At 60.1% G+C, this 57,671-nt stretch carries 46 protein-coding genes and 4 pseudogenes; 33 read left to right on the top strand and 17 right to left on the bottom strand.

Features of this window, described 5'->3' with window-relative positions; genetic code table 11:
- Positions 1 to 1,140: 1,140 nt before the first annotated feature.
- Positions 1,141 to 1,836 carry a secretin N-terminal domain-containing protein gene (locus CO675_RS07950; RefSeq protein WP_198964536.1) on the bottom strand — a complete coding sequence of 232 codons (696 nt, stop codon included), beginning with the start codon at positions 1,834 to 1,836 and terminating at the stop codon, positions 1,141 to 1,143.
- Between the two features lie 171 nt (positions 1,837 to 2,007).
- Between CO675_RS07950 and CO675_RS40440 the strand changes: the two genes are divergently transcribed.
- Genes CO675_RS40440 through CO675_RS07895 form a run of 11 tightly spaced genes read left to right on the top strand, consistent with a single transcriptional unit; the run spans position 2,008 to position 10,447 of the window.
- Positions 2,008 to 2,526: a nodulation protein NolB gene (locus tag CO675_RS40440; RefSeq protein ID WP_245452673.1), complete on the top strand. Its 519-nt coding sequence runs from the start codon at positions 2,008 to 2,010 to the stop codon at positions 2,524 to 2,526.
- Positions 2,527 to 3,402 carry a type III secretion system inner membrane ring lipoprotein SctJ gene (gene sctJ / locus CO675_RS07940; RefSeq protein ID WP_198964535.1) on the top strand — a complete coding sequence of 292 codons (876 nt, stop codon included), beginning with the start codon at positions 2,527 to 2,529 and terminating at the stop codon, positions 3,400 to 3,402. It begins immediately after the preceding gene.
- 11 nt (positions 3,403 to 3,413) lie between these two features.
- The gene (locus CO675_RS07935; protein WP_097671473.1) at positions 3,414 to 4,046 is read left to right on the top strand and encodes a nodulation protein NolU; all 633 of its coding nucleotides are present in this window, start codon (positions 3,414 to 3,416) and stop codon (positions 4,044 to 4,046) included.
- Positions 4,043 to 4,666: a type III secretion system stator protein SctL gene (gene sctL, locus CO675_RS07930; RefSeq protein WP_097671472.1), complete on the top strand. Its 624-nt coding sequence runs from the start codon at positions 4,043 to 4,045 to the stop codon at positions 4,664 to 4,666. The genes CO675_RS07935 and sctL overlap by 4 nt, the downstream gene beginning before the upstream one ends.
- On the top strand, positions 4,663 to 6,018 hold the full coding sequence (gene sctN / locus CO675_RS07925; protein WP_097671471.1) for a type III secretion system ATPase SctN: 1,356 nt from the start codon (positions 4,663 to 4,665) through the stop codon (positions 6,016 to 6,018). The genes sctL and sctN overlap by 4 nt, the downstream gene beginning before the upstream one ends.
- A complete protein-coding gene (locus tag CO675_RS07920) occupies positions 5,994 to 6,530 on the top strand; it encodes a hypothetical protein (protein ID WP_097671470.1) in 537 nt (178 codons plus the stop codon). The genes sctN and CO675_RS07920 overlap by 25 nt, the downstream gene beginning before the upstream one ends.
- A complete protein-coding gene (sctQ, locus tag CO675_RS07915; protein WP_502693371.1) occupies positions 6,527 to 7,645 on the top strand; it encodes a type III secretion system cytoplasmic ring protein SctQ in 1,119 nt (372 codons plus the stop codon). The genes CO675_RS07920 and sctQ overlap by 4 nt, the downstream gene beginning before the upstream one ends.
- Positions 7,638 to 8,303, top strand: a complete 666-nt coding sequence (gene sctR, locus CO675_RS07910; protein ID WP_097671468.1) for a type III secretion system export apparatus subunit SctR — start codon at positions 7,638 to 7,640, stop codon at positions 8,301 to 8,303. Before sctQ ends, sctR begins: the two co-directional genes overlap by 8 nt.
- Before the next feature lie 2 nt (positions 8,304 to 8,305).
- On the top strand, positions 8,306 to 8,581 hold the full coding sequence (locus CO675_RS07905; RefSeq protein ID WP_016844749.1) for an EscS/YscS/HrcS family type III secretion system export apparatus protein: 276 nt from the start codon (positions 8,306 to 8,308) through the stop codon (positions 8,579 to 8,581).
- A gap of 10 nt (positions 8,582 to 8,591) precedes the next feature.
- On the top strand, positions 8,592 to 9,413 hold the full coding sequence (gene sctT / locus CO675_RS07900) for a type III secretion system export apparatus subunit SctT (RefSeq protein ID WP_097671467.1): 822 nt from the start codon (positions 8,592 to 8,594) through the stop codon (positions 9,411 to 9,413).
- Positions 9,410 to 10,447 (top strand): EscU/YscU/HrcU family type III secretion system export apparatus switch protein, encoded by a 1,038-nt coding sequence (locus tag CO675_RS07895; protein WP_097671466.1) that lies wholly within the window; start codon positions 9,410 to 9,412, stop codon positions 10,445 to 10,447. The genes sctT and CO675_RS07895 overlap by 4 nt, the downstream gene beginning before the upstream one ends.
- A gap of 128 nt (positions 10,448 to 10,575) precedes the next feature.
- Here the strand turns inward: CO675_RS07895 and CO675_RS07890 are convergent, their stop codons facing one another.
- The 5 genes from CO675_RS07890 to CO675_RS41355 all read right to left on the bottom strand — a co-directional run bounded on the left by CO675_RS07890 (position 10,576) and on the right by CO675_RS41355 (position 16,397).
- Positions 10,576 to 11,241, bottom strand: a complete 666-nt coding sequence (locus CO675_RS07890; protein ID WP_097671465.1) for a CpaD family pilus assembly lipoprotein — start codon at positions 11,239 to 11,241, stop codon at positions 10,576 to 10,578.
- Positions 11,242 to 11,251: 10 nt separating this feature from the next.
- The gene (locus CO675_RS07885; protein WP_097671464.1) at positions 11,252 to 12,703 is read right to left on the bottom strand and encodes a type II and III secretion system protein family protein; all 1,452 of its coding nucleotides are present in this window, start codon (positions 12,701 to 12,703) and stop codon (positions 11,252 to 11,254) included.
- 28 nt (positions 12,704 to 12,731) lie between these two features.
- On the bottom strand, positions 12,732 to 13,421 hold the full coding sequence (locus CO675_RS07880) for a response regulator (protein ID WP_097671463.1): 690 nt from the start codon (positions 13,419 to 13,421) through the stop codon (positions 12,732 to 12,734).
- 41 nt (positions 13,422 to 13,462) lie between these two features.
- On the bottom strand, positions 13,463 to 13,852 hold the full coding sequence (locus tag CO675_RS39830) for a hypothetical protein (RefSeq protein WP_143278912.1): 390 nt from the start codon (positions 13,850 to 13,852) through the stop codon (positions 13,463 to 13,465).
- Positions 13,853 to 15,872: 2,020 nt separating this feature from the next.
- A complete protein-coding gene (locus CO675_RS41355; RefSeq protein ID WP_245452671.1) occupies positions 15,873 to 16,397 on the bottom strand; it encodes a hypothetical protein in 525 nt (174 codons plus the stop codon).
- 688 nt (positions 16,398 to 17,085) lie between these two features.
- Between CO675_RS41355 and CO675_RS07870 the strand changes: the two genes are divergently transcribed.
- Positions 17,086 to 17,526 (top strand): VirK family protein, encoded by a 441-nt coding sequence (locus tag CO675_RS07870; protein ID WP_097671462.1) that lies wholly within the window; start codon positions 17,086 to 17,088, stop codon positions 17,524 to 17,526.
- A 629-nt stretch (positions 17,527 to 18,155) separates the two neighbouring features.
- Here CO675_RS07870 and CO675_RS07865 read toward each other — a convergent pair.
- Positions 18,156 to 20,417, bottom strand: coding sequence for a hypothetical protein (locus CO675_RS07865; protein ID WP_245452670.1), 2,262 nt, complete (start codon positions 20,415 to 20,417; stop codon positions 18,156 to 18,158).
- A 798-nt stretch (positions 20,418 to 21,215) separates the two neighbouring features.
- Here CO675_RS07865 and CO675_RS07860 point away from each other — a divergent pair.
- Positions 21,216 to 21,905 (top strand): methyltransferase, encoded by a 690-nt coding sequence (locus CO675_RS07860; protein ID WP_097671461.1) that lies wholly within the window; start codon positions 21,216 to 21,218, stop codon positions 21,903 to 21,905.
- Positions 21,906 to 22,045: 140 nt separating this feature from the next.
- Positions 22,046 to 23,329 carry an NAD(P)/FAD-dependent oxidoreductase gene (locus tag CO675_RS07855; protein ID WP_097671460.1) on the top strand — a complete coding sequence of 428 codons (1,284 nt, stop codon included), beginning with the start codon at positions 22,046 to 22,048 and terminating at the stop codon, positions 23,327 to 23,329.
- 136 nt (positions 23,330 to 23,465) lie between these two features.
- On the opposite strand, the gene CO675_RS07850 is transcribed toward CO675_RS07855, so the two are convergent.
- On the bottom strand, positions 23,466 to 23,996 hold the full coding sequence (locus CO675_RS07850; protein ID WP_245452669.1) for an SPASM domain-containing protein: 531 nt from the start codon (positions 23,994 to 23,996) through the stop codon (positions 23,466 to 23,468).
- Between the two features lie 753 nt (positions 23,997 to 24,749).
- Between CO675_RS07850 and CO675_RS39825 the strand changes: the two genes are divergently transcribed.
- The 5 genes from CO675_RS39825 (at position 24,750) to CO675_RS07830 (ending at position 31,848) form a co-directional block, all read left to right on the top strand.
- Complete coding sequence (locus CO675_RS39825; protein WP_143278910.1) at positions 24,750 to 24,953, top strand: hypothetical protein; 204 nt, start codon at positions 24,750 to 24,752, stop codon at positions 24,951 to 24,953.
- A gap of 429 nt (positions 24,954 to 25,382) precedes the next feature.
- Positions 25,383 to 26,624, top strand: coding sequence for a cytochrome P450 (locus CO675_RS07845; RefSeq protein WP_097671796.1), 1,242 nt, complete (start codon positions 25,383 to 25,385; stop codon positions 26,622 to 26,624).
- 285 nt (positions 26,625 to 26,909) lie between these two features.
- Positions 26,910 to 27,251, top strand: a complete 342-nt coding sequence (locus tag CO675_RS07840; RefSeq protein WP_245452668.1) for a hypothetical protein — start codon at positions 26,910 to 26,912, stop codon at positions 27,249 to 27,251.
- A 622-nt stretch (positions 27,252 to 27,873) separates the two neighbouring features.
- The gene (locus tag CO675_RS07835; RefSeq protein ID WP_097671458.1) at positions 27,874 to 30,141 is read left to right on the top strand and encodes a T3SS effector XopP-like protein; all 2,268 of its coding nucleotides are present in this window, start codon (positions 27,874 to 27,876) and stop codon (positions 30,139 to 30,141) included.
- Between the two features lie 1,131 nt (positions 30,142 to 31,272).
- The gene (locus CO675_RS07830; RefSeq protein WP_097671457.1) at positions 31,273 to 31,848 is read left to right on the top strand and encodes a hypothetical protein; all 576 of its coding nucleotides are present in this window, start codon (positions 31,273 to 31,275) and stop codon (positions 31,846 to 31,848) included.
- A gap of 383 nt (positions 31,849 to 32,231) precedes the next feature.
- Here the strand turns inward: CO675_RS07830 and CO675_RS40435 are convergent, their stop codons facing one another.
- Complete coding sequence (locus tag CO675_RS40435) at positions 32,232 to 32,402, bottom strand: hypothetical protein (protein WP_158231201.1); 171 nt, start codon at positions 32,400 to 32,402, stop codon at positions 32,232 to 32,234.
- Positions 32,399 to 32,752 (bottom strand): hypothetical protein, encoded by a 354-nt coding sequence (locus tag CO675_RS07825; protein ID WP_143278909.1) that lies wholly within the window; start codon positions 32,750 to 32,752, stop codon positions 32,399 to 32,401. Before CO675_RS07825 ends, CO675_RS40435 begins: the two co-directional genes overlap by 4 nt.
- A gap of 307 nt (positions 32,753 to 33,059) precedes the next feature.
- On the opposite strand from CO675_RS07825, the gene CO675_RS07820 reads away from it, so the two are divergent.
- A complete protein-coding gene (locus tag CO675_RS07820) occupies positions 33,060 to 33,266 on the top strand; it encodes a hypothetical protein (protein WP_097671455.1) in 207 nt (68 codons plus the stop codon).
- A gap of 701 nt (positions 33,267 to 33,967) precedes the next feature.
- On the opposite strand, the gene CO675_RS40430 is transcribed toward CO675_RS07820, so the two are convergent.
- On the bottom strand, positions 33,968 to 35,554 hold the full coding sequence (locus CO675_RS40430; protein WP_158231200.1) for an asparagine synthase-related protein: 1,587 nt from the start codon (positions 35,552 to 35,554) through the stop codon (positions 33,968 to 33,970).
- A 542-nt stretch (positions 35,555 to 36,096) separates the two neighbouring features.
- On the opposite strand from CO675_RS40430, the gene CO675_RS07810 reads away from it, so the two are divergent.
- The 3 genes from CO675_RS07810 (at position 36,097) to CO675_RS40425 (ending at position 40,303) form a co-directional block, all read left to right on the top strand.
- Positions 36,097 to 37,761, top strand: coding sequence for an ABC transporter ATP-binding protein (locus tag CO675_RS07810; RefSeq protein WP_097671454.1), 1,665 nt, complete (start codon positions 36,097 to 36,099; stop codon positions 37,759 to 37,761).
- 299 nt (positions 37,762 to 38,060) lie between these two features.
- Entirely contained in the window at positions 38,061 to 39,599 is a 1,539-nt protein-coding gene (locus CO675_RS07805; RefSeq protein ID WP_198964534.1) for a S10 family peptidase, read from the top strand.
- 263 nt (positions 39,600 to 39,862) lie between these two features.
- Positions 39,863 to 40,303, top strand: coding sequence for a carotenoid biosynthesis protein (locus tag CO675_RS40425; protein WP_158231199.1), 441 nt, complete (start codon positions 39,863 to 39,865; stop codon positions 40,301 to 40,303).
- Positions 40,304 to 40,408: 105 nt separating this feature from the next.
- On the opposite strand, the gene CO675_RS40420 is transcribed toward CO675_RS40425, so the two are convergent.
- The 5 genes from CO675_RS40420 to CO675_RS40895 all read right to left on the bottom strand — a co-directional run bounded on the left by CO675_RS40420 (position 40,409) and on the right by CO675_RS40895 (position 44,912).
- A complete protein-coding gene (locus tag CO675_RS40420) occupies positions 40,409 to 40,750 on the bottom strand; it encodes a hypothetical protein (protein WP_158231198.1) in 342 nt (113 codons plus the stop codon).
- A 172-nt stretch (positions 40,751 to 40,922) separates the two neighbouring features.
- The gene (locus CO675_RS39815) at positions 40,923 to 41,126 is read right to left on the bottom strand and encodes a hypothetical protein (RefSeq protein WP_143278906.1); all 204 of its coding nucleotides are present in this window, start codon (positions 41,124 to 41,126) and stop codon (positions 40,923 to 40,925) included.
- A 1,210-nt stretch (positions 41,127 to 42,336) separates the two neighbouring features.
- Positions 42,337 to 43,656, bottom strand: coding sequence for an MFS transporter (locus tag CO675_RS07775; RefSeq protein WP_097671450.1), 1,320 nt, complete (start codon positions 43,654 to 43,656; stop codon positions 42,337 to 42,339).
- 641 nt (positions 43,657 to 44,297) lie between these two features.
- A complete protein-coding gene (locus tag CO675_RS07770) occupies positions 44,298 to 44,507 on the bottom strand; it encodes a hypothetical protein (RefSeq protein WP_097671449.1) in 210 nt (69 codons plus the stop codon).
- 138 nt (positions 44,508 to 44,645) lie between these two features.
- Complete coding sequence (locus CO675_RS40895; RefSeq protein ID WP_245452667.1) at positions 44,646 to 44,912, bottom strand: phospholipase effector Tle1 domain-containing protein; 267 nt, start codon at positions 44,910 to 44,912, stop codon at positions 44,646 to 44,648.
- A gap of 249 nt (positions 44,913 to 45,161) precedes the next feature.
- On the opposite strand from CO675_RS40895, the pseudogene CO675_RS07760 reads away from it, so the two are divergent.
- The 8 genes and pseudogenes from CO675_RS07760 to CO675_RS07725 form a co-directional block, all read left to right on the top strand.
- Positions 45,162 to 45,307, top strand: a pseudogene (locus tag CO675_RS07760) (cytochrome P450); the annotation flags it as partial.
- Positions 45,308 to 45,397: 90 nt separating this feature from the next.
- Positions 45,398 to 46,687: a cytochrome P450 gene (locus tag CO675_RS07755; RefSeq protein WP_097671448.1), complete on the top strand. Its 1,290-nt coding sequence runs from the start codon at positions 45,398 to 45,400 to the stop codon at positions 46,685 to 46,687.
- 1 nt (position 46,688) lies between these two features.
- Positions 46,689 to 46,977 (top strand): annotated as a pseudogene (locus tag CO675_RS07750) (ferredoxin); the annotation flags it as partial.
- Between the two features lie 7 nt (positions 46,978 to 46,984).
- Entirely contained in the window at positions 46,985 to 47,806 is an 822-nt protein-coding gene (locus CO675_RS07745; RefSeq protein WP_097671447.1) for an SDR family oxidoreductase, read from the top strand.
- A complete protein-coding gene (locus CO675_RS07740; RefSeq protein WP_097671446.1) occupies positions 47,806 to 49,149 on the top strand; it encodes a cytochrome P450 in 1,344 nt (447 codons plus the stop codon). The genes CO675_RS07745 and CO675_RS07740 overlap by 1 nt, the downstream gene beginning before the upstream one ends.
- A 152-nt stretch (positions 49,150 to 49,301) precedes the next feature.
- Complete coding sequence (locus tag CO675_RS07735; RefSeq protein WP_198964557.1) at positions 49,302 to 50,300, top strand: polyprenyl synthetase family protein; 999 nt, start codon at positions 49,302 to 49,304, stop codon at positions 50,298 to 50,300.
- 258 nt (positions 50,301 to 50,558) lie between these two features.
- Positions 50,559 to 52,109: a hypothetical protein gene (locus CO675_RS07730; protein WP_097671445.1), complete on the top strand. Its 1,551-nt coding sequence runs from the start codon at positions 50,559 to 50,561 to the stop codon at positions 52,107 to 52,109.
- On the top strand, positions 52,106 to 52,993 hold the full coding sequence (locus CO675_RS07725; RefSeq protein WP_097671444.1) for a terpene synthase family protein: 888 nt from the start codon (positions 52,106 to 52,108) through the stop codon (positions 52,991 to 52,993). The genes CO675_RS07730 and CO675_RS07725 overlap by 4 nt, the downstream gene beginning before the upstream one ends.
- Positions 52,994 to 53,137: 144 nt before the next feature.
- On the opposite strand, the gene CO675_RS40415 is transcribed toward CO675_RS07725, so the two are convergent.
- Positions 53,138 to 53,296 (bottom strand): hypothetical protein, encoded by a 159-nt coding sequence (locus tag CO675_RS40415; RefSeq protein ID WP_158231197.1) that lies wholly within the window; start codon positions 53,294 to 53,296, stop codon positions 53,138 to 53,140.
- Positions 53,297 to 53,560: 264 nt separating this feature from the next.
- Here CO675_RS40415 and CO675_RS07720 point away from each other — a divergent pair.
- A pseudogene (locus CO675_RS07720) lies at positions 53,561 to 54,021 on the top strand (transposase); the annotation flags it as partial.
- A 402-nt stretch (positions 54,022 to 54,423) separates the two neighbouring features.
- Positions 54,424 to 57,671, top strand: a pseudogene (locus CO675_RS41350) (hypothetical protein); the annotation flags it as partial.

Below are 57,671 nucleotides of genomic sequence, written 5' to 3'. Positions count from 1 at the left end.
CCCTCCCCCGGGCCATTGGTGGCCGCCAGAGAAAGCTCTCCGCAGCCCGGCTCGCAGCAGCCGATTGCTCAAGCCATCGCGGAACTCCCAGAGTTTGATCCTGATCTGATTTGGCAGAATGTGGAAGCCGGGCCATCGTATGCTGGACCATCGCAAGCTGGACCGTCTCAGGCCGGACCTTCGCAAGCCGGGCCGTCCTCGTCCGCCGGGGCTGCGCTGTTGGAGCTCACAAATTTCATTCCCGAGAACGAGCGTCTCATAGCCGACCACTGGGTCTTCGTTCCCCATACGGCCTCGGATGCCCAGATCAACATACTAAGGAGGGCCGGCCTCTTGCCTAGCAAGACCTCCCGGACCACAACTTTCACCATGCTGGGTATGCCCCACACAGCCGAATTTCGACAAGAGGGGTTCGTTCGTATCAAACCGTCGATGGACGCGGGCCCTTGGCCTGGACAATCGCACGGCGACGCGCCCACTGGGTAAGCATTCCATAGCCCAGCCCACGGAGCGGGCTTACTCGCGCCGCCAGCAGACCTTCGCGACGTCGCCGACGGCAGGAGCACTTGGCGACGTCCTTTCTGGCCGGCGTCGACTATCTTGGCCATCTTGGCCTCCCGCCAAGATGAATGTACACAATCATTAGTTATGCGTCCTTTCAGAGAATTGGTCAGGCATTGGCGGCTCAACGGAATACCAAGAGTCCACACGACCTAGCTTGCGCCACTGAGCCGCTGCTCAAAGCCGGCCGCGTCCCGTAGACGGTTCCGGTGAGTCGGGCTCTCGGCTCGTATTCAGCCGCAGGGCATGAGCCTTCGTATCGTTCGATCCGCTCCATTATGGGAAAGGAGTGACAGGATGGATTTCAATGCAATCGGTCCAGCGCTCCGACGCAGTTGGTTCGGAGGCTCGCGTTGACCCTTAAGCCCTCGAGCTGCCGTCAAAACTGGCGCTTACCAACTTCCGCTCGCGCCTAGGTGGTTGGTTGCCCACGTCCGTTGCGGTCGGTAGCAGGCGCCGCCGTCCAGACATCCGCACGTTCATGCTGGGCGCATTAGCTTTCGAAAAGCTGACGATCGGACGGATTTGAGCCAATGCAGATCGGATCTACTTCGGCTGAAGATGTCTCGCATCGGTTGGTCATCTCTGGCCCGTGCCAGCTTCGCGCACAGTGCCGTCCTGGTGCGGCGCGTCGGGCGAATAATGCCCTTCCGGGTGTCCGTCCCGAATAACCACGCTCGAGGAGCCGCGAAACAACATCAAAACCGAATCCCGCGGCGGCCTTTCGGCGGCGGCAGGATTGCGCCGCGCCTGCGCCTCCGCCACAAGGCCCTTCAACGTCTGGTCCACCAGCGCGATGAAGCGTGGCGGGCCCGAAGCCAGGACGAGGCCATCGCCCGGGGCCGGTTTCACGATATAGCGTTCATCAGAGATGTTGAGCGCATCGAGCGCAGTCTTGAACGCATCGAAGCTGATCGGGTTCAACACCACCAGTCGGCTTTGCGCCTCGTGGGCCGCGGATATGTAAAGCACTAGGCCGTCGTAATACCATTGAAGATTGTAAAGGTTGGTCAAACGCTCGAGGAACTCGCGCGGTGGCAGGTCCGGCATTCGTCCGCGAATCCGGCCCTTCACTTCAGTGCTGACATTGACCCTGATATTGAGATTGTTGCCAAACTCCTGCAGCGCGGCAGAAAGGTCCTGATCCAGAACCGTGTAGCTATAAGGGGCCGACGGCAGCGAGAGGGGGGCGCCAAGCGCGCTGACCATTCCAAGACAGATGAAACCTCCGGCGTAAAGATTTCTCTTCAATACCATCGTGGACCGGACAAACATTCCTGAAGGCCTTCTAAGGATTAAACTTGGAATTTCGGTCCAGCCTGGACGCCAAACGTGATCTTTAGATGACGCAAGGCGGCGCATCCTCGTCAGGTTTTCGTCAGCTCACCGCTCTACGATCTTGATCCGTTCAGTGTCAGACAACGCCTGGTTTCATCAACGAGCGCAATGACTCCCTATATGATGTTAGGCGCAACGCCGATCTCGCCCAATTCAGCCGACTGTCTTGCCGGCGCCTGCTCGCCGGCAGCTCCCGGCGAGCAGGCGCACTTTGAGCAGTCTCTTGCGCAAGCGGCCTCCAATCAGGGGGGCGTCTCATCGGTCGCAGATAGCGCCGCAGTCGTTCCGCCCATATCGGAAGTGCAGCGCGCGAACACGCTGGCGAATCCGCCGGGCGATCGCATCCTTCAAGCGCTTTCTACCATGTACCACAGCCATGTCGGTGCTCCGGCCGTCGGCGGTGTGTCGTCTGCGCCGAGCGTCATCCAGCCTGGACCTGCCGCGCAGCCGCTATTGCAGCCGCTCGACATCGGTGCACATGCGACTGTTAAACCGGTAGCGACAGATTTCGATTCGATGATAGTGAATCTGCGGGATGTCTACCGGGACGTCGTTCAGGTATCACTTGTCTCTAAGAGCACCGGCGCCGTGAGTTCGTCGCTGAATAAGCTGCTATCGGCGGGCTGAATGAAGCTGATGCCTGGTGTGATGTGCAGTGCGGGCAGCGGTGGCCGTCAATCGTGGCGACGGCTTCGCGTTTGCCTTGCTCTACCCCTTCTTGTTCCGTTGATCGGCTGCAAAGCTGATCTCTACAGTAAGATTCAGGAGCGTGAAGCCAATGAGATGCTTGCGCTTCTCCTTGGCAAGGGGGTCGATGCAGTTCGTGTTGTCGCCAAGGATGGGACCAGCACGATCCAGGTCGAGGAAAGGCAGCTCGCCTATTCGATTGACTTGCTGAATGTTGAGGGGCTGCCGCGCCAATCTTTCAAGAATCTTGGCGAGGTGTTCAAGGGGTCGGGCCTCGTTGCCTCGCCGATCGAGGAGCGGGCCCGTTACGTTTATGCCCTCAGCGAAGAATTGTCGCGCACCATCAGCGATATAGATGGCGTCCTTTCCGCCCGGGTCCACGTGGTCCTTCCTAAAAACGATCTGTTGCGGCAAGATGCGACCCCGTCCTCAGCGTCGGTTTTCATCCGACATGGCTCCAACGCAAAGCTCTCGGCGCTGTTGCCTCAGATCAAGATGCTCGTAGCCAACAGCATAGAAGGGCTGTCCTACGACAAGGTGGCTGTGGTCTTCGTGCCGGTTGAGCGAACTCCGCTTGAGCAGTCAGCGTCGCCGGCAGCCGCTTCAGCTCAAAGCGCAAAATCGTCTTCAACGCCATGGCTTGCGCTTGGGATTGGAGGCGCTGGCGCCGTATTTGCCATTGCATCTTATGTGTTGCTCGGTGCGCGTCTTCGTCAGTTCGGGCAATCATCGCGCAACCTGATCATGTTCAGCAGGCGTTCGAATGTGCCCGCCGTTCAGGCTGCTGATAAAAAGATCATGTCTGATGCGACATAGCCAGGACACTCATGTCGGTATCAACGTCTCCCACCGAACCCAATCGTTCGTTCACGCTGGCTTCCGATCGATTGCGCGAGCTTGTTGCCTCGATTCATCCGAGCCGTTTTGCTGCCTGTTTTGATCCGCTGCTGTCGCCTGCCACGTTGCTCCGACTACAGCAGTGTTTTAGGCTGCAGCCAAGACTGGCCGCACTGCTGGTCGGCCACGAAGTCGATTTGAGCGGAGCTGGCTGGAACGAGGATCCTTTGCTCGGGCATGATCCGCGGCGGGCTGCCCTGCTCGCCGGCGGTCTCTGGCATGCACGCTCCGTCCTGAAGCTGGTTTCAAAGCACGATCTATCAATTTTGATCAAAACGATCGGTGCTGAAGCGCATGCTTTCGCCATCCGGCATTTATCCAGTGCGGTCGCAACAACGCCCATTGCCGATCCGGAGCACCTGTTGCGACAGATTGAACATGATGGACATGCCTGTCTTGGCGCCTGGCTCGACGAGGCTCCAGCGCTCGACCGTATCCGCGTGCTTCTACGCCTGCCCGTTGGGACTGCTGCGGAGAATCCGGCGGCTGAGCACCGTTGTGCCGCAGGCTCGCTGCTCTCCTTGGTTATGGCCCATTTTCGGGCGGAGGCTGCCACGGTATGACAGTCGACGTCCCAGCATTGCCCGTGACCCCGCAAATCTGCCCGCTTGGACCCCTGATCCCGGCAGCCGAGCTCAAGATCTGGCATGACGCCGTAAACGCACGGGCCGCTGCCGAACGGCACCTGCAGCGCGTTCGCAGCTGGGGACGCAAAGCTTATCAGCGGGAACGGGGGCGCGGCCATGCCGAGGGAGTCAAGGCGGGCGCAGAGGAAATGACACGACTTATTGCGCAGGCTGCGTGTGAACTCGCGCAGCGAAAGGCCGTTCTGGAGCAGCAATTGCCCGAACTGGTCATTGAGATCGTGCGCGATTTGCTTGGCGCCTTTGATCCGGGCGAGATGCTGGTGCGCAGTGTTCGTCACGCGATCGAGCAAAAGTACAAGAACACGGAAGTTTGCCTTCACGTATCGCCCTTAAAGGCCGATCTGCTTGCTAGTGAATTTGCAGCCTACAATGGACAGGGTGGCCGGCCCAAGGTCAGGATCGAGCCGGATCCGGCGCTCGCGGCGGACCAATGCATTTTGTGGAGCGAGTTTGGCAATGTCGACCTCGGACTTGCCGCGCAGCTCCGCGCGCTTCGTTTGGGGTTTGGCTTGCCTTCGCACGAAGGTGAGCCATGACCACGCAACGACCGACCCACAATGCTGCCGCTGAAGAAGGGGCCGTCCACGCCGCACTCTCATCCTTGAGATATTCCGCTAAGCATATCGACACGCGTGCCGTCCGCGGTCGGATCACGCGGGCGATCGGTACACTGCTCCATGCCGTCCTGCCGGAGGCCCGGGTTGGGGAACTATGCCTCTTGCAGGATCCCCGCAGCGGATGGTCGCTCGAGGCCGAGGTGATCGGTTTGTTGCCGGACGGGGTGTTACTCACGCCGATCGGTGACATGGTCGGCTTGTCCAACCGTGCGGAAGTCGTCACGACCGGGCGAATGCAGGAAGTGCCGGTCGGCCCCGATTTGCTCGGCCGCGTGATCGACAGTTTCGGTCGTCCGCTCGATGGTAAGGGCCCCATAAAGGCTGGCGAAGTGCGCCCGCTGCGCGGTAAGGCGCCTAACCCCATGAAACGACGCGGTATCGAACAGTCTTTTCCGCTCGGCGTTCGTGTCCTGGATGGACTCCTGACATGTGGAGAAGGCCAGCGGATCGGAATCTATGGAGACGCCGGTTGTGGCAAGTCGACACTGATGTCGCAGATCGTCAAGGGTGCAGCCGCCGACGTCACGATTGTCGCGTTGATCGGCGAACGCGGCCGAGAGGTGCGTGAATTCATCGAGCGCCATCTTGGCGATGCGCTCCGCCGCTCGGTCGTCGTTGTTGAGACCTCCGACCGTTCGGCCATGGAGCGGGCTCAGTGCGCCCATATGGCGACGGCGCTGGCCGAATATTTTCGTGATCAGGGGCTGCGTGTCGTTCTGATGATGGATTCCTTGACGCGCTTTAGCCGCGCGATGCGCGAAATAGGCCTTGCCGCGGGAGAGCCTCCGACCCGGCGCGGATTTCCGCCCTCCGTCTTTGCACTGCTGCCGGGCCTGTTGGAGCGGGCCGGCATGGGCGAGCATGGCTCCATCACGGCCTTCTATACCGTGCTTGTCGAAGGTGACGGCACGGGCGACCCAATCGCCGAAGAATCTCGCGGCATTCTTGACGGGCACATCATTCTCTCGCGCGCGTTAGCCTCGCGAGAGCATTTTCCGGCAATCGATGTGCTGTCGAGCCGAAGCCGCGTCATGGATGCCGTCGTGTCTGTTCAGCATCGCAAGGCCGCTTCCTTGTTCCGTGATCTGCTCTCGCGCCACGCCGAAGCCGAGTTCTTGATCAAGGTCGGCGAATACAAGCAAGGCTCCGATCCGCTGACCGACCGGGCGATCGCCTCGATCGAGGAGTTGCGCACGTTCCTGCGTCAAGGCCAGGACGAAGCATGCAATTTTGGGGAGACGGTGGCATGGATGTCGCGTCTGACCGCATGAACTGTGTTCATGCGTCGAAATTGCGGCTGGTGAAGGACATGAGGGAGCGGAGTGCCCTTCGTGAGCTGTCCAACATGGAAGCCAAGCGCCGCGTCACAGATGAAGCTGTCGCACAGGCTTGCGAGCAGCTTGCAAATGCCGAAAGCCACCGCGCAAGGGTCGAAGCCGAGCTCTATCGGCAGATGTTATCGGAGAACGCGATATCCGTCAGCGAACTCGAGCGCCGCCATCATCTTATCATCGGTCGACTCGCGGAGGACATCGCGGCAGCCCAGCGGGTTCTTGACGAGGCGCGCTCGGCTCAAGATCAGGCCGAGACTGCAGTCCTTGAGGCGCGGACGCTTTGGGCCAAACGTTCGGCGGCGTCCCACAAATGGCAAGAGATCGAGCGTGACGTTGAGCGAAGCACCAATGCTCATGTTGAAGCCGCGACGGAAATCGAAGCCGATGATGAGGTGTTGCTTCGCTACCGCAGAGGCGCGTCCGCCCAACGGGGAGACGAGCCGAGCTGATGGCCGATACTTCTACCTTAACGCCAGCATGCCGTGAGGAGCAGGTGTCGCCTGCGACCCAGAGGCCGGACAGATCGGTGCCATTCAGAGCGCAGCTGGCCCTCTCGCATGCTGTGGTCTCGTGGCTCAATGAGATCGCGGTTTTCCGCGGACCTCTGCAAAGCCGTCTCGGCGACAAGCCGCTATCGCTGCGTATAAATCGGCTTGTCTGGCAGGTCGAGCCGACTGAGACATCGATGCTTGATTGTGTCTTTGACGCGGGCGGCGAAATGCTCGTCCTGTCCTTGCCCGTCCCGCTTGCTGAAGCGCTGGTTGCAACCATACAGAACGGCCTGAGCTTACCTTCCGAGCCGACGCGTTCGCTGGTCCTTGAACTGGCGCTAGAGCCGTTGCTCGCTCCACTGGAGCGACTGATGCAGCGGAATTTGCAGCTTCTCCGCACCGATGAAGCGGCGAAATCAGGTCCATACCTGGAATTCGACGTTGCCTATGGTCAGCTCGCGACTAAGGTTCGCCTGCTTTTATTCTCGTCTCTTGACGCTCTGGTTCCGCCCGCGTTCAGCGTCCTGGGCGAAATGCTTGGCCGATTGCCGCGACAGACGCCCAAGCTTCGTTCTGAACTGCCTATCATTGTCGCAGGCCAGGTTGGCTCGCTCCGCATCACGATCGGCCTTCTTCGTCAGGCGCAGCAAGGCGATGCGCTGCTGCCAGATGCTATTCCGCTTGCTCGAGGCCAGGTCATCCTCACTGCGAGCGCATTGTGGGCTCCTGCCGAGATCGCCGACGAAAGGCTGGTCCTGCGGGGGCCATTTCGCTCGCAATCCCACCCCCTGAAAAGTGGACACATGACGACACAACCCCAAGCACAACAGCTCCCTTCCGAGGCCGATATCGACAGTCTCGAGATCACGCTCGTATTCGAATGTGGCCGCTGGCCGATGTCGATTGGAACCTTGCGGAGCATCAACGAAGGCCATGTGTTCGAACTCGGCCGGTCGCTTGACGGCCCCGTCGATATTCTTGCCAACGGCCAGCGTATCGGCCGCGGCGATATCGTGCGGATCGGCGAGGAACTTGCCGTCAGGTTACGCGGCAGGTTGGCGGTCAATGACTGAGATTCAACCCAGCATCCTGGCGCTTCTTGCGATCACGGTCGGCCTCGGCCTGCTAGCCTTCGCAGTCGTTACCACGACCGCTTTCATAAAGGTCTCCGTTGTGCTTTTCCTGGTGCGCAACGCGCTCGGAACCCAATCGATACCGCCCAACATTGTCCTGTATGGGGCGGCGCTGATCCTGACGGTCTTCATCAGCGCGCCGGTGTTTGAGCAGACCTACAACCGCCTGACGGATCCGCAACTCCGCTACCAAACGTTCGATGACTGGGTGACGGCCGCCAAGGAGGGGCAGGAGCCGCTGCGCGCCCATCTGAAGAAGTTTACCAATGAAGAGCAGCGCCGGTTCTTCCTATCGTCGGCCGAACATGTCTGGTCGGAGGAGATGCGCGGCAGTGCCACGGCTGATGATTTTGTGATTCTTGTGCCGTCGTTCCTGATCTCGGAGCTCAAGCGCGGCTTCGAAATCGGCTTTCTTCTCTATCTTCCCTTTATCACCATCGATCTGATCGTCACGACGATTTTGATGGCCATGGGGATGTCGATGGTATCGCCGACAGTAGTATCTGTTCCATTCAAGCTCTTTCTATTCGTCACCATCGACGGCTGGTCACGTCTCATGCACGGGCTGGTACTAAGCTACACGACGCCCGGAGGTTGACAATGAACGAAGCCAGCATCCTCATGCACCTGAGCCAATCGCTCGTGCTTTTCATGATCTGGGTTCTGCCGCCGCTCCTCGCGGCTCTGATTTCGGGATTGATCATTGGCCTCATCCAGGCGGCAACCCAGCTCCAGGATCAAACCTTGCCCCTGACGGTGAAGCTTCTGGTCGTCGTCGCCGTGCTCGCCGGCTTCTCTCCTGTGCTCAGTGCTCCGCTCATCGAACAGGCCGAGCGCATTTTCAGCGAGTTTCCTGCACTCACCGCAAGATACTAGCGGGACCTGGATGGCTGGCCTGTCACCCACCGATGCGCACGCTCTCGTCCAGGGCGGCATCGAACTTGTCGCGGCAACCGGCCTAAGCGCGGCCCGCGCCTTAGGCATCATGCTTGTGCTTCCCGTTTTTACGCGGCCGCGTATCAGCGGCCTGATTCGGGGCAGTCTGACGATTGCGATCGGACTACCGTGCCTCGCGCAGATCAAGCTGGGCCTGGAGACGCTCGACCCGAACACGCGCCTGGTCAGCGTCACCATGCTCGGCTTGAAGGAGGTCTTCGTCGGCCTTCTGCTCGGCATCCTGCTCAGCATTCCCCTATGGAGCATCCAGGCCGTCGGCGACATCATCGATACCCAGAGAGGAATCTCAAGCCAGGTCGCGGCGGAAGATCCTGCGACGCACAGCCAGGCGTCGGGAACCGGGCTTTTTCTCGGTGTCACTGCGGTCACGATCTTCGTTCTGGTCGGCGGCCTTCAGACCATGGTGAGCAGCCTTTATGGCAGCTATCTGATCTGGCCCGTGTATCGGTTCCTGCCTGCGGTCACGGCACAAGGGGCAATGGAATGCCTCGCCCTTCTCGATCATATCATGCTGACGACGCTATTGGTCGCCGGGCCCGTGCTGGCCCTGCTGCTGCTGATCGACGTGTCGGTCATGATGCTCGGCCGCTTTGCATCGCAGCTAAAGCTGAACGATCTTTCGCCTACGATCAAGAATGTCGCCTTCGGCGTCATCATGGTCAGCTACACCGTCTATCTCCTCGAATATGCGGGAGCTGAAATCCTGACGTCGAACAACGTACTCGAGCATTTCAAGAAGCTCTTGAAATGAGCGGCACGAGCGAGGAGAAAAAGCTTCCTCCGACACCCAAGAAGCTGCGCGATGCACGCAAGAAGGGGCAGAGCGCGCGCAGTTCGGATTTGGTGAGCGGGGTCAGCGCCTGCGCCGGTCTTTCCTGTCTGTGGTGGAGAGCGGGAGCGATCGAAGACAAGTGGCATGAAACGGTCCGGCTGATCGACAAACTGCAGGAGCAGCCTTTCACGAGCGCCGTTCCGCAGGCGCTCAGCGGCTTACTGGAACTTTCGATCGCAACGGTCGGGCCTTTACTCGCGGCGGCCGTGGCAGCTGCCCTTCTGGCCAATGTTCTGGCCAATGGCGGCTTCATGATTGCTTTGGAGCCACTCAAGCCGAAACTTGAGAAACTGGATCCCATCAAGGGCTTGACGCGGATCGCATCGAAACGATCGGCCATCGAGCTTGGCAAGACTCTGGTTAAGGTAGTGCTCCTCGGGACGTGCTTTTTCTTCACCGTGACCGCTAGCTGGAAAGCGTTGGTGTACTTGCCGGTCTGTGGCATGGGCTGTCTCGGATTGGTCTTCACCGAGGTCAAGCTGCTGGCCGGGATTGCGGGCGGGGCGTTTCTCGTCGGCGGATTGACTGATCTTCTGATCCAGCGCTGGTTGTTCCTGCAGGAGATGCGCATGACCGAAACCGAGGCCAAGCGCGAGAACAAGGAACAGCAAGGCAATCCGCAAGTGAAACGCGAACATCGGCGTCTGCGCCAGGAGTCCGCGAACGAGGCTCCCCTTGGCGTTCATCGCGCCAACCTGATCCTAACGGGATCCACAACCCTGGTTGGGCTGCGCTATGTTCGCGGCGAAACCGGCGTGCCGATCCTGGTCTGCCGTGGCGAGGGCGAAACTGCTTCCAAACTGCTTGGCCAGGCGCGCGCGCTGGGCCTCAAGGTTGTGGATGACGACGTCCTGGCGCGACAGCTGCTCGGCACAGCAAAGCTCGGCAACCCGGTTCCTTCGCAATATTTCGAGGCGGTCGCAAAAGCGCTTTACGCTGGCGGCCTGGTCTAGAGTGCTTCCGGGCGAAGCGGGTCCCGGTTCGCGTGAAGAAACGCGCCAGAGCGAGAATCTATAGAGACCCGTTCCAATTCAATCGGAACGAAAAAACCCTGGATCATCTTGACGGTGGCGCCAGCCCCTCATCGAGGGGGCTGTACGTCCCTCGTCGTCGCCGCGGGGGCTTCCGGTGTTGCCCTGTTGCTCCCTCCATCTTCCTCTTTGCTCTTGTTGGGCGGGGCAAAGGTGCCGTAGCTGGCAAGAGGACTGACGGCGCGATCGCCACTACTTGTCATGACAGATCGATTGTCCAGCAAGTCGATCGGATCGTTGACCATGACTGCCAGATTGTTTCTGGTCGAGCAGCCAAGGGTCGGATCGAATGAATTGTCGTTTACCGCAGGTCCGACGAGGGAAAGCGATGGACAAACGGGAGGATGGGCCTCAAAGGTGATGGCCTCGATCCGCACCCCGAAGCGGGCGGGCAGATCGATCGGGGAGGCGGCCAGGCGGATGTTATAGGGGGCGATGCCCATCGCACGGGCCTCGTGGGCCACTTGTGCAATGAGCCGGGGTGAGCCGGTGACATCAATATGGAGTGCATCCCGCCGACCGCCACTGGCATGCGCAATGAAACTCCGCAGCCGATGCCTTTCAGAGCCACGAAGGCTCTGCAAGAAAAAGACGCTGCTCTTCTGTTCCACCTGGATCGCCTGCTCAGCCGGCTCGGAACGGACCGAAGCACTATTTGCGCATCCACCCAACGTTGCCGCCATAACGATCAAATGGCACAGATGTCGCAGAGTCATTTGACGATCCTCATTCGATGATAAAGCCGGCGCTGCCGGTCAATCCTGGTGCGCTGGTGCGGGGCGCATTGCGGTCTTTTGGCGGTCGCGCCAGCGTATTCGTCAAAATGCGGCCCGCGTCCGACGGCGGTGCGATGCGATCGCTCGGCGCACTCATCCGGCCCGGGTTCGATCCGGGCCGCACGATGTAAGGCGTGACAATAATGACAAGCTCGGTTTCGCGCTTTTGAAACGATGAGGAGCGAAACAGCGCGCCAAGGATCGGCACGTCGCCGAGCCAGGGAAATTCGCCGATGTCGTTGTTGAAGTTGCGCCTGATCAAGCCGCCGATTGCAAAGCTCTGACCGCTGGCGAGCTCGACCACGGTGCTGGCCCGCCGCGTCGAGAGGGCAGGGACTTCCATGCCATTGATCTTGACTTGGCCTTCGCTCGACAGCTCGCTGACTTCGGGCTTCACACGGACATTGATCTGATTATTGTTGAGAACCGTCGGAACGAATTCGAGGCTCACGCCGAACTGGCGGAATTGGACCGAAACCTGCCGATTATCCTGCATCACAGGAATTGGGAATTCGCCGCCGGCAAGGAAGCTCGCGGACTCGCCGGACATCGCTGTCAGATTAGGTTCAGCCAGGATCGAGGCGAGGTGTTCGCTGGCGAGTGCGTCGAGAACAGCACTGAGGTTGGTATTGCCAGCGCTAAACCCGATGCCGATCGTGCCGCCGCCGGCCGCGCCGGACCCGCCATCTTTGCCGCTGATCAAAAAGGCACCGTTCGGGCTGGATGCGGTGAAATGGATATTGAGATCCTTGACGGCGCTGCGGGAGACTTCTGCGACCCGTACGCTGAGATTCACCTGCAACGAGCCGGCGACCTGGATCTTGTTGACGACCAGTGACCCGGCCCCAAGAAACTGCTCGGTAACTTTCTTGGCGGTCTCGACAACCTCGGCATTGGGCGCCGTACCGCTTAGGATAGCGCCGCGTGGGGTATAGCTCACCTGGATCGGATAGTCGCCAACCTCGGCTCGAAGCGTTGCTCGCAGGTCCTCGATCGGCTGTGTAACGACCACGCGCAGCTCGGCGAGAGCCTCGCCGTTTTCGTTCAGCGCAAAGAGGCTGGTCCGTCCGGATTTCTTGCCAAACACGAAGATCGTCGTGTTCGACGGCGCCTGATAATCCGCAATCGTCGGGTCAGCAACAAAGATGCTGGTCGCCGCAGCGGTCAGATGAACTGTCTTGCCTTGTGAAGAAGTCAGGTTCAGCGTGCCGGAGGTGCCGCCGGGCGCCGCGCGTGGCGGTTCTCCTTTGCTATCCCGCTTGATCTCGGCTGCCGCAGCAGATGAAAACAGCAGAGCAAGTCCGCACAGGACGTAGCAGAGGCGAGACAAAACGGCACAGCGCGACGTCCTGACGAGCATCGACGGCCCATCAGTGCCGGCAGCATTGTAAATGACCTTCAAGGGATTGTTGCTTTCGAGTTCGATTTAGTCAGGCAGCCGAGGCTGCCTCAATGAGTTCAAGGGTGTAACCGACGCCGCGCGCGGTCTTGATCCTGAGCGTCGCCCCCGACTGGCTCAAATGCGTGCGCAGGCGATAGATTCCGACTTCCAACGCATTGGCCGAGACCTCATCGTCGAACGCATAAAGGCTGTCCTCCAGCGATGCGCGCGGCACGGTGCGGCCGGCACGGTTGAGCAAATGTTCAAGAATGCACACTTCGCGGCGAGCAATCTTCAGTATCCGACCACCGACCGCGACTTGCCTTGCAATGGGGTCGAAATGCAGATTGCCGAATGTCACGAGCGGCGCCGTCATTTGCGTCGACCGCCGCAGAATGGCCCGCATGCGTGCGATGAGTTCTTCGGTAGATACGGGTTTGGGGAGGAAATCGTCCGCGCCCGCATTGAAGATCGCAATCCGCCGGCCGAGATCGTTGAGACTGCTCATCATAATGGCCGGCATTGAGCGTCCCTCGCGCCGCAGCTGCTTCAGCCAATCCAAGCCGTCTCCATCGGGCAGAACCAATTCGAGCAAAAGAATGTGGTAGTTGGCGCAATCCAGCGCGGCCGCCGCCTCATCCAGCGTGCGTGTCACGTCAACGGCGAACCCGCAATAGGGGAGCGCTTCCTTCACAGCACGGGCAAAGTCCGCATGATGATCAACCAGGAGAATTCGCATTTCATCGCCTCTCGTCCATCCACGCCAAGACCTTAAGCGCGTCACGGTTGACCAAGAGGTTCGACGAAACTGACAGACGTCCGTTTTGACATGAGCGCAAAGGTGCGGCAGCGACGATGCGTAGCGTGGTGGTGGGCGATCAATCTCGGTGACGTCCTTATCATGAGATTGTAAAATGCGATGACCCGACGGTGACTGCATGCGTCGTCGGCGATGCCGAGCGGGCCCTTTGTGCCGGGAAAAAATGCGAAATCATTTACAAGGCCGCAAGCGGTTGCAGCCGATTGGCGGATCTGAGCATCGATCGCAGCGATGTCTGCACGCACTGAGTAGCCGGCTTCGATCATGATGGCGCTAGAGCGCGCAATCGAAGCCAATGCCCAGGAACGAGCCGATGGATTTGTTGCTGAACAGCCTGGTGAAACCGACATTGTTGGAACTCCCCACCACTCCCACATTGCCCCGGCCCCGCGGTCAATCTTGCTATGCTGTCGAGCCTGTGGCGTCGCCAAGTCCCGATGACGCAAGCTTTTCCGCGTGAATGACAATTTCAGGCCACGCATCTGGACGATGCCTCCGGCGCAGCGATGTACGACGAACAGATCGATGTGCCTCCGAACTACTGAGAAAACCGCTCCCTGGCCGATGATAGACTTGCAGGGCGCCAACGATCTCGATGCTTTGGCGCGTCCGATGCTGCGCCCCATCGACAGTAGTGAATGAGGGGCAGATAGGGGAGCCGCTCGTCGGGGCTACGACGCCTCTGATCGAGGTCATTGCGCCAGCTGCATCTCATCTTGGATGAGCCGCGGCGGAATGATCGGAGCTCGAGTTTTTGGTCGCGTGTTGCATGGACAGCGCGAGGTAAACAGAGCCCGCTTTCGGCCCGCATGCTAAATCTTGATCCGGCAGGGGCGGCGCTGCGTCCTTCGTGCTGCACATAGGCGGAGTAATCGATCCGTGTGACGGAGCGAAGCGGCGCGGTGTTGAGTTTGGAAGACGTTCGCAATTCTTGCCGCCTGTCAGGAAGTGTTCGCGCGAGCGTGGTTTTGTGTCGCGAGGTTGTCGGAAATCCTACAATCTGACGTTGGGTGAGATTCAAGTGTCTTTAACAATTGGTTACAACGTACCCTCACACTTACGCGCGTCTTGAAGCGATAGCGAGGAAGTCTGGATACGGTCATAGCTTTGAGGATTGCGGTCGGTCTTACTTTCTCCAACGTCGTGAGCATTTCGTATCTCCAAATTCTATGACGCGCAGCCTCACCTGCAAGGATGGCATGAGGCAGTCATCGTTGCTGCGCGTTAAGGGGGAAGCCGTAGCGCGCGTGGGCGTGCGATTGCCAGATTGCCTCACACGTGGCGATTGGCAGGCAGACTGTGGCTGGCCGCAAGAAGCGTTGATCTGACGCGTGAGCTTAACGTCCTGGATGCAGACGCGCGATTGCCGAGGTGGAATTGACCGGCAAGGGATTGAACAGAGAATCGATTGTTACACCACATTCCTGAATGCTGCCTCCAAAGACCGCAGCCGACTATGGAGGCTTCATGCAGGATTGGCAAAATCAATTGTTTTGATGGAACACATTCAAGCGGCGGATATGCATCGGGCGGCTGCGCCGCTTGCCGTGGCTGATGCGGCGTCTACTGCGCTCAGTCATGCGATCCTGTTGAGGTCTTCGGATCGAACGTGTCCCGCATCAGACGGAAGGCGTTCTCCGGCTCACGACATGAGTTCTATCTCGGAACGAACGCGGCGACCGGATCGATGTCAGGCAATAGCCAAAGCCCGCCCGAATGAGTGACGTCGAAGAACACCTTTGAAGGGGCGGTCGAATGGGCACCACGCGCCGGATCGCGCTCTCGCGATGTCGGCGGCGATTGAGCCTTTAATGGCCGCGTGATGCGTATGCTATGCTGGCCATTGTTCGTGATTGTTTGCGCGTATTCTCAAGCCCTTCCTTGGCTTGCTGTTTCGGTGTTTGCACATGGATGAACGTTTTCGCAATAGAGCACGTCGGTAGGTTGTCTATTCAGTGCCATCACGCCTGTACGGATTTGCGTCGCGGGCGGTCCGGTAGTCGTCGAGATTGCCGTCTAGAAACAGGCGTTCGGTCTCTCTAGTTGGCGCTCAGCCCAGCGAGCACATCAGATCCACATCTGCATCGATGTTGTCCTGATCCTCGACATTCATTCCGAGCCCGATACTGCTCAGAACGTCGTCTGGCGTCCAAACCGAGGACCTCGGTACGGTGTATGTGTGCAACGTGCTCGCATTCGATTGCTCGCGCCCAATGGTCGCGCGAAACGACCAGCTTTGACGGATCCTCAACTAACGACACGGAAGGAGAAGCTGTTGTCTTGCCGCGCATATGCCATCCAGCCGGGCGCGCAAGGTCCATAGGATATCGTTCCAGAGGATCTCCAACCGAAGAGTGGTCCCTCGCCGCGTTACGCACATGCGATATTGCGCTCGTGTTGACTTCCGTGCGCGGCTTGGAATCGCTGCCCTGGTTCTGGAAGCGCCGTGACATATGATGACCCCGCCACTTCGTTGAAGATGCGGTCCCGATCGACACTGTCATCGAAAGTTGTAGCCGCTGGCGACCAACGTGCTGATTGCTGGTCGGCGAGGTCGATCTCATTTCTGAGCGCATCAAGCGTGGCGCCTGTCAGCGTTGCCGCAAGCTTAGCGCGGGCGCTGACAAATGATGTGGCTGGATAGCGACCGGTTACCGTGGCGACCTCGTTCGGCGCAGACCTGGCCGTCCCGGGATTTGCCATAAGGGAGACTGAATCGCTCGCGGGGTAGACCGAATCCAAGTCATCTAGCTGCTGCTCGAAGCTTGCTTGATCCTCGGACCTGTGCGTCGGCGCGTCGGTGTGTGCGCTCGGCTCGTCTGGCTGCCGGTCCACCCTGCTGCCCGACGTCGTGAGCTCCAAGGGGAGTATCTGCGGGATTCCGTGGATCAACATTCATTTCTCTTCGAGCTCTCCTCGAGTGCCGGTCGTTGGCATGGAGTGTTGCAGGTGCAGCTTTCGAGAAGCTGACGAACCGGAAAGCAAGCCAGTATCCGTTTGAGGGGTGCCGGATGAATTCAGTTCGGTGAGGTGAGCGGTCAGCCAGACGGAAGCCACGCAAAGCGATATATTAGAAGTCGACACTTCTTTGTGCCATCTGGGTTCCTGTTTCGACGAGGGCGAGATCGGGTGCCTTTACTGAGCTTGTTCGCCCAGCCACCCATTGCCGGCTTATCGTCCGGTGGCAGAGAGACCTTGCCAGGTCTCAACGTGGACAAGCTGGCAGATGCGGTTGGTCGAAGTGTTCTTTCGGAAGTCGCCCGCTTAGGCACATTTGGGGCCGCATTCCCTCGGTCGTATTGGCCTCCGTTGGATTGGCGCGACCGATTGCCGTCTGTAGTTCTAAGCGGCCGGCGCTCGGTCGAGTCGTTCCAGCGATGTCGCACGAGGTCGTGCCACTTTAGCAAACCTGACCTACGAGGTTGTGACGTCCGAATAGCCGTCACAACCACTTGTGCCTGGTCGCGACAGGCTGTTTTTGTCGCAGGCGCGGCGTGCTTGATGTCTGGAATCCGCCAAACGGCTTGCGGGGACGACGTCTTGCAACGTGCGATCTGTGGTACTTATCGAGGGAGATGAGCATATGAAGTTTACTGGCAAAGGGCTGACGATCCTGTTGTCCTTGCTTTCGGCCGCAAGCATGAGCGCGATGGCGAGAGCCGACGAGCCTTCGCCGAAATACACCGAGGTACTCAATGCCCTGCAGACCGGAAAGAACGTGAAGCTCATCCTGGACATGAGCCGCTGTGCCAACGCGGAGGGTAGCAAGCCTGCGTCGGCGACGCAGGCCGGTCTGGTCATCAATGCCTTCAGGGTGACGCCCCAGAACGGCATCAGCTTCGCCAATGCGCACCAAACGGTGGACAGCGCCGGACATGCCGTCACCGAGTACATCCGCCATAGCCTCAGCCGCGAAGGCAAGCTCACGGTGCGGGCCTCGAAGCTTGTCGTCGGGACCACCGAACTCGTGAACCAAGGCGAATTCATCTGCGACTTGCCTGATGGCGCGAAGTTCATCTGGTAAACGAAGAGCACTGCGCTGGGACCGCACTTCGAAGCCGTTTCCTTAACGCGTGGATGCTTCACCGAACATGGTACGATAATCTAGATCGTGAAGACGGCCAGATTGTTTCTGACCGTCTTTCGCCCGGGGTCCGAGTTGTACGAAGTTGCGCCAGTTCGCTCAAAGCTGCCATATGAGGGCTGACCATGCTCATCGGATCTTTGTGATCGGAAGGTCGGCAGTTGCGGCTATGCTCGCACTATCAGGGAGCCAAGGAGCCTCACTAAACCAAAAAAACGGGTCGCCAAAGTACGCTCGCATCCTTGTCCGCGACTCTTGTGAGACATTCCTTCCAATGCGATTAATCCACCGGGCCGCGATAATTCGCGCTTAATCCTCGGCCAAACCATCGTCATTTAGCGCCTTCTTATCCTGTATCCCGACTGTTCTCGGGTCTCGTCGTCTGGGAGTACCGGTGCTGCCGAATGCGATCCTGCTTGAGATCATGCTTGAGATCATGCTGTGACTGGTATGGTCGGGTTGGGCTGATAGCCTTGGAGCGCAGTTTTAAGATCTCTGGAAGCAAAAGATCTGGCGTGGCGTCTGGAGTCCGTTCGGAAGCTGTCCCAACGTGCCGACGAGCCCCTCGTTCAGCCAATTGGAGGCCGATGGAAGAGAAGAACGCGGCCTCCGGGTAGACGTTCAGCCGTGTAGGGCTGACCGTGGATCAAAAAACGGGTCATTGGGACATCCTGGCTCGGCAGGAGACCAAGGTTTTGCAGCATGTCGATCACGACGGGCGAAGCCTCTTGGAGGCTGTGCCTCCAATCGTCGCCGAACAACTCCCCGAGTTCAGGCACTTGCGGGCTTGGCTGATGGCTCGATGCGGGTGCGGTAGACGGCACGGGACGGTTTGGCGCCAGCGCCGAAGGAGTGTCCCCGCGCCATTCGAAAGTTGCCAACGCATCAAACCCTGGCGCAAGGCCGACCTCCACATCTGGGGAAACCCTCCCCACCCCTGGCCTAGCTTCACCCGGCAAAGCAGGCCGAGGATGGTGAATGAGTTGAACGTCGTTCGGTCCTCCCGGTCCCAACATGGCCGTGTAGCGTTCGCCGCCAATCTCGTAGTTCATGACCGGATGTTCCACAACAGGCAAGAAGTCCCACTTGCCCAACGTGGACAGCATCATGTCGGGAGCCAGCTGGGTGCGATGCGAAAAATCCTTGGGAACGGCAAACGACACATCGAAGGTATCGCCGACAGCGGGAGACCGCAGATGGATGAGCTGAACATCATTGGGCCCTCCGGGTCCCAACACGCCCGTATAGCGTTCACCGCGAATGTCGTAGGCCTTTACCCGCTGTGCCGCATCGGGCAACAGACCCCATCGGCCCAGCTTGGAGCGCATCATATCCGGCGCAGGCTGGCTACCGTGAGAGAAGGCCTCGGGAACGACCAAAGAAGCATCAAAGCTTTCGCTGGCTGGGAGGGACGTCTGCTCAAGTGCGCTCTGGGCCGCAGCGCCTTGGTTTATTATCCGTCCAAAATGGTCTTCAGGGGCGGAATTCTGCGGCGGCTGCCAGGTCGCATCGAAAAGCCCTTCCTGAGCGACACTTTGTACCGGCAAGTGGGCGGTCGAACTCATCGTTAGCCAATGCGACGGTGCATTGAAGATCGTCGCTGGCGGCAGGCCCTCGCGATCCGCGGCATCGAAAAGCTCTTCCTGAGTGAAACTTTGCACGGGCGATGAAATCGCTGAGTGCATTCGTTGCCGACCGGTCACGGCATCGAAAAGTTCTTCCTGAGTGACACTTTGTACCGGCGAGTGGGCGGTAGCACTCATCGTTGGCCAAGGCGCCGGTGCATTGAAGGTCGTCGCTCCCGGCCGACCGTCGCGATCTGCGGCATCGAAAAGCTCTTCCTGAGTGAAACTTGGCGCGGGCGATGGAGTCGCTGAACGCATTTGCTGAAAAAGTACTGGTGCATCGAAGCCAGCAACTGGAAGCTCGCCGCTCTGCTCCGCGGTATCGAAAGGCACATCCTGGGAAACGTGCAAAGTATTGAAACTATCAGCCGGTAGTGAGGCGTCGTCGCGATCCGCAGCGTTCCCCAATCGCTGCTCATCGACCGGCCGTATGGGCGAAGGAGCGGGCGGTTGAATGACCTGGCGCGAGCTGCCTCCTTCTGCGCCCAAATTGCCCCGCCCGATGGTCGCGCGATAGTCGCGGAGAGCGTTCAAGGCGGCGATGATCGTCTTGTCATTTCGAAACAAACGGTCCGCGTGGCCGAGCAGTTTGTCATCACTGAGCTTGGCAATGGACGAGGGACGAAGCGCTACCGCCAACTTCCGCAGCCCGCTCGCATAGCTCCCGGCCGTTCCCTCGGCGATCCGTCGACCAAAACGTGCCTCGGCAGCCTCCCTGATGAGACGCTGATCTTCCCTGGAAGGACGATAATGCGTTGTGAGGGGGAGAGCGTCTGCGTCAGGATCGCGATACCGACTGATCATTAACAATGCTGGGACGATGACCTTGTCGTTTTGCAGCAGCTTACTGGCGTAACCGAGTAACTTATCGTCATCCAGGCTAGCCATTGATTTGCCGGACCGCTTCAGCTCCTCAGCCAATTTGCGAAGCCGACGATCATAAATACTGATGGTGGTAGAACTCGGCGGTGGCCCTCGCTTGAGAGCAGCGGCGGATGCTGCCTGGATGAGGCGATCGTCCTCCTCAGTGACATCATAGAGTTCTCGATGGGGATATGTCGAGCCGCCCCCGGGAGCATCCAGCAGGTGCTGCTCGAACTCCGCTTGCGGCTGTTGCTGTTGTTCCTCGGCTGCGTTGGTTGCAGCCTGATCATGATCGGCTTGGTTGATAGTGTTCAATCGGTCCATGATCTCGTCCGTCAGCATAGCTCTCTGGTTCCTCGCTAGCGATGTCAGCTTTCCAAAACCTGACGTGGCCTTCCGTCAGGTAGAATCAACGAGGTCCGGCACGCGGCTGCTCGGAGGCGCTGCAGCATGGGGCGGGCCCATATAAAGTTTGTAACAAAAGAGGGGGAGGGTTGAGAATTTGAGCGGCAAGAGGGGTGTGCTGCCGCTCCATTGATGATCGTGATCCATCAGCTCTCGATTGAGGCAATCCGGGCTATGATCGCGACGACGGGTATGCCATTCGGCGAGTTTCGATTGAGCCGGGGCCAGCGCAGTGCGAAGTAGCGCTCCTTTAGATCCGCTAGATAGTCATTTGGGCGGCATCAAAATCGTTAATTGAGCGGAGTCTTGTCCGTTCCTGACGCGCTTTCATCGAAACGTGAATTCTAAAAGACCGTCGAAATTCGACTGCCCTGAAACTTGCCGGGATAGAAGCCATACGTACACCAACTCGGTCATACGTGTTCGGAGTCCGACACCGCCGCTGACCATCATCGGGGCGGCAGAACATCAGAGCTGCCGGCGATCGTTTTCCAAGGAAAATCAGAAGCCGAGCGCCTTGAATTCCGATGGCACGGCCGTTGCTTATTGGGAGGCAACGATAGTCGGCGAAGGCGCAAAGCGCATTCAGACACGTTGGGACAAACCTGCTCGAAACTCATTAAACCGGTAGGCCCTGTACAGTGCAACAGCTGCCGCACTTGCTCAATAGGGCGTTCGATCGATTGGATGGCAGGACGATGAGGCAAAGCGCGCGCTAGCGAACTGGAGAGTTGAATGACTGCCCCCCAACCCATATTGGCGCGGCGCCAAACGACCGATGTAGACGCTATGATCGCGGATCTGCGGTCATGCGAACACCCGCACGACGTGGAAGTGTGCGGTATGCTCTTGCACATTCTCCCCGGCGTTCTGTCGCCACGCCTAAGTCACGCTCCCGACGCCTTGATATCGAAGTGGCACATCCAATCTGGAGCAACAGTATTGGATCTGGGATGCGGATCAGGCGTCCTGGGGCTGGCGGCACTTCGCGCTGGGGCGGAACACCTGGTGGCTCTCGATATCAATCCGCAAGCCGTTCTCACCACAAAGTTAAACATCGAGCGATTAGGTCATTGCAAGCAGGCAGAAGCGCGTCTCAGTGACATCTATTCTGCGCTGCAGCCTGAAGAAAAGTTCGACCTTATTTTGTTTGCCGCCCCGTACTGGAACCGAAAAGCAAAGGACGATTTGGAGCGCTCTTGCTTTGACGAAGATCACAGCGCCATGGCCTCAGCTCTCGGGGGAGCGCATAATTGGCTCAACGCCAACGGCCTGATGTATGTCGTCTTTTCCGATCAGGGGGATATTGGGCGCGTCCTGAACTTGATCGATAACAGTAACATGCGTGTTAGAAACATGCATATTTTCCGACCATCGATTCATGGGGGCCATATCCGGATCATCTGGGAGCTAACGGTTCGGTGAAGCCTCTTCGGCTCCTGGATCCCGCCAAACGCTGCTGCTGGTCAAACTGCTAAAGTACCGGTTCACGGCTCGTTTGGATCGGTAGTTCGATAACGAAGACCGCCGGCCGAGCTTGATGAGTTGCAGAACGAGTTCGTCGGATGAAAGGCAATCGCAAGTCGCACGGCTTATGGGAGCTGACGGCGCCAGCGCCACCGTATACCGGTCCTCTCGTGGGTGATTTGCAAGCCGATGTCGTTGTGATTGGCGGGGGATATACTGGACTCTCTGCGGCTATCCACCTCGCGGAGGGCGGCGTGCGCGTCATCCTGTTGGAGGCATCCGAAATTGGATTCGGCGGTTCCGGGCGCAACGTCGGGCTCGTCAATGCGGGCATGTGGGTTATGCTCGACACGCTCTCAGTCACGCTCGGCTCTCCGTTTGGAGAGCGGCTCATCGAATTACTGGGTGGAGGACCGCAAGAGGTTTTTGCGTCGATCGAGAGACATGGGATCGACTGTGAAGTTGAGCGCGCGGGGACCCTACATTGCGCGGCCGGCCGCAGGGGCTTGGAGGAAATCCAGATCCGTTCTGAACAGTGGCAGAAACGCGGCGCTCCCGTCGCGGTGCTTGATGCGAAGGAGACGCGCAGAAAGATTGGCGGTGGCAACTATACCGGCGCGCTGCTCGACACGCGCGCCGGTACAATACAGCCACTGGCCTATGCGCGCGGCTTGGCGCGCGTTGCGCTTGCAGCGGGCGCGAGGATATTCGCTCAGACTGAGGTCCTCACAGTCCGCGACATGGGGTTGCGCTGGAGGGTCGGCACGGCGATGGGATCTGTGCGTGCTGAGTGGGTAATCGTCGCTACCGACGCCTACGGCAAACGACCTTGGCTGCGGGTTCAGCGAGAGCAGATCCGTCTACCTTACTTCAATTTGGCAACGCGGCCCTTACCAGATCGTCTCAGGACCTCAATCTTGCCCGAACGACAAGGAGCATGGGACACCCACGAGGTCCTTTCCTCGTTTCGCTTCGATCAGTCCGGCCGTCTGGTGTTCGGCAGCGTTGGCGCTCTAGAGGGTATCGGCGCCCTGGTTCACCGAGCCTGGGCGGTCAGGTCGCTACGTAGGCTGTTTCCGCAGCTCGGCGACGTCGAGTTCGAAGCCGGCTGGTTCGGGATGATCGGGATGACTTCCGACCACCTGCCGCGCTTTCACAAGCTCGACCGTAACCTCGTGTCCTTCGGCGGTTACAACGGGCGCGGGATTGCACCTGGGACCGTCCTCGGCCGCGTGTTGGCGTCCTACGTCCTCGGCCGCCTTGCGGAAGAGGATTTACCACTTCCAGCCGCGCCGGTTGAATATTGGCGGTTTCGTGCCGCCCGCGGGGCCCTCTACAGAGCAGGCTCTCAACTAGTTCACCTCACTGAAGCGCGGCTCTGATCCGCCTCGTGTCAATCGCATATCCGATCCGGCGGGTTTCCATCGGTTTGGCCATTTTCGGCACGTGGCGAGCGAATTGGCTTCGGTCGCGTTCTTCAGAGAGAGTCTTGACATCTGCACTCGTGCAGGCCGGCCGTCACGTCTGTTGGTCGGCATCCATATAACATCCCGACGTCTGCGGGTGAGCAAACTCGCACATCCTGCAGAGCAGAAAGCCATCCATTCCGTTCATGCGATCGGCGATTTCGTGAAAAATTGAGCTTTCGAAGAGATATGCGTATTCGTCGCGCAAAAGATTGCCCAGGACATGACGCCGCTCAAAATCCATCCCGCACAGAGTAACGTCGCCGTTTGGGAGAAGGACATTTCGATGTTGTTGGTTGCCAATACACGTCAAAGGTCCGACGACCGGCTGTCGCGGTTTGATGATATTCGACTCTAGACGTCCTCGCCTGCTACTCAGCGGACGCAAGCGCTCCAGCGCTTTTGCGGGAATGATGTCGGCGAGGTCGGGATGGACTTTGCCCAGGACAACGAATCGAATTGAGGGAATGTTCGCCTCGACGAGCCGGCGCATGACATTGAGATAGGACTTTCCGATAAGTCGGCTGTTCATATAAGTGCCGTTATCAGGAACGTGGACGATGAAAGCCCTGAACTGCAGCATTTGCAAGCGCCGAATGTCACTCCCGTTCATTCCGACGAGGGTCGTGAAAATTCGGATGTCATGCCCACGTGTGTAAGCATGCTCAACCATCTTGGTGCACTTCGGATGGAGCCAAGGCTCCGAGTAGCCGGCAAAACTGATGTCGGTAGCCCTCGGCACGCGTGCAAGACACCGCTCGAAATCCTGAAGACCTAGGTACTTCGCTTGAGACACAGGTCTTTGCCGATCGGCGAACTTGTCTTGGGGGCAATAAGTACACCGGACGATGCATCCTGCGGTCGTCGTTATCTCCAATACCCGGCGACCAGGACTGGCAGCGCGTAAGTTTTGTAACACCATGGGATATGCCGTCATTCTGTCTGGTCCTTTCATGCGCCGGAGCAAGAAACTGCTGGAGAAGGAGCGCAGCGTTCGATGAGGACCCGCTTGCTTTGCTCCTCATGGATTGCAAATACAGGATATGCCCGTTGGCGAAATGACCTAGACCAAACTCCTGTCTCATTGCTAACAATGCGCCGAGCTCGACCATGCGCTACCGAAGGTGGGATAGGCCTGGCGTGCCAACCGGCTCTCTATGCGTCGGCCGTTGCGTAGCACCCATTGGCTGTCATTAACATCTTCGTTCCGCGTCGGCGCACGCCAGATGCTGGGCTCGGTGTCCTCGCTAGAAGGGTCTGCGGAGATGCTTCCGCAGCCGTATCGATGCGGAACCAGCGCCGGATCCGCACAACCGGGACATCCTAAAGCCTCCCGATGGCAGCGCAGGTTCTGGACCATCTTTCTATTTGTCGCGCAAGCGATTGCGCTCGCGAACTGTTCGAGCGCCATGAATGCGATGGACAAGCGGTCGAGCATCGCAAGCTCTTGGCGGCGATCGTCCGCGAAAGTGTCCTTTGCCGGTTAGATGGCAAGTTGCTGGTCAGGATGATGGATGAAGCACGCTTATTGCCATGTTGAGGACCAAATTGGCCTTCTCGGCGGAGCAGTGCTAACTGATTTCGCCCGACGACCAGCGCGGCTCGTGGTCACCGCACGATCCCAGCGGCCGAGGTGCGGCCGTGAGGAGCCAAAAAAGTCGCATCTGGCATCCTAAAGAAGTGGGAGGCTAACCTCATATTGCACTGTCTGGTGGCTCGAGCAGCGATCTAGCCGGCATTGGGCGATGCCTGTGGAGAATCGTTCTCATCGATCCACTGGTGCAGATCGAGTTGAAAAGTCAATGCGATCTTTACCTGCCGGAACGGGTAGCGGTAACTGCCCGCGCTTTGGGATATTCTGTTGGAGGCAACGATCCGCTCGCAACAAAACGTCACGGCAGCTCGAAACGATGGATCGCGACCTGTGGATCCGCAAGCTCTCAAGAGAGAAAAATCTGCGGAGGCGATCATGAAGACACAATCTGCAGACTACAGAACCGACGGCGCGGGTAAGATCCCGCTGAGCAATCTGGATGTAAGCGAAGGCAAGCGCTTTCAAGATGATAGCATATGGGGTTACTTCGAGCGGCTGCGAAGGGAAGATCCCGTTCACTACTGCCAAGATAGTCCCTATGGTCCATATTGGTCCGTAACGAAATACCGCGATATCGTAGAGGTAGATACTAATCACAAGACATTCTCGTCGGAGCAAGGCGTCACTATTGTCGACGTGCCTGTCAAGCACTGGACACAGAGTTTCATCAAGATGGGGCCGCCTAAGCATCGCGAGCAGCGTGATACTGTAAGTCCGATAGTCGCGCCGGAAAACCTGACCAAGCTCGAAAGCTTGATCCGTCATCGCGTCAGGACGATTCTGGACGGCTTGCCGCGCAACGATGACTTTAATTGGGTGGATAGGGTCTCCATCGAGTTGACGACGCAGATGCTTGCAACGCTATTCGACTTTCCATTTGAGGATCGGCGTCTCCTGACCTATTGGTCGGACGTAGCTGTTGCAATGCCGAGAGCTGGCCAGCCGATCAATAGCTGGGACAAGCGAAGTGCGATCTTGTCCGAGTGCTTGGCGTGTTTCGCGCGGCTTTGGAACGAGCGCATCAACGCCAAACCGCGTCTCGACCTGATTTCCATGATGGCGCACTCGCCTGCAACTCGATACATGGAGCCGAGCGAGTTTCTCGGCAATCTGATTCTGCTGATCGTCGGTGGGAATGACACCACGCGCAATTCGATTACCGGCGGCCTCCTGTTCATGAACCAGCACCCCTCCGAACTGCGAAAGCTACGCGATAATCCCAAACTGGTGTCGAGCGCGGTATCCGAGATTATTCGTTATCAAACGCCCATCGCACATATGCGCCGCAACGCCGCGGCCGATACCATCGTCGGTGGGAAACAAATCAGGAAGGGCGACAAGGTCATCATGTGGTACATCTCAGGAAACCGCGACGATGAAGTCATCGAGAACGCCGACCGCTTCGTCATCGACCGCAAGAACGTGCGGCAACATCTTTCGTTCGGGTTCGGGATCCATCGCTGCGTTGGTCGACATCTTGCGGAGCTGCAGCTGAAAATCCTCTGGGAAGAAATCTTGAAAGCGCGACTGGAAGTCAAGGTTGTCGGCGAACCCGAGCGAATTGCGTCGAACTTTGTGCACGGTTATTCCGCTCTTCCTGTGCGGATTGCAGTTTAGGTCGTGATGCTCCGGCTTGGTAGCCGCCAGCTGCGCGGTTTGGTCTCCCCCTTTGACCTCTCTCGTCGCTGCATAGTCCGCGAAAGCGGCTGATCGGCGTGAAGGAATTTCCATCTCAGGAACTAGGCGGCATTCAGCAGGTGTTGAGTGCCCGCGAGGGGGATGAACGGGGGGGGGGCGGCCGAGCTCTTTGCGTTTCCGGCTGTCAAAGGCAGCCAGATGGATTCCAATATTGGAAGTGACCTTTGACCTAGCGTTTCGATACCTCAGGCGATGAGCTTAACATTGAAGATTGTAGCGGTGGGGGCGATTTTCCTTGGAGAGGCGCTTTCGATCATCGCAGAGTTGATTGCCTCAAAGCGGTTTGGAAAGGCCGGCGGGGATCTGGCAACGCTCTTGCCGATGTGTCTGCTGATATCCTTCGGCGGCATCCTGCTCGTTTTCGGATATGCACTGGGCTACATGTATCTCGAGAACATCTGGATCATCATTGCGATATCAGTGGGAGCAATTTTAGTGGTGGAACCGATTCTAACCCTGCTGCTGTTTCGAGACGTGCCGACGGCAGGCTCGCTGATCGGGTTGGCGCTCGGTGCACTGGGCACGCTCGCTGCGATATTTTTATGAGTGTATTCTATGGACGGCGTCTTCAGCGAGATCCTATTTGGAGTTTCGCGACGTCCGTTCTGCTCAATTTGAATGTAAGAAGAAGATGTTGTTTTGACGAATTGTCCACATCCAGCCGGGATTCGTGCATCGTTGGATCTGTGAACTTCGAGCGAAGACCAGCATCTTTTGCCCGGAAACAAGACGCTTGCAGCTGCCGAAGGTCTGCAAATCGACATCCGGCGGTACTTTCCTTCACCATCATTCTCCAGTCCGCTCCACGATGCGGGCATGCTTGTGACGGTCCTTCAGTATACGGGATGGCCCTTGGCAAGTCTGTTAGACAAAGCGCCGGCATCGGCCGGAGTTCTTAAGGATCGCCAGCACGGCCGATGCTGCGCGGCTGACAGCACACTCACGGCGAGGCAACGCCAGGCTGTGGCCCCGCGCGGCACTAACTATCCTGCGGCGTCGCGTTCTTCGCTGCATCGCAATCTCCAGCGCGACAGCAGTTTCCATGGAATCGGAACTCGGGCGACTCGGATTCTCTTGTGCATCCGAAGAGCGCCCTTCGTCAGCCAGTCGTCAGCCAGGCGGTCTATCCAGCTAGGCTGCGCATTGTTGATTGCATCGGAGATGGAACATGGCGGGCATAGGCCGACCTGGCGAACCGCACATTGGGGCTGCAGGAGCCGACAGCACGTCGGGATCGAGCAGTTCGCGCTCGGAGACCAGTCTCATCCCTGCTGAAGGCAGCCAATTTTTTGACGTCGTCGTGGAGCGCATGCGCTCCGCGCCTGAAGATGAAACGGCGGTGCTCACGAGCCAACCGTCCGGTTCGGGTGCGGCAGTCCCCATTTCCTCTGGAGGTGAGGGGATCGAGCCAGCGATGCGAAAAATGAACGGCCTGCTTGTGGAACTTGATACATGCCGCAATGCGGCCGTGAACGCCCAGAATTCGCCAGAGGAGCAAGAACTGATCGATCAGTTCGTCAAGGCGGGCTCAGCAGTTCTGGACCATTACGCGAACCTGCCCTCACATGTAGCGCGCAGCATTCTATCTGACGATCAGGCTCGTCGACTTCGTGACGAGACGCTCGAGGCAGCGGACCAGTGCAATGCGCTGGGCACCCCGACCACCTACGCCCTGGAGGAGAGCAGGAAGAATGCGGCAAAGGTGCTTGAGCGGATCCGCCTCTCCAACGCTCCGCCAGACCAACTGACCCGAGCGGCGTCCAGTGTGGCGAAACACTATTTGGCTTGCGTGGAATGGTGGGGAAAGAAGGCATTGCGCTCGGAACGGATGCAGTCCGTCTGCGCGGCCACGGCCAACTTGCCAAGCACAACGGCCGAGATGCGGCAGGCCGAACAGGCTGCACTACGGCTGCATACCGGCTGGGCGCTGTTTACCAAGAACATGCATCTGCAATCGCAGGTCGCTCTCGCGCGGGTCATGATTGAATCGCAGACGAGCGAACCAGCCGTCAGGCAAATTCTCTTGGGTGAGAACGGTGGGACGCGTCTACTCGGAACCTTCATCAAGGACGTTGTTCCGGCATTTCTCTCGACGGGCGATGCTGTTCTAAACAGCGAAGGACGGGCCCTCGACGCACAGAACTGCGCCGTTCTGGAAGGGGTTATGGAGCGGCTATCGGAATTTGCGTCGGCTTTGCACGACATGGTTGGCGAGCTAAGGAATGTCGGAGCAGGTGAGAATCTCCCGCTGGAACTGCTGGATCAGATCGAGGAAGCCGCGTGGGTCACTGCCCATGAGATCATGCGCCTCCTGGCAGTACAGCCGAAGATGCTGGCCATCATTGCAGCTCCAGCCGAGGCTGAAGCTGCGTTGCCTGTCAACACAACCGGCAGCACTGCGGTGGCCGAAGGCACTGCGGCGCGCAGGAAGGGGAAAGGCAAGCGCAGGCCGGCCGCTGGCGCGGCGAGTTCGGCCGTCGGGCGGCCGGAGCTGAAGCCCTCTGGGCTCGACGCCGACACGGCGCCACCAGCCAAGGTTATCGTGCTTTCGGATCTGGGCACCAAGAAACTCGCGACCGCAGAGGAGGCACATGCGAGGGCGTCATCGTCGGCGGCGGAACATTTGGCGATGTGGCAGGCCCCTCCATCGAAAGAGGCACTGACACGACTGCTCCAGCGATTGGACGAACTTTTGCAATTCGATCTGGCCGGTCAGCAAAGGGCCATCTCGCAAGCGCGCCACATGAAACCCGAAGATGCCGATCACGTCGTGGACACCGTCGTCGAGCGCCTGCAGAGCCAGGCCGCTGAGATTGAGGCCTGTGTAGCCGCGCTGCAGGAGCCTCGTCGACGCGGCCTACTCACGCCGGTGCAAGTGCCCGAAGTGCACGACAAAATCGTCAGCCTCAAGGCGATGTTGTCCGAGGTGCAGGGGCAGGCAAACGCTTTGAAGGCGCGAAAGGCCATGATCAAGATGGATTGCATGAAGACCTATGCCTTCCCATCTCAGCAGTACCTTGAACGCTTGCAGGCGGCCAAGGAATTGGCGCCCCTGGAGGCACCGCGCGCGTTGAAGGGCGTGCCAGGGACGCTGTTCGAGATGAAGTTGCAGCCCGAGGCACTGGGGAATGGTGCAATGCCAAGTCCGATGTGGGTGCATATTCATACGAAGCGGCCGCTCTATGCGTGGCAGCTGGCGACAATGGACGACGCCGAATTTGCCGCTTGCCACGTGAAATCCAATGAACAACGCGGCTACAATCGCCTCTGGCAGAATGCTCGAGCTGCAATGGGCCACGAAGACGTCGTGATCCACCGCGGCAAGCTTACGCCGGCGTTCTGCAAGTCCTTGTTGAGCACAGCTGACGGCAAGTCATGGTATCCCCGTCTCGAGGCGGAGTTCGGCTCAATGCAACTGGCTCGACATGGGATGTAGTGCGCGTATCTCGCGATAGAGTGCCGCTTGCGCTGACACCATCAATAATGCCTCCGATTCCGAATTCCATGCGGGCCGCTGATCCGCTCCAGGACGTCCGAGACTTCGACTCGGGCGAGGATGGAGCCCCGGTGAGGAGACCACGCTTTCCGTCCACTGCAGAAGGCGAGCACGTCTTCCGCGATGAGGAAATTCGGTCGATTGCGGCGAGGTCGGCCGCTGGACGAGAAACTGTGCACCACTGAAGGCAGCAGGCGGAGCGCGAGGTGTCGCTCGCTCCTGGACCGAAGCAGGCGCACCTCGTCCTGCTTAAGCTCGATCAGGAATTCGCGCCAACATTGGTGCAAGTATGCGAGCATGTCCATTCGGCTCGCATAGGCGGACCACTGCACTGAGTGGTGGGTCGACTGGCCGAAGCTGGCGAATCTCGAGCGATTTCCGAGTGATCGGCATCCCGCGAGAATACGCTCCTTGGGCCGATTTGACGAATCGAATTGACGATGCTCAATAAGGCGGCCTGTCCGTTTGCTACCCTGGGATATGGCCACGACGGTCCCAGCATCGGCCTCCATGGCCCCCAGAAGGTGCTGGGACCTGTTCGTTTCGTACCCTCCATCGGGTGAACAGTTCGCTTATCGCTTGCCGGATTCTCTCGTAGGCCGCGTCCTCGTGTGTTCTTTGTTGCGCTGGCCGGGCTATTCCGCTCATCCTGGTTGGCAATCCGAGCGTAGGCTCGAAGGGTAAGGCAGAACGACAGGTCGCGGGCTGAGATCGAGATGCACATATGCGTTGTAAGACTGTGCCCGGCGTCTGCCCGCGTCGCCTAGACCTCCGAACCAGCCCCCACCAGGTGGGACGCGATGGACCACTCAGACGCGCGCACCGACTGCGAAGGTCAGGCGGAACGAGACTTGACTCGGAGATGGTCGTCTCGGACGTGGCAGATGCGGCCCGCGGTTTTATCTCCGTTCTTCGACCTTCGTCAGCTTCTCGAAAGCCGGCTTTTTTAGCATGCGAACTTGGCCTCTCGATGACGAAGCCGCACATGCCTGAATTCGTGGTGAACTCCAGGGCACTCGCCGGGGAGATACTTCAAGAGGCCATTGTTCTCATAACAGAAAGGAGAGCTGTATGGATCCCAACCCGATCGATAATACCCGCTCACCAGGATCACCAACGGCGCACGTCTGGACACAGGAAGATCGTGATTTGTTCAGTCAGATCATGAATGAAGCCGGACCATCATCATCTGCCGCGCCTGAAGAAGCGGTAGATGTCTCATTTGCCGCTCCCCACAGATTTTCCCATGGTTCGCAAATCGCTCCTGACTCAATGGTCGAGCGGCTGTTCCATCATGGTCTCTTGCCGGACGCGGACCAGCCAACGATGACCTATGAAATCCAAGGTCACCGCTACACGGCCGGTCGGGACGATTCCAATCGCGTTCGTCTTTTTCATAACCCTGCGGAGGACCAAGTGGTTGGGGCAGGCCGGGCGGGGATACCGGACTTCGGAGCATTCTTCACGGAGCATCGGCGCTTCGGAACGCCGCTAGCACAGCAATGGGCCACACCTGCCCTCATGGACAAGTTGCGCGAAGAAGGTTTCATGCCGACCGCGAACACCCCCACAACAATCCAGCTTAACGGAAGAACATACCAAGCCGAGTTGGCCGAAGGAGGGTTCGTTAAGCTTACGCGGGTATGAGACCCAACCCGATGTGACCGATCGCGCCGGGCTAGAACCCTGATCGCTTCGGTTGTCGTTGCCGAAATAGGCAATTCATCGCTCTGCAGTGAATTGTTCGCGCCGCCAGTGGGTACGCATCGTCGGACCCGCTGGCAGGCTGCGAGACGCCGATCGACGCGCGATTGCGGTAAGCTGTGTCGTTGCACGGGGCCGGCATCGAGCATCATCTCGACAATGCTTTCAACATTGCTATCCGCTCACGGCAAGGTAACCGCAACCGCGTGCTCCTAGGCGACGTGCGAGTGACTAGCGCTATCGCCGAGCGAGCGGAATGCAGTATAAGCTTTGCCTATGCGTTCGATCAAGCCATTAGCTCGCGGGGCTGAGCCGGTTTAGCTTCGTCACCAGCACCACGTTGGGTTGGAGGCTGCGATCATCAACCGTGTGACTTGCGGCCGATCGGCGCGAAGACCGCTGATCTTCTTGCGGTAGATCGCGGTCGCGCCGGCCGCCGTTAGGGTGTCGAACTGGCAGGTCCTGGATGCTAACGCGGCATATCCGTGAATGGTCATTTGGCGCTTCTACTTTCGCAAAAGCTATCGCCATGGTGATAATCCGTTTGGGCCATGATTCTTCCCGTGGCAGTGAGCACCATGTGGACCTTGTAGGGGGCAGCCGCGATCGGGAGCTTCGAGGAGGTGTCCGCTGATGGCTGCAGCCAGTGCCGCCGTCGCTGCGCGACGAAGTCGGCCGCGCTCGCAGCAACCATATCGCCCTCGGTGGCAAGTTGAGGAATGGACTCTCGCTTCATTGGCAGCATGCCGCCGTACTTGAACGGGTCGAAGCCCTGCGGTGTAGCCTGTGGCGTAGCCGAACAAACGAATGGAATTTCAGCGATCGCCGCAGTCGTCGCATCCGTCATAATGAGTTCGCTTGTGACGGGCCCCTCGGGCAGCACACGTCCAGACTCCAAGCAGTGCACGTCATTGGGCTGAGACGATGCAGTTACCGCGTTGTCCGATTGCTCAGATCGATGCGGACCGCTTCGAGCCCGGCGAGAAACCGACCATAGACGGCTTCTCCGAGCGACTCATAACCGAGCCTGCGCAGATGTCCGAACTCATCCATCCCGTAGATAGGCCTGATCAAGAAAATCAATTTTACCACTTGTGGCAACGTCATATATCCATGAGGACGGCTTGGGGCCGATCTAAAGGAGCGACTCTGGAATGAAAAAATTGCTGTTTGTAACTGCGAGCGCGATCGCGCTTGCAACGGCGGCAGTGCCGGCCTTTGTTGCTGAAGCCGGCGCTCAACCCGTCGCTGCCAAGGTGCAGGTAGCCGACACGTCATATCCTCAATGCGCGGACGACCCCTTGAATGGTATCTGCGATCTATTTTTTTGTTTGACCGATCCGGCGTGCGTACAGCACTAACCACCGGATACCAACCAAGCAGAAAATGAGGATCAGGCCTCGCAGCGCGGCCGCTCGTGGGAACAGCGGCCGCGTCCTCTAGCGTAAAGAAGTTTGCGGACAGCCGCTGAAGCCGTTCCAGTTTCGCCGCTGGAGCATGATCGCCCGTGGAGCGGACAGAGTGGCCATCAAGGATCATGCAAAGCACACCGCGGAGCCGCACGTTATCATCCGAGTGCGGGGCAAGAATTTGAAGCGATTGCAATCTGTTGATTCGATCAAGGCCTCGACTCTCGATTGGCAACGCGCAGTAACCGCGCTCGGGGCATCGCAGGTCCGTCTGCCGCCTAGTTGTGGGCCGACCAAGGCAATTCAAATGCATTCCCCTATAGAGTCTGTTAGTGGCGCAGCGCTAGGTTGAAACCGAAGAGTCCTATCCTTAGACTTGCCGAGATCGGGGAGAGAGTGCGCGCGCGGATAGCACCTCTCTTCGCGGGCGACCAGCCTTAAAAGAACGAATCTATCTAACGGTAAGCGCGGCTAAAACGACATGACGGAACAGGGGTAAGCAGTGGCGTCTAGTGTCGCGTTTTCTGCCGAGAGCCCCGCCGTTGCGCGCCGACACTGTCTCGTTCCATCGTGCCGATGAGCGAGACCGTCCACTTCTCACCTCTTTCTTGCTTAGCAAGTGTTGTGACAGGTAATTGTCGATGGTGGCGTGCTCAACAGAGTTGCCGAACGAAGCGTTCCGCCCACAGGAAGCGAACAAAGGCGCTCGTTGCGGAAAACTCGTGCGTTGTTAACACCCTATTCAAGAGCGCCATAACGGACTCTTGCGCAACCAAGCCGAAGTCGGCCAGCGCGCAACAGGAAAGCTGCGACGAAATTGTGTCTGCACGCGCTGCAATCGCCTTTGGGAACACAAGCGCGAAAGTCTCCTTTACATAACCGCGCGGAAACGCATCGCAGCCCAGCCGATTGCGCAGGTAAGAACGGAGTATTTCCTTGTCCGCGCGAAGTGCAAGTGGAAGCTTCGCTGCAGTATTGATCAATCTCCGATCGCCTAGCGGCCGAACGGGCCAAAGTCCTCGCTTTGCAAGCGGACGAGCATGACATAGGCTTGCGAGCAGAAATGTGGATACGGTCGCGCTAAGCGGCGCGCTAAAAAGGAAAGATGAATGAGCGGCGTCGAGCGCGCGCTTTGTCAACAGGCCTTCTGCAAGTTCAACGGCGATCTCCAGGTGACGTGAGGATGAAGATCTGGGGTCCCCCTCTTCGGCGGTAGAGCAAGCGCAAAGCTCGTCGCCGCCTATGCCGGACCAGACGATTTCGCAGCCGTCAGCGCGAAACCTGTCCCAGAGTGCCTCAAACGCCTCAAGGTAATACTCTGACGTGAGGGGCAGGCGTCGTTCTGGGGCAAGATTCAGGTCGATCGCCGGCATGTGGGTGTGCATTTCAAGGGAGTGATCGCGGCAATTCAGTGCGCTCAAAATGCGCGCTCGCCGATCAGATTGCCTGGGGCTACTCCCGTCGCCCAGCAGTATGCCGCCACATGTTAGCGTTTCCACGCTTTTGCTGACAGCAATCGCGACCGAAGCGGAATCCATACCTCCGCTCAGTTCCACAGCGCTTGCACAAATGCCGGTTGGCCGCGAGAGAACAACCTCCTGCAAAGTATCCGAAAACTCAAGGAGATCATTGCTCTGGTCCCGCCCAGAGAGCTCGTCAGCGAACGGATTTAATGAGCCGTACTCAAAAGAAGTCTCCGATCTGGCGACGTACAAGGTTGCGCCGGCAGTCAGCAAGTTAATTCCCACGCAGGCCTGCCGCGCAGAGTAAAACGTTCTCATCGACAAATGATGAGCCATAATCTCTCTATCAAGCGCTCGCGATGTACTCAAAAAATCGACGAAATCCCAGGAGAGCGTAACCGTACGAGTGCGTTCCTCCACTTGGAAGTAGATCGGCAGGCTGCCGATATGGCCAGCTCGTACCCGCAAGCGAGGACCTCGACGGGCGGCCTCGATCACGACAAAGTCGAGCGGCCAGTGCATGCATTGTCGGTAGTGCTGACGAAGCTGATCCGCAGTAGCGCTAGCTGTGGCGATGGAATGGGTGCCGAACTCGTCTGCTATTCGTTGACGCTCCCGTATGACGAAGAACCATTGGTCAGAGTTCTTTAGCAAAAGGCTCTCAAGGCTCTTATGCTGGAAAGGCCGGATGTAGCTTTCACCAATTGCTATTGAGCAGTCTTTAACGGCAGGATCGAAGTTTTCCAGATCACCTATTCTCAGAGTAGCCTTGAGCATTGTTCTTGATGCAAACTCAAGCGCCCCTCGTGTGAGGGGCGGCAACAGAGAGTGAAGAATGATACAATCAATCTTAAAGCCAGCCCTCCGTGGCGCTATCGTTAGGCAGAGGTCCCTTTGGCGTCTTAATGGTGGGGGGCGGCAGAACCGGTAGAGGAAGGTCAGTTGCATCAGACGCGGGCCGTTTGCGCGTGTCTGCAGTTGCACTTTTCATGTCGTATTCCTTGCGGATCGGGCTTCTCATCATCTCGACATCCTATGCTTCAGTAAGAAGCTGGATAGTGTGGCGTGGCAGCGTGTCGGCCGCAAAATGAAGTATTTCATGTGAGAAGCCGGGCGACAACCTACGAGGACTGGCGGGCTTAATGACAGCGCTGGACGGAGCTCATTTGAAGCCCACTGGCGGTAAACGATAGCAAATTCCGGTGAGCACGCATCGAGCGTCTTTACGCGAGTTCGTTTCAAATTTAGTTCGTGCGTGCGAACAAGGCCATCCACCCTCTGCGCACAGCAAAGCGCCGTTCCCTCGACTCGTCGCAGATATGTCAAAATACACAGCGTTGTCGCCGATTTTCGAAATCTTGCATGCGTACTGGCGGTCCGATCGGTGCCTGCTTCTCGTCGTTGCCACGGTGGTGCTGATCTCAAGCGCGAGCAGCGTCGCAGCCCCCTATGTATTTTCGTCTCTGATTGATCGTCTGCCGCGGAGCGAAGGCGCGTCGGTGCTCGCCTGGGGACTCGCTGGCTATGCGGTCCTGCTTGGCATTGCGTCCGCATTTCAGCGTATGCTGCAATATCTTTCCTTTATGACAGCAGAGAACCTTGGCTTCATCGCTGCAACTCGCTTTTTCGATCGAATCCTGAGAAAAACCGCAGCCTTTTTTCTTGAGCACAATCCTGTGGAAATACAGAGTGCGGCCGCGCGCGGCCGCAGCGCGTTGATCACGATGGTCCAGCTTGGAACTACGATCTTCTTCCCTGCTGCAACGCAGCTCCTGCTTACGATCGCTACTCTAGGTGCGCTCGTCAATATTCAGATCGCTGCAATCGTCGTCGCCTATGGAGCTGTCGCGATTACATTGACCTGGAGTTCGACGCGTCGGGCGCGCGTATTTCTGGACCGGGCCGTCGACGCCGGACAGGAGAATGCGCGTTTCGTCGGCAACGTCATGAACGCCGTGGACACGTTGCGCCATTTTGGCAGCCATGCCTGGCTGAGCCAGCGCTTTACGATGAAAGCGAGGGAGGTACGCGATAACTGTCGAGCCTACGTGCTTCAACGACTGCCCTACATCGCCGTGCTTGGCTTAGCCGTCGCGCTACAATTTGCCGTCACTCTTCTCCTTCTAGTTCCTGACTACCAGGCCGGCAGGGTCACGATCGGCGACATTGTGCTATTCAACACGCTTATACTCCAACTCAGTATGCCCTTCGAGATGGTCGCGCGCGCGATCTCTGACGCATCGAGGTCGCGCGCCGACCTCATTCCTCTCACCAGACTGTGGGGCGCACCAGAAGAGCGGCGAACGTCCCATACTCATGATTTCACGCCCTCCGCTGGCGAGCTATCTTTCGAGGACATTGGTTATGCCTACGAAAACGGTCGTGGCGTTACGAACGTCTCGTTTTCGGCTGGACGCGGCGGGATTACCTTTCTGGTCGGCGAAACGGGATCGGGGAAGTCAACAATCTTTAGGCTCGTCCTGAAATCAATCGAGCCGGATTGCGGCCGTATTCTGGTCGATGGAACCGATATAACGGGTATCGATCGCACGGATTGGTATGCCGCAGTTGCTGTCGTGCCGCAGGACGTGATGTTGCTCAATGAGTCGCTGGCCGACAACATTCTGCTAGGTCGGCCCCGCGATGAGGTACGCCTTCGCACCGCGTCGGAAAAAGCCGCTATTCTCCCTTTCATCGAGGCGCAGCCGGAAGGATTTGAAACAACTGTTGGCGAACGCGGTTTGAAGCTTTCAGGCGGGGAGCGCCAGCGTATTGCTATTGCCCGTGCGCTCTATGGCGAGCCCGCGATCCTTCTTCTCGACGAGGCCAGCTCCTCCCTTGACGAGCGAACCGAACGGGACATCATGGACCATATTCGTAGCCTGGCGGAAGATGTGACCGTGCTGGCGATTACGCATCGCAGAGGCGTCATCTCTACAACCGACGTCGTGGTCGATCTGACCCCCTGCGCTTGTCAGGCATAGGCGAGGCGGATGCTCAGCCCGCACGTCTACCGATCTTAGATTGCCGATTACGGAATGTCTGCAAGTTAGACGAACCAAGCCATTGCCAACAGCGGGCCGGCGAATCTAGTGGCTAAAGCCGGACAGAACGGGACGTTCCTGCTGTCACGTCGTCTCGGGAATTCCCATCGCGGCTCGCGGCACGGTGGTCGCCACTACTGGATCTAGTAGGTTTGTAGTTCCCCGGCACGAGTTACTGGTACGGCAGTTTTGACAGCACGTCTCGCGTACCAAGGTGCGCGCCGGACCAGGAAAACCTTATGCAGCTGATCGCACTGTACCGTACTTCTCTTGCACTGATTCTGTTTGCCTGCGGGGTAATGGGGAGCGCGCAAGCCGACGATCCGCCGCGGCCCGCCCAGGTCACGATGCCGTCCGGCCAAAAGACTAGCGGCGGCCAAACGCCGAGTATGCCGTCTGCTGCTGAGCCGCATCGCCTGCCGCCGGACCGCAGCACCAGGCACACGCTTGAGCTCCCTGGACGGACGCTTGCTTTCGTCGCGACCGCCGGCTCCATCCGCCTGTTCGACGACAAGGGCGAGCCGCAGGCTGACATCGTCTATACCTCCTATCAGCTCGACGGCACCGATCGCGGCATGCGCCCGGTAACGTTCTTTTTCAACGGCGGACCGGGGTCATCATCGGCCTGGCTGCAACTCGGCAATGCCGGACCGTGGCGGCTGCCGATCAATGCTGACGAGGTCACGCCATCGACAAATCCGGAGGCGAGGCCAAACGCGGAAACCTGGCTCGACTTCACCGATCTGGTGTTTCTCGACCCCGTCGGCACCGGCTACAGCCGTTTCGTGGGGACCAGCGATGACGTGCGCAAGCGATTCTTCTCCGTTGAGGGCGACGTCAACTCGCTCGCGCTGGTAATCCGCCGTTGGCTCGAAAAGCATGACCGGCTGTTGTCGCCGAAATACATTGTGGGTGAAAGCTATGGGGGCATTCGCGGGCCAAAGGTTGTGCACCAGTTGCAGATGCGGCAGGGCATAGGTGTCAAGGGCCTGATCATGGTCTCGCCAAGATTCGACTTCAGTCAGTTTGCCCGCATGAGCCTGCTGCAGTACGTCGCAAGACTGCCGAGCTATGTCGCTACCCTGCGTGAAGCAGAAGGCCCGGTGAAGCGAGCCGATCTCGCCGACGTGGAAGCTTATGCACGCGGGGAGTATCTGGTCGACCTCATCAAAGGCCAGGCGGACAAGGAAGCAACCATGCGTCTGGCCGACAAGACTGCCGCGCTGACCGGCATCGACCAAGCGGTCAGTCGCCGGCTCGCGGGTCGCTTCGACCTAGCCGAGTTCCGCCGCGAATTCGATCGTAAGAACGGAAAGCTCATCGGCAATTATGACGCCTCGGTGCATGGCATAGATCCATATCCGGATTCGGATCTTCACCTTTCAGGGGATCCCTCGAGCGATACACTGCTGGCGCCTCTGACTAGCGCCACTGTCGATCTCCTGACTCGCAAGCTTAACTGGCGGCCCGACGGCTCCTATGAGCTATTGAACGGCACCGTCGTCCAGGCTTGGGACTTCGGCCGCAGCCCTCCCGAGTCGCTCTCGGAGCTACGTCAAATCCTGGCAACGGACCGGAACATGAAACTGCTGGTTGGGCACGGCCTGTTTGACCTCGTCACTCCGTATTTCGAATCACAAATCCTGCTCGATCAATTGCCGCCATTTGCTTCGGCTCCGCGCATCAAACTTGTCGTTTTTCCCGGCGGCCACATGTTCTATTCGCGGGACAGTTCGCGGCAAGCTTTTCGTACAGAGGTCGAAGCGATGATGAAGTAGTGCCGGCGACGAACTTGATCGCAAGCAAGCTCGTGTTCCGGCGCGCGCAGTCACATTCTCTCAGCGAGTGCAGAAGAAGTCCTAACGCCCGCTTCGAGGTGCGAGACGCCGGCTATGATTCGTCGTCTGCGTCGTCACTTGCGATGGGGCAAACACAACGAGACGAGACGGTATTTCGGACAACAGGCTCTGGACTTGGCCGGAGATTGCACTTTGGGCTTCTATCGCCAGCATTCTCGCAGCCGCAATCGGTTTTTGCCGGAATGAAAATCCGCTCGCGCAAGCGTTCGCGGCAATCTTCATCGCCTGCGCTCCGATCCGCCGCTCTTGCCTATGATCCGCGCCGAGCCTCAATCCTGTTTGCTTCGTGCAGCACGATTGCGCTCACTATGGAAAGCCTCGGCACCGCTACGGGCTTTCCATTCGGCAGCTATCATTTCGAGCTGGGCGCGGATCTCCCCATATCGGCCTCGTTCCACTCATCATCGGACCGTTCTGGTTCGGGCTGGCTATTTTTCGTGGACAGTGACGCGCCGATCCTACTTGATGGCGCCGATCGTCAGCTCGATTGGCCTTTCAACTTGATCGCTCTGCTCGTCGTCGCTGCGTTCGTCGTGAGCCAATTGGACATATTGACCCGTCGCGCTCGCGGAAAGTTTGGCTCGGGTTTTGTTTTGGCGCCATCAAGCGACCGGGATGGCTAACGGGATCCCCCGGGCTCGGACTCGGGCGGGCACGGCCTGCGAGCTTGCTCCAAGCAGGATTGGACATGAGGCGCACTCCTGTCCCTGCAGGTTCTTAGAAGACGCCTAGATCGATATTCTCGGCAAATACCTTCCTTGAAGAAAGTTCGGCTGCTGTGCGAGCAATGCGAAATGGCCCAGTCCAGGCGGCTGCCTTAGTGACTTGTCGGATGCGGTGCACGCTGGCTTCAACGCTTCCGCGTCGTGCGGATTCGAGCCATGAAGAAAATTCTCGATCTGGCGTCCATTCACCCAGCATCGCTCCAGTGCGAGATGAAAACCGTTTTGCACAGTACTTTCAGGCATCGCCATTGATATCTGCTTGAGTGCGGCGGGTTCGCAGATGCGGCCAATGCGGATTTTACGACGCGTCCCTGCCTTTAGGCGTCCTGGCGAATCCTGCTGCATGCGAATGCGAACTCGTCCGTGCGGTCAAGCGAGCGTCGTGAGCATTGCGGCGATAGCAGCTGTGAAGTCCTGTCTCTTCGGGGGCGGTCTCGGTGCAGAGCTTATGGTTTGTGCCATTCAGTTTTCTTCTTCATCGGCTGGCCGAGCCTCCAGGTCCTTCGAGGGAAATTTTTCAGTAGGCCGCGCTTTCTTGTGCCGCTTTTTTGGCGCTCGGGGATTTCGGCGGCTCGCTGGATCCGGACACATCTTTTGCTTGCGCGGCTTGGCGTCCCTCGGGGCCTCGGCGCCGCATGATGCCGACGAGGCCGACAAGCACCAGCGCGAGGCCGGCAACGATCACGAGAATCGGGACTGCGTTTGCCCAATTGAGGCTCAAGGATTTGACCCTTACTAGATTGCGGGCGCCAACCGAGCACCAGGACAACGAAGGACTAAGTGTGGTCGTTGCCCCGAGTGTTCGTCAGGCTCTCTTTTATGTGTTCAGCCTGTTGCCTTGTCAGTTTCTCGGCCAGGCGGCTGTCCTTTATCAACGCTGGTCCCTTGCGTTCTCGATCATAAACCATCCAGCCAGAGGTCCCCATTCGAACGATAAATCTGGCCTGCGCAGGCGTTCCAAAATTCACTGGTTCTCTCTATAAGCCTTGCAACCCACCAATTTGGCTCGCCATTGGCATGCAAGTCAATTGTACTATGTGAATCTGCGCATGGGATTGAGCGAGCAGTCTCCCGAGACGTTCGTTGCATCCCTCATTGCTTGAAATTCCGCACCGGGTTGGAACGTCCTGCCGATCGATCCAATGAACGAGAATGGTCGAAGGACTTAGATTGCACGTGGCGTTCGCGGTCGATGCGGCAGGAGCCGCGCGGGTACCTATGAATTCACCAGCCATAGTGACGAAGAGGCCAAGAAGCGGGCCGAGGGGTATCTAGATGCCCGCGATGTCATCGAGACTAGGATCGACCTAGGTTGGTCGGCAGCCTGAAGCGGGGTGAGGTGACCGGTCAATCGTCCTGCTACCGTCACGCCTTACCACGTCTGGACTGAAAAAGCGGCCGCCCTCGTGAATGCCCTCGAGCTCCTTTTGCTGGCAGCAGTTGGAAGCCCATAAGGCAAGTATGAAGTGAGTTGGAAACCGAGTTTCTGGCTAGCTGCCGTGGCTAAGCTGCGGGCCGGAACTTCTGATGACACAATCCTATCAATGAACCAGGCACAGGGCAGGCGTCGAAACATGTAACCGGAGATCCTCGGCGAAATCGACCTTGCCAGGACCCGTCTTTGAACGCGCTGAGAACCGCGGCGCGAACTAGCTTGGTACTTCGGACAAGCCGGGCGTCCTCGCTTCTCAGCTCCGGGCGCTCCGTCGATCGCGTCGTGTCAGCGCTGCGAGCGCTCGGCAGTATGATGAAGCCGGTGACCATCGACGCAATCTCGGGTGCTCTCGGGGTCGTCGTGCCGTCCGTGCTGTCGATGGCCCGCGCGAACGACCACGTCAAAGGCGGAGACCTACATTCTTGCAGACCGGCGCGAGCGCGCGACATCAGGCGGAAGAGACCCGCAATAAAATTGTCCAGTGCTATGATGGACTTTACCTGAGCGCAGCGTTCTGAATCTTGAGCGGAGCGGTCTCGGGAATCATGAGCATGGCGCAGAGCCCGGCCGCGCTCGCGACAAGCATGTACCAGGCCGGCGCCAGCGGGCTCCCGGTCAGGTGGATCAGCCAGGTGACGAGGGGTTGGGCTGTACCTCCGAAGATCGCAATGGCAAAAGCGTAGATCGTCGCGAAGGCGCCGCCACGAATATTCTTGGGCAAACCCTCGGCCATGCTCACATAGAAGGCGCTATACGGAATCGTTCCGATCAGGGTGAGCGCGCCGAGGCCTCCGAAAAGTGCGAGAGCACTGCGGCTCTCCGAGATCCAGAAGAACACTGGATAGGTCATCAACAACGCAGCGGTCTGCGGCCAAATCATGATGTGCCGGCGGCCCGCGCGGTCAGCGAGCCAGCCGCCCAGCAGTGCGGCGGCAATTCCTACCGTATTGCTGATAAGTGTGGCGCCGAAGGCGAGAGGCGCGGAAACCTGCAAGGTGTTCAGCGCATAGGTGGTCATATATCCCGTGACATAGGTGATGATCGTGCAGCTGGCCAAAATGACAAATCCCAGACTCATGATGCGGCGAGCGGTTGGCGATCTCCTTACAGGCTGAACGCCGGGAGCTGACGTGTCGGCGCGGTGCAACGTTTCGGGCAGGTTGCTCCGCAACCAGAGTCCGAACGGCAGCGTAGCGGCGCCGAGCAAAAGCGCGATCCGCCATCCGTAAGCACTGAGCGCTTCGCTTGTCATGGTAAGGGAGAGTATTTCTCCCACAAGCGCTCCGGCCGTCGCAGCAATCTGTTGGCTGGCGGGCTGGAACGAGACAGCAAGACCGCGCCGTTCGGCCGGGGCCGCTTCCATCAAATAGGCGGTCGTCGGACCAACTTCACCGCCCAGTGCGAAGCCCTGCATCAAACGTGCGAAAATGACCAGCAACGGAGCGGCAACTCCTATTGTCTCGTACGAGGGCGTAACCGCCAACAAAAGGATTGCGGCGCTCATCATTGCAAAGCTGGCGGTCATTGCGGGCCGGCGGCCGGCCCGATCCGAGTACGAGCCGAGCACGATGGCCCCGATCGGCCTGGTCACAAAACCCGCGCCAAACGTCGCGAGTGACAGCATGAGGCTCGCGAACGGGTCGCCCGCCGGGAAGAACGCCTGACCGATCTGGATCGCGAAAAAGCTGTAGGTCCCGAAGTCGTAGAATTCGAGAATGTTGCCGATCGTTGCGCCCAATACGGCGCGGCCGGTCAAGCGTTGGCCTGCCGCAACGAGGACCGGCTCCAGCCTCTTCCGAGTAAATTGCCTGGCCATCCTCGATCCGTCTCGAGCGCGATCGCTGGCCCGAACATTTAGATCGGCCAAGTCGCGCCCGTTGCATTCCACCTTCTCTACACGTCCTCTAGCTTGAGGTGGCCGGACACGCGCCCCGGTGCTCCACATGTGCCTGACGCGGGCCAGGACGAGCTCAGGGCGTTGAGTGCAATAAAAATGCCTGTCTGCTGCAGCTCCTTTCAAATCTTGAACTGATCGCGGCAATCGCCAGCGAACATGAATAAAGGAACGCACTGCAATTTGTCGGGCGGGTCCGTCGTTGTACTCCCGTGCAATGGCGCGTTTGCGACAACATTGGCGGGCGCCGAACAGGCGGTGACCGCTTTTCACACCGAAGGACCGCCGCGTGTTGCTGCGTTCGGCTGGTTGCTCACGGCGGACGCATCAGGCGATTTGGCCCGGCTTTTGCTCTGCTGCTTGTTAGTTGCGCGCAGCCGCCGCCAGGGGGCTGTGTTATGACTGCGCATCCTGGCTTCGCCGCCAAATTGGCGCCACCAGATGGTGAAAGACGCGCGCTTGAAGCAGCACTCGGGTGGAGTAAACGCCTCGTTCTTGGCATTTTAATCGAGTCCGGGTTTCCTTGTATTCGGCCTCGAACACGTCGGATGGCTTGTGAGGGCCTATTGCGGCGAGGTCCCCGAAAAGGTCTCCAGGTTCTTGTATTCACCAGCTAGCCGCACGGCCGTCGGCAGATGCTCATCCAGCTTCAACGCCGCGTAAACCGCCGGCACGATGCCGGCGACCAGCGCCGTGGTGGCCGTGAGGTATTCGTACTTGTTGTCGCCTTTTAAGATTTCCCAACTTGCAAGCGCGCCAAAGATGATCGGCATTACAAGGAACACAATGCGCGTAGCGCCAGCGCGCGCTAGACTATGAGGGTGTTTGACGTATAGGCACCCTATTCCTAGTATTTGCTGCACGCCCCACTTCGCGGCGAAGCGCTCAAGTGCCGCCGGATGAAGGACAGCCTAGCTCTGCACTTGACGGAACCCTTCCGTCCACTTGACTTGCCCCCGCAAGCGACCAGGTTCGCACTCGTCGTGCAATGGACCAAGCGGATCCGGATCCAGGTTCAGGAATCTATCGTCGACCTCGATGCCGAAGCCGTCGGGCGTCTTGCCGTCGGTAAAGTTCTCGGCCGCATGCGCCATCCAACCCAACGAGATGTCAAAGAGGCGGGCTTCGTTTTCCGGATAGCTACCGCTGACATCGGAGTGGTTTCCGGCGAACCACACCTGCTGCAGCCAATCCGGATGCTTGAAATATCGCGCAAGGGCTGCCCCGCACATTCAGTGCGGGAGCGGGCCTTTGTCGGCACTTGCTGCGCCGATTGTCGGTATTGAGACTCAACGCCAGAAACCTGACACTACGCGCCGCTACGGAGTGCCTGCTGGGCCTGCGAATTCACTTCGGCACGCGATTTGCTCTGTTCACGCATCATCACCAATCGCAGTGCGATGGTCTTCGGGACGGACACGGCGCTGGCGCTGGTCAAGCTGGAGCTCAAGGCGGTGTTCGGTTCGATCTTCCAGCGCGTTTCCGCGCTCCGTCTGACCGTGGCGCCTGAAGAACTGAAGTTGCGCAAGGAGATCATCCTGGCGGGTTCGAGGAGTTGCCGGTGCTCTGGTGATGTGGTGGACGCCCCCGGAAATCGCGATCTTCTCCGCAATTTGCCGGCGCGCATGGCGCGCGCCGATCAGCCAGCCAACAGGTAACCAGGATGGACGTGCAAGAAACCACGGCAACATGCGGGGACGCATTCGCTGAACTAGCGTCGCCAGCGTGCATGCACGACCCGTATCCGTTCATGCGCTGGTTGCGCGAGCACGATCCGGTGCATCGCGCGGCATCGGGCCTCTTTCTGTTGAGCCGCCACGCCGACATCTATTGGGCGCTCAAGGCCACGGGCGATGCGTTTCGGGCTCCGGCGCCGGACGAACTGGCGCGCTATTTCCCGCGTGCGGCGACCAGCCTGTCGCTCAATCTGCTGGCGTCCTCGCTGGCGATGAAGGACCCACCGACGCATACGCGTCTGCGCCGGCTGATCTCGCGCGATTTCACCATGGGCCAGATCGACAACCTGCGGCCAGGCATCGCGCGCATCGTCGCCGCGCGCCTGGACGGCATGGCGCCCGCGCTGGAGCGCGGGGAGGCGGTGGACCTGCATCGGGAATTCGCGCTGGCGTTGCCCATGCTGGTCTTCGCCGAACTGTTTGGCATGCCCCATGACGACATGTTCGGGCTCGCCGCCGACATCGGCGCCATTCTGGAAGGCCTGCGCCCGCATGCCAGCGATCCCCAGCTCACCGCGGCGGACGCGGCCAGCGCCAGGGTGCAGACCTACTTCGGCTGCCTCATACAGCGTAAGCGCACCGACCCGCGCCACGACATCGTGTCGATGCTGGTCGGCGCACATGACGATGATGCCGACATGCTGTCGAATGCGGAGTTGATCAGCATGCTGTGGGGCATGCTGCTGGGCAGCTTCGCCACCACTGCTGCGACCATCGACCATGCAGTCCTGGCGATGCTGGCGTATCCCGAACAGCGGCACTGGCTACACAAAGACGCCGTGGGGGTGAAGGCATTCGTCGAAGAAGTCCTGCGCTGCGACGCGCCCGTCATGTTCAGCTCCATTCCGCGTATCGCCCAGCGCGACATCGAACTGGGCGGCATGGTGATCCCGAAGAGCGCGGACGTGCGCATGCTGATCGCGGCCGGCAATCGCGACCCCGACGCCTTCGCCGATCCCGACCGCTTCGATCCCGCGCGATTCTACGGTACCAGTCCTGGCATGTCGACCGACGGGAAGATCATGCTGAGCTTCGGCCACGGCATTCACTTCTGCCTCGGTGCGCAACTGGTCCGGGTGCAGTTAGCCGAGAGCCTGCCGCGAATCCAGGCGCGCTTCCCCACGCTGGTCTTGGCCGAGCAGCCGACCCGGGAGCCCTCCGCGTTCCTTCGGACGTTCCGCGCGCTGCCGGTGCGGCTGCATGCGCGGGGGAGCTGAGATGCGCGTCGTGGTCGACCAGGACCTGTGCGGAACCAGCGGGCAGTGCGTGCTGACGCTGCCGGGCACCTTTCGCCAGCGCGAACCGGACGGCGTGGCCGAAGTGTGCGTGGCGACGGTCCCGCAGGCGCTGCACGCCGCCGTGAGGCTCGCGGCGAGCCAGTGCCCGGTCGCCGCCATTCGGGTCATCGAAAGCGACGCTGGCGATGGCGAGCGCGCCGGCGCCGACCCTGCGCCTTCTCCAGCGGAGGGCCGAGCGCCATGCCGCGAGAGACCAATGCCATCCAGGAGGACACGATGGGACGGTTTGCAGACAAGGTGGCCGTGGTGACCGGCGCAGGCATCGGCAAGGCATGCGCCCTCGCTATCGCGCGCGAGGGAGGCAGAGTGGTGGTCGCCGACATTGATGGCTCGGCGGCCATCGCCTGCACTGCGCAAATTGCATCCGAAGCGGACCGCGCGCTGGCCTCGGCCACAGACATCGCCGATGCACACGCGGTGGCAGCGCTGTTCGAAACGGCGGAGTGCCGCTTCGGTGGGGTCGACCTGCTGGTGCATCTGACTCCGCGCGACCGCGGGATCCTCGACCTTGACCCGGCGGTCTGGAATCAGACAATGGCGACCAATCTGCGCGGCACGTTGCTCTGCTGCCGGCAGCCCATCCCACGGATGATCGGCCGCGGTGGTGGCGCGATCGTCAACACGTCGTCGTGTCAGGGGCTCAGCGGTGACACCGCGCAGACGTCCTACGCCGCGTCGAAGGCGGCGATGAACATGCTGTCCGCCTCGCTCGCCACCCAGTACGGTCATGCGCAGATCCGCTGCAACGCGGTTGCACCGGGTCTCATCATGACCGATCGTCTCCTCGCCAAGCTGGACGAGTGCACGCAACGGCATCTGCGGCGGCACCAGCTCCTGCCGCGCGTCGGCCGCCCCCACGATGTGGCTGCGTTGGTGGCGTTCCTGCTCTCCGACGATGCTGCGTTCATCACCGGACAAGTCGTGTGCATCGACGGCGGCATGCTGGCGCATGTGCCGACGTACGCCGACGGTGGCAACAGCCGCGCCGCGCGGCCTTCCGGCGAGACCGCCGAAGCGGACGCGTCGCCGCGCTGCTGATGGACATGATGCTCAACCCGCTGAACCGTCGGCATCGGCTACGGCACGACATCCCGGTCGTGCCCGGCGCTTTCCCCTTGGTCGGTCATCTTCCCGCCGTCGTCTGCGACCTGCCGCGCCTGCTGCGGCGCGCGGAACGGACGCTGGGCAACCACTTCTGGCTCGATTTCGGCCCTGCCGGACACCTGATGACCAGTCTGGATCCGGATGCTCTCGCACTGCTCCGGCACAAGGACGTATCCTCGGCGCTGATCGAAGACATCGCGCCCGAATTGTTTGGCGGAACGTTGGTCACCCAGGACGGCATCGCGCACCGGCAGGCGCGCGATGCGATCCAGGCGGCGCTTCTGCCCAAGGGGCTGACCCAGGCCGGCATCGGCGAGCTATTCGCGCCCGTCATCCGGGCGCGCGTGCAGAGGTGGCGCGACCGCGGCGACGTAACCATCTTGCGCGAAACCGGCGATCTGATGCTTAAGCTGATCTTCAGTCTCATGGGAATCCCCGCGCAGGACCTGCCGGGATGGCGTCGCAAGTACCGGCAACTGCTGCAGTTGATCGTCGCGCCCCCGGTCGACCTGCCCGGACTGCCCTTGCGGCGCGGCCGCGCCGCCCGTGACTGGATCGATGCGCGGTTGCGCGAGTTCGTCCGCGCCGCGCGCGAACATGCCTCGCGCACCGGGTTGATCAACGACATGGTGAGCGCCTTCGATCGCAGCGACGATGCGCTTTCCGATGACGTCCTGGTCGCCAATATCCGCTTGCTGCTGCTTGGTGGTCACGACACCACCGCCTCGACGATGGCCTGGATGGTGATCGAGCTGGCGCGGCAGCCTGGGCTGTGGGACGCCCTGGTCGAGGAGGCGCAACGCGTGGGCAGGGTGCCGACCCGGCACGCGGACCTGGCGCAGTGTCCGGTCGCCGAGGCGCTGTTCCGCGAGACGCTGCGCGTGTATCCGGCGACGCCGCTCCTAGTGCGTCGCGCACTGCGTGAATTGCGACTCGGCCAACGGCGCATTCCCGCGGGCACCGATCTGTGCATCCCACTGCTGCATTTCTCGACCTCGACGCTGCTGCACGAGGCGCCTGATCAGTTTCGGCTGGCGCGGTGGCTGCAACGCACCGAGCCGATCCGGCCGGTGGATATGCTGCAGTTCGGTACCGGCCCACACGTCTGCATGGGCTACCACCTGGCGTGGCTGGAACTGGTGCAGTTCTGTATCGCCTTGGCGCTGACCATGCACGAGGCCGGGGTGCGGCCGCGGTTGCTGAGCGGCGTCGAAAAAGGCCGGCGCTATTACCCGACCGCACATCCGTCCATGAAAATCCGCATCGGATTCTCATGAGCTGGCATCGCATGCCCTGTGGCGAGACAGCGGCGCCGGCGCCGCGCGGCATTGCTGCACTCGGCGCGCGCGCCCGGTGCGAGGCCGACAACACCCTGGCGGCGCGCCGCTCGCCGTGGCGGTGTCCTGTCAGGGACAAGAACATGAACAACATGCAGACCAGTTCCACGCCGCAGGACGACAGAACTGATGATTCCGCGCCCGGCGGATCGCGCACGCCGGCGCGCGGCGCATCCGGCGCGCTGCTCCCCGAGATCTGGATGCAGGACGGCGCAAAGCGGGTCGAACTGGAGCTGGCGCGTCTTCTCTGCGCCGAACATGACGATGAGACCGAGCTGATGGCGGCGATGCGCTACGCCACCTTGCATGGCGGGAAGCGTACCCGCGCCTTGCTCTGTCTGGCTGCCGGCGCACTGGCCGACACACCGGCACACATGCTCGACGTCGTCGCCGCCGCCATCGAGATGATGCACGCCTGTACCCTGGTTCACGACGATCTACCCGCGATGGACGACGACGTGCTTCGCCGCGGCCTTCCGACCGTGCACGTCAAGTTCGGCGAAGCTACTGCGATCCTGGTCGGCGATGCGCTGCAGGCGCACGCCTTCCTGACCCTGGCGCGCCTGGATGCGCCGCCCGACAACCGTATCGCGCTCGTGCGTGAACTGGCGCAGGCGGTATCCGCCGAGGGGGCCGCAGGCGGGCAGGCCATGGATCTGTCGCTGGTTGGAAAGCACGTCGAGCTGGACAGGATCGTGGCGATGCACCGGATGAAGAGCGGAGCGCTAGTGCGCGCGTCCGTTCGCATGGGCGCGCTATGCGCAGTGGCGGATGATGCCGCGCACGCTGCGCTGTACTGTGCGCTCGATCACTACGGCGCCTGTTTCGGCCTGGCGCTGCAGGTGATCGACGACATTCTCGACGTCACAGCGGATACCGCGGCGCTGGGCAAGACCCCCGGCAAGGACGTGGCGGCCCAGAAGCCGACCTGCGCGTCGATCATGGGACTGCAGGCAGCACGCCAGTTCGCGCTGGATCTGTTGCGCGATGCCGGGGAGGCTATCGCGCCGCTGGGGCCGCGTACGGACCGGTTGGCGCAAATCCTACAGCGGGCCAACGCGTATCTGTTCAAGCACGCGCCGTCCGCATGAGCGCGCCCGTCCGCATGGCGTCGCCCCTGTGGCGTTGCGATCGGCCGGCGGCAGCGGTGCATGCTGCCGTGTCCCAAGTCCGCGCCGCTGATCGCAGCGGTTGCCCAGCATTACTGCGGCGCACGTGGCGCGCTGCGCGCAAGCCTGTGCGGCCGTCCGGCGCCGCACAGGCGCCGGGCCGCGACGGGCCTGCGGCGACGTGCGCGGCGTCTGCCCGATCCTCGTTCCCGTCAATCGTTTGCAGAAGGAACATCCCACGTGAATGCGCTGTCCGAACAGATCCTTTCCGAATTGCGCCGCCTGCTGAGCGAGATGAGCGATGGTGGCCGCGTCGGTCCGTCCGTCTACGACACAGCGCGAGCGCTGCGCTTCCACGGCAACGTCAGCGGTCGGCAGGACGCATACGCCTGGCTCGTCGCGCAGCAACAGGCCGACGGCGGTTGGGGAAGTACGGACTTCTCGCGGTTCCGCCACGCCCCCACGTGGGCGGCGTTGCTGGCATTGCAGCGTGCCGATTCTCTTCCCGGCGTTGCCGACGCAGTCCAGGCTGCAACCCAGTTCCTCCAGCGCCAGCCCGATCTCTACGCGCATGCGGTGCCGGAAGATGCGCCCATCGGCGCGGAGCTGATCCTGCCGCAGCTTTGCGGCGAGGCCGCATCCTTGCTGGGCGACGTGGCGTTTCCGCGCCACCCGGCGCTGTTGCCGTTGCGGCAAGCGTGCCTGGTCAAGCTGGGGGCTGAGGCGACGTTGCCGAGCGGCCATCCGTTGCTGCACTCCTGGGAAGCCTGGGGGACGTCGCCGTCCACCGCATTCCCGGATGACGACGGCAGCATCGGCATCAGTCCGGCGGCCACCGCCGCATGGTGTGCGCGCGCCGTGACGCAGGCGAGCACGCCGCAGCTCGGCCGCGCCGATGCGTATCTGCAGATGGCATCGCGGGCAACCCGCAGCGGCATTGAAGGTGTCATTCCCAACGTCTGGCCGATCAATGTGTTCGAGCCATGCTGGTCGTTGTATACCCTGCATCTGGCCGGGCTGTTCGCGCATCCCGCGCTCGCCGAGGCGGTGCGCGTGATCGTCGCGCAGCTCGATGCCCGCCTGGGCGTGCGCGGTCTGGGCCCGGCCTTGCACTTTGCGGCCGATGCGGACGACACCGCCGTTGCGTTGTGCGTCCTGCGCCTTGCAGGCCGCGACCCGGCGGTCGATGTGTTGCGCCAATTCGAAATCGGCGAGCTGTTCGTCACCTTCCCCGGCGAGCGCAATGCCTCAGTGTCGACCAACATCCATGCGCTGCATGCGTTGCGACTGTTGGGAAAACCCGCCGCGGGCATCGGCGCCTACGTCGAGGCCAATCGCAACCCGAACGGTCTGTGGGACAACGAAAAATGGCACGTTTCGTGGCTGTATCCCACCGCGCATGCGGTCGCTGCGCTGGCGCAAGGCAAGGCGCAGTGGCGCGATGAGTGCGCGCTGGCGGCGCTGCTGCTGGCGCAGCGCGACGATGGCGGCTGGGGCGCGGGTCGCGCGTCAACGTTCGAGGAAACCGCCTATGCGCTGTTCGCGTTGCACGTGATGGACGGGAGCGAAGAGCCGACAGGGCGCCGGCGCATCGCGCAGGCAGTGGCGCGTGCGCTGGAGTGGATGCTCGCCCGCCATGCGGCGCACGCGTTGCCGCAGACGCCGCTGTGGATCGGCAAGGAACTGTATTGCCCCACTCGGGTCGTGCGCGTCGCTGAACTCGCCGGGTTGTGGCTGGCGCTTCGTTGGGGACGGCGCATCCCAGCCGAGGAAGCAGGAGCGACGCCATGATCCAGACCGAACGCGCGCTGCAGCAGGTGCTGGAGTGGGGGCGTTCCCTGACCGGGTTCGCCGACGAGCATGCCGTGGAAGCGGTCAGGGGTGGCCAGTACATCCTGCAGAGCATCCACCTGAGCCTGCGCGACACCAGCGCCCGCACCGGCCGCGATCCGCGGGACGAAACGCTGATCGTGGCATTCTATCGCGAACTGGCGCTGCTGTTCTGGCTCGACGATTGCAACGATCTTGGCCTGATCGCGCCGGAGCAGCTCGCCGCGGTAGAGCAGGCGCTGGGGCAGGGCGCGCCGTGCGCGCTCCCCGGATTCGAGGGCTGCGCTGTGCTACGCGCTTCGCTGGCCGCGCTCGCCTACGATCGTCGCGACTATGCTCAGCTTCTCGACGATACCCGGTGCTACTGCGCGGCGCTGCGCGCCGGACACGCGCAAGCGGCGGGGGCGGAACGCTGGTCTTACACCGAGTACTTGCACAACGGCATCGATTCGATCGCCTACGCGAACGTGCTATGTTGCCTGTCGTTGCTGTGGGGGCTGGACATGGCGACCTTGCGCGCGCGTCCGGCGTTTCGCCAGGTCCTGCGGCTCATCTCCGCGATAGGGCGCCTGCAGAACGACCTGCATGGACGCGACAAGGACAGGTCGGCCGGCGAGGCCTACAACGCGGCGATTCTCCTGCTGCAGCGCTATCCGGCTATGCCTGTGGTGGAGTTCCTCAACGACGAGTTGGCCGGCCTTACGCGCATGCTGGACCGGATGATGGCGAAAGAACGCTTTCCCGCGCCCTGGGGAGCGTTGATCGAGGCCATGGCGGCCATCCGCGCGCAGTACTACGAGACCTCGACCAGCCGCTACCGCAGCGACGCCGCCGGGGGAGGCTAGCGTGCGCCAGCTTGAACGCGGGAGGTGGCGGCGTGCGCGCGCTGCCGTCGGTCCGATCCGACGCAACACCGTCGCCCGATGCGACGGATGCCCTCGCTGTCCACCGTGTAATATGCTGTGGTAGAGGGGAAGCGGATAGTCGGCCTACGGATTGCCGATGAAAGGGGCTGCATCGCTCATCGCGAAATCCCAAAGATGCGGCTTCAGCAGCAGCAGAACTCCGCTTACGTTCTTGTGCGCGCTGTGGTTGGATGCCGCAATACGCGTTGACGATAGGCCGACAGCCATCATCAGCAGCAGCATCGGGGCGATGCCGATCCTGGCTGCCTACTACGTCAAGAGGCATCGTGAGCACTTTACACACAGGGTGGTCGGGGCTTCCTACTGTATTGCGCGGGCTCTTCTGGCTCCTCATAGGCTTCGCCGTGCTGGGCGGAATCGGCTATCTGTTCGTCCGGTTCGGAGGCCCCGGATCGTAGGTTTTCGCTGGACCGAGATCGGTCAGGTTACAGCCGTGGAATCGACGAGTTGCTTTGCTGCATCGAGCGGATCCGTGAACCATTTCTTCAACGACCCCGCGTGCACTTCATGCGCAACGCCCCGGCGCACGCCGGCAAGAGCGGCCGGCGCATCGTTTCCGCCTTCATCGCCGCCGCGTTTGCCCGGGACGACGCTGAAGCAGCGCGTGCCCAATGGCGAAGGGGCGCCGACCAACTGCGGCCCAAATTGCCCAAGCTCGCCAGCTTCCTAGATGAGGCCGAGACCGACGTGCTCGCCTATATCAGCTTCCCGGCCGCACACCGGGTCAAGCTGCACTCGACCAATCCGCTCGAACGCGTCAACGGCGAGATCAAGCGGTGGACCGAAGTGGTCGGCATCTTTCTCAATGAGGAGGCCATCGCCCGTCTGGTCGGCGCGATCCTGCTTGAGCAGAATGACGGGTGGGGCGTCGAGCGTGGACGCTACATGACACTGGAAACCATCGCACCCCGTTGGGCGCCGTCAGCCTTCCGGCTATCGCCAGCTGACCGATCCGGCCCATGCCGGCGAACGTGGTGACCCGCACTCAGCTACACCACGCCACGGGGCGCGATCATACAACAAGGCTCAAGAACGCCCATAGAACCGTTCTTCGGGAGGTTCCTTATCATTTCCGGCCATGGGGGCAGCCTGCGTGTCCGCTGCAGGAAATCGGCGGCTCCACGTCAGGTTCTCGACAGATATCGCACATAGAGCAGGGTTTCCAGAGGCGATCATAGCTGGCGATCGCTGCAAGAAGACTGAAGCGCGCGGTCGGGGTGCTTCGACGCGCCATTTTTGGGACGTTCACGATAGTTTTCTGCTGGGTTCGATGCTGCCGAGTCGATTCCGTGGCAAATCACAACCGACCTCAGGCTTCAAATTGGCCTATAGTCCGAAAGTGAGAACGAATGAAGTTCGAATCCACCAACTGGGTGCGTCAACAATCGGGCACCGCGGGCCCGCAAGAGAGCTCACCGGCTCCGTCCACAGATGCGGCGGCCTTTGAGCAGCAGCTGAGCGAGATCGCTGTCCCGTCTGCTCCCGTGCTCATGCAGGTCCGCGCCCATCAAGCGGAGGCATCGCGATCTGAGGCGAATGCCGGAAAGGATGAGGCGGTGCTGGGCGCCGTTCAGTCAAATTGGGTCTTGGTAGGTCGCAGCAAGGAGCCGCTTTATGCTAAGGATGCGCGCCTTATTTCCAGCCTTAAGCAGGCGCTACTGGGAGCCGCCGGGAGCACCGCCACGAGCTACGTCGGTTATCTGCTCAGCCTGAGCCGCTGGCTCTTTGCAAAGGACAAGCCGGGCATTGCTGATCGGCTTCATGACGAGTCGATGGACAAGGATGTCGAGGAGTTCATAACCAAAGGTGGGACGGCGAACGTCCGTTGGGCACTAGCTCATCTGCGGACCTCTCAATTGACGGGGGGAGTCGTACCGATCGCAGGCCGCCCTGACCTCACTCCTTATCCCAGGGATGGACTTCTCATCAAAGAATACAGACAGCAAGCAGTGGCTGCCGGAACTTCAAGTACCGCCAAAACCTATGCATCCATTCTCACGGATTTCAGCCACTACCTTCGTGCAAACAACAAGCCTGGCATTGCTGCTCGGCTTCAGGACGAGAAATGGAACGAGGACGAACCGCTCAATGAAGAGATCAAGCGCTACAAGGACGCTGGGGGTAACAAAAGTATCGGCGCGGCACTTGATCATCTGCGTAATGGAGCGAGAAAACTCAACGGTCCGCCTTTTCATCCCGAAGACGCGCCCTTGATTTCCGGACTTCAAGAAGCACTCGTTAAGGCTGGGTATGAGGAGATCACCGTTAAGACGAATTATGTTCGTCCTCTTCGCAGATTCAGCCAGTGGCTCTTTGCAAAAAACGAGCCGGGAGTGGCTGCTCGGCTTAACGACGAATCGCTCAACAGCGACGCTGCGATCTTCGATCAAAGTCGCAGGCACCTCGTTCTTACGGCACTAGATCGTCTCCGCGCCTCTCAGTCGCCGGGCGGAGTCGCGTCAATCACTGCCCGGGCAGGGAGCATTGAAGCCGCGGCTAAGCAGGGCGGGTCGCAGCCCGCCTTCAGTTGGCCAGCGGCACTCGCTGAGGGGGATGATCGAGATTTATTCTTTGGGACGGTCGACGAAGCCGCTGCATCGTCGTGTCTTCAGCCACCGCGGCATGGCTCGGCATTGAATCCTACAGAGTCCCCTGATCCCGTGAACTGGCGCCACCAGGACGACGAGCTGACAGATGAACGTTACCGCACCATCCTCATGCCAGGCGAGCAGATTCCCATCATGCGGTCGAGTGGGCACCCATCTCCGCCGCCTCCGCACGGTCAAGGCGGTGGAACGATGCTGAATGCCTCGGCGCTACCGCCCGGCCATGCAAAATTGGTTTTCGCAGGTAGCAGCCTGGATCCTGTTTATTGCGAAGATGCCTCTCTTATTGAGGGGCTGAGGCCGGCACTCATCAAAGCCGGGGCCTCCGAGAGCACGGTCGGTCGCAATCTACGTGGTCTCCTCAGCCTGGGGCATTGGCTCGTGAAGAACGACAAGCTGGGCATTGCTTCCCGGCTTTACGACAAGTCGCTGGACAAGGATGCCCAGGAGTTCGCCGAGAAGGAGGAGCAGGCCATCGCTACCCCACTGGATCATCTTCGAGCCTCCCAATCGCCGGGCGGCATCACGCCGTTTGCAAGCCGGGTAGAGCGGAATCCCTATCCCCAGGATGCGGATCTCATCAAAAGGTACAAGGAAGAAGCACTCCCAAGCACCGCCAACACCGCCAGGAGCTATGCAACTCTTCTTATCGATTTCAGTGATTACCTCCGTGAAAACGATAAGCCCGGCATTGCTGCCCGGCTTGGCCACGACTCGCTGGATGAAGATGTCAGTCGGTATAAGGAGGCGGACCCCCATGGCCGCAGAAAAGCCGGAGCCGCACTGGCTCATCTCCTGAGGTCGCCGGCGGGTGCTCGAGCGATCGAACTCCTGCGCCATATTCGCCTCCTTCCTGATCTCGAAGACGCGGTTCGCGCCGAGACGAAGCCGACCCTCACCGCGACTGCGCAGCACAGCGGGTCGAACGAAGCTGTCAGCTGGCCGGAGACTCTGCCTGCGAACCAGCAGGATCTGCTTTTGGAGACGATGGACGGACCCGGCTCCTCGCCGCCTCCGCAGGGCGACGCGGTTGAGCGGCAGCTGATGCAGACTTCATCCCATCAACTAGCGACGTCACCATCGCAGAGGCAAGCTCCGGTCTCGTCGCCGGACGAACTGATCGGCGAGCAGCTTCCGGCCGAAGACGCGGAGCTCTTGGCGAGGTTTCGTGTAGACGCCGAGGGGCGCAAGCTCACCCCAGGGGCCATCAACAACAGTGTTTCCGGGCTTGGGACTTTTGTCCGCTGGGTCAACGCAAGTCATAGGGGCCCTGTAGCTTCTCGGCTGCGAGACGGTTCATCGCTCGATGAGGAATTAGCGAAGTACAGGAGCTTGGGCCGTGACCCCCAGAACCGCATTAGATCGGCTCTGGATCATCTCCGGCGGCTGCTGCGTGGGGGTGAAGACGTGGACGCACCCGAACCCCGCGTCCTCGGTGCCCCCCGTCGCCTAGTTCCTCATCCAGAAGATGCGCCCCTCATCGAGGGCGCGCTGAGCCAAGCTCTGGAAGATCTTAAAACTCCGACTGCGAAGCTGAGGCAGTCTGCGCAACAGCGGGCGAGGCGTCTTCGTGCGCTGAGTGCGTGGCTGAGAGGGAATGGCAAAGGGAGCATCATCGGGCGGCTAAACGGCTCCAGCAGGGAGCAGGTATCCCTCGACAATGACGTGGTAGCATTCCAACGGACTGGAGGCAGAGTACACGGTTCCGATTTGTCGCATCTTCGCAGCTATTTGACACTCATCGAGGCGAACCGAGAGCTGGGGCTGCCAGGCCCTGAGCAGCCGAGCTCGCCGGCCGTGCAGGGCGATCGGTTTTCCGGCTCTTCGCAGGATCTTCCCTCAACGCCGGCCAGCCTAAGCGCTGGAGCTTGGGTTTGGTTGAGTGAAAAGCTGCAAGAACCAGGATCACCATCCTGGCCCGCGTCAAATGCTAAGGGCAGGCTTGAGCCATTTGTTGATCTGAATGCGCCACCGCCGTCCGAGTTGCGCGA

The sequence above is a fragment of the Bradyrhizobium sp. C9 genome (genome assembly GCF_002532045.1).
In the GTDB taxonomy this organism is placed as follows: Bacteria; Pseudomonadota; Alphaproteobacteria; order Rhizobiales; family Xanthobacteraceae; genus Bradyrhizobium.
Note: the sequence above shows the minus strand (reverse complement) of the source record. Positions and strands in the feature narration are given on the sequence as shown.

What these genes read in the sequence shown, in the direction of transcription:
- CO675_RS07950 (WP_198964536.1), bottom strand. Translation starts at nt 1,836, where the DNA reads ATGTTTGTCCGGTCCACGATGGTATTGAAGAGAAATCTTTACGCCGGA.
- CO675_RS40440 (WP_245452673.1), top strand. Translation starts at nt 2,008, where the DNA reads ATGACTCCCTATATGATGTTAGGCGCAACGCCGATCTCGCCCAATTCA.
- sctJ (WP_198964535.1), top strand. Translation starts at nt 2,527, where the DNA reads ATGAAGCTGATGCCTGGTGTGATGTGCAGTGCGGGCAGCGGTGGCCGT.
- CO675_RS07935 (WP_097671473.1), top strand. Translation starts at nt 3,414, where the DNA reads ATGTCGGTATCAACGTCTCCCACCGAACCCAATCGTTCGTTCACGCTG.
- sctL (WP_097671472.1), top strand. Translation starts at nt 4,043, where the DNA reads ATGACAGTCGACGTCCCAGCATTGCCCGTGACCCCGCAAATCTGCCCG.
- sctN (WP_097671471.1), top strand. Translation starts at nt 4,663, where the DNA reads ATGACCACGCAACGACCGACCCACAATGCTGCCGCTGAAGAAGGGGCC.
- CO675_RS07920 (WP_097671470.1), top strand. Translation starts at nt 5,994, where the DNA reads ATGGATGTCGCGTCTGACCGCATGAACTGTGTTCATGCGTCGAAATTG.
- sctR (WP_097671468.1), top strand. Translation starts at nt 7,638, where the DNA reads ATGACTGAGATTCAACCCAGCATCCTGGCGCTTCTTGCGATCACGGTC.
- CO675_RS07905 (WP_016844749.1), top strand. Translation starts at nt 8,306, where the DNA reads ATGAACGAAGCCAGCATCCTCATGCACCTGAGCCAATCGCTCGTGCTT.
- sctT (WP_097671467.1), top strand. Translation starts at nt 8,592, where the DNA reads ATGGCTGGCCTGTCACCCACCGATGCGCACGCTCTCGTCCAGGGCGGC.
- CO675_RS07895 (WP_097671466.1), top strand. Translation starts at nt 9,410, where the DNA reads ATGAGCGGCACGAGCGAGGAGAAAAAGCTTCCTCCGACACCCAAGAAG.
- CO675_RS07890 (WP_097671465.1), bottom strand. Translation starts at nt 11,241, where the DNA reads ATGACTCTGCGACATCTGTGCCATTTGATCGTTATGGCGGCAACGTTG.
- CO675_RS07880 (WP_097671463.1), bottom strand. Translation starts at nt 13,421, where the DNA reads ATGCGAATTCTCCTGGTTGATCATCATGCGGACTTTGCCCGTGCTGTG.
- CO675_RS39830 (WP_143278912.1), bottom strand. Translation starts at nt 13,852, where the DNA reads ATGTCGGTTTCACCAGGCTGTTCAGCAACAAATCCATCGGCTCGTTCC.
- CO675_RS41355 (WP_245452671.1), bottom strand. Translation starts at nt 16,397, where the DNA reads ATGTTGATCCACGGAATCCCGCAGATACTCCCCTTGGAGCTCACGACG.
- CO675_RS07870 (WP_097671462.1), top strand. Translation starts at nt 17,086, where the DNA reads ATGAAGTTTACTGGCAAAGGGCTGACGATCCTGTTGTCCTTGCTTTCG.
- CO675_RS07865 (WP_245452670.1), bottom strand. Translation starts at nt 20,417, where the DNA reads ATGCTGACGGACGAGATCATGGACCGATTGAACACTATCAACCAAGCC.
- CO675_RS07860 (WP_097671461.1), top strand. Translation starts at nt 21,216, where the DNA reads ATGACTGCCCCCCAACCCATATTGGCGCGGCGCCAAACGACCGATGTA.
- CO675_RS07855 (WP_097671460.1), top strand. Translation starts at nt 22,046, where the DNA reads ATGAAAGGCAATCGCAAGTCGCACGGCTTATGGGAGCTGACGGCGCCA.
- CO675_RS07850 (WP_245452669.1), bottom strand. Translation starts at nt 23,996, where the DNA reads ATGCTGCAGTTCAGGGCTTTCATCGTCCACGTTCCTGATAACGGCACT.
- CO675_RS39825 (WP_143278910.1), top strand. Translation starts at nt 24,750, where the DNA reads ATGGCAGCGCAGGTTCTGGACCATCTTTCTATTTGTCGCGCAAGCGAT.
- CO675_RS07845 (WP_097671796.1), top strand. Translation starts at nt 25,383, where the DNA reads ATGAAGACACAATCTGCAGACTACAGAACCGACGGCGCGGGTAAGATC.
- CO675_RS07835 (WP_097671458.1), top strand. Translation starts at nt 27,874, where the DNA reads ATGGCGGGCATAGGCCGACCTGGCGAACCGCACATTGGGGCTGCAGGA.
- CO675_RS07830 (WP_097671457.1), top strand. Translation starts at nt 31,273, where the DNA reads ATGGATCCCAACCCGATCGATAATACCCGCTCACCAGGATCACCAACG.
- CO675_RS40435 (WP_158231201.1), bottom strand. Translation starts at nt 32,402, where the DNA reads ATGACCATTCACGGATATGCCGCGTTAGCATCCAGGACCTGCCAGTTC.
- CO675_RS07825 (WP_143278909.1), bottom strand. Translation starts at nt 32,752, where the DNA reads ATGACGGATGCGACGACTGCGGCGATCGCTGAAATTCCATTCGTTTGT.
- CO675_RS07820 (WP_097671455.1), top strand. Translation starts at nt 33,060, where the DNA reads ATGAAAAAATTGCTGTTTGTAACTGCGAGCGCGATCGCGCTTGCAACG.
- CO675_RS40430 (WP_158231200.1), bottom strand. Translation starts at nt 35,554, where the DNA reads ATGCTCAAGGCTACTCTGAGAATAGGTGATCTGGAAAACTTCGATCCT.
- CO675_RS07810 (WP_097671454.1), top strand. Translation starts at nt 36,097, where the DNA reads ATGTCAAAATACACAGCGTTGTCGCCGATTTTCGAAATCTTGCATGCG.
- CO675_RS07805 (WP_198964534.1), top strand. Translation starts at nt 38,061, where the DNA reads ATGCAGCTGATCGCACTGTACCGTACTTCTCTTGCACTGATTCTGTTT.
- CO675_RS40425 (WP_158231199.1), top strand. Translation starts at nt 39,863, where the DNA reads ATGAAAATCCGCTCGCGCAAGCGTTCGCGGCAATCTTCATCGCCTGCG.
- CO675_RS40420 (WP_158231198.1), bottom strand. Translation starts at nt 40,750, where the DNA reads ATGCAGCAGGATTCGCCAGGACGCCTAAAGGCAGGGACGCGTCGTAAA.
- CO675_RS07775 (WP_097671450.1), bottom strand. Translation starts at nt 43,656, where the DNA reads ATGGCCAGGCAATTTACTCGGAAGAGGCTGGAGCCGGTCCTCGTTGCG.
- CO675_RS07770 (WP_097671449.1), bottom strand. Translation starts at nt 44,507, where the DNA reads ATGCCGATCATCTTTGGCGCGCTTGCAAGTTGGGAAATCTTAAAAGGC.
- CO675_RS07755 (WP_097671448.1), top strand. Translation starts at nt 45,398, where the DNA reads ATGGACGTGCAAGAAACCACGGCAACATGCGGGGACGCATTCGCTGAA.
- CO675_RS07745 (WP_097671447.1), top strand. Translation starts at nt 46,985, where the DNA reads ATGGGACGGTTTGCAGACAAGGTGGCCGTGGTGACCGGCGCAGGCATC.
- CO675_RS07740 (WP_097671446.1), top strand. Translation starts at nt 47,806, where the DNA reads ATGGACATGATGCTCAACCCGCTGAACCGTCGGCATCGGCTACGGCAC.
- CO675_RS07735 (WP_198964557.1), top strand. Translation starts at nt 49,302, where the DNA reads ATGCAGACCAGTTCCACGCCGCAGGACGACAGAACTGATGATTCCGCG.
- CO675_RS07725 (WP_097671444.1), top strand. Translation starts at nt 52,106, where the DNA reads ATGATCCAGACCGAACGCGCGCTGCAGCAGGTGCTGGAGTGGGGGCGT.
- CO675_RS40415 (WP_158231197.1), bottom strand. Translation starts at nt 53,296, where the DNA reads ATGCTGCTGCTGATGATGGCTGTCGGCCTATCGTCAACGCGTATTGCG.